Raw genomic sequence first — 55,012 nt, 5'->3', positions numbered from 1 at the left:
CTTGCAGCGACCTTTCTTGCGGGCTGCACGACGACGGATCCCTATACGGGTCAGCAGAAGGTGTCGAACACCGCGGGCGGCGTGGCGCTGGGCGCGATTGCGGGTGCCGGACTCGGCATGCTGGCGGGCGGCAATGACCGCCGCAATGCGCTGATCGGCGCCGGCATCGGTGCGCTCGGCGGCGGCGCTATCGGCAACTACATGGATCGTCAGGAATCGGAGCTGCGCGCGCAGCTGCAGGGGTCCGGCGTTTCGGTTACGCGCAATGGCGACCGGATCATCCTCAACATGCCGTCCAACATCACGTTCAACACCGATCAGGACCAGGTGAAGCCGCAATTCTTCGAGACGCTGAATTCCGTTGCCATCGTCCTGCGCAAGTTTGACCAGACCACCGTCGATGTCGCCGGCCATACGGACTCCACCGGCAGCCTGCAGCACAACCAGCTGCTGTCGGAGCGCCGCGCACTGTCGGTTTCCAACTACCTGACTCAGCAGGGCATCGACAACCGCCGCTTTGCCGTTCAGGGCTATGGCCCGACGGAGCCTGTCGCGACCAATGCCACCGAGGCCGGCCGCGCCCAGAACCGCCGCGTCGAGCTCTCGATCGCGCCGCTCACCTGAGCGCGGACAGAGCCACGGCAATCTTCGCTGCAAGGCGCGCATTGTTCTCGACGAGGGCAATGTTCGCCTTGAGGCTGGTTCCCTTGGTGATGTCGAGCATTTCCGCAAGAAGATAGGGCGTCACCGCCTTGCCGGTGACGCCGTTTTTCGTGGCGCGGGTAATCGCCTCGCTAATATACCCGCTCATGATCCCCGCCGGGATTTCGCTTGCCTCAGGTATCGGGTTGGCGATCAGCATGCCGCCAACGACGCCGATGGCATCGCGCGCCGCCTGGAATTTGGCGATGGCTTCGGCCGTATCGAGCCGGAGCGGCGCCTTGAGCGGTGTCCCGTTGAAAATAGCTTCCCGCGACCAGAACGCCGGCAAGACATCCGAGCCATGGACGACGACCGGAACGCCCTTGGTTTCAAGCACTTCCAGGGTTTTCTCGATATCCAGAATCGCCTTGGCGCCGGCCGAGACAACGATGACCGGCGTGCGGCCAAGCTCTTCCAGATCGGCGGAAATGTCGAAGCTCTGCTCCGCTCCCTTGTGCACGCCGCCAATGCCGCCCGTGGCAAAGACCTTGATGCCGGCGAGATGCGCCGCCAGCATTGTCGCCGCGACTGTCGTGCCGCCGGTGCGGCCTTCCGCTAGCGCAAAGGCGAGATCGGCGCGGGAGAGTTTCATGGCGCCCTTGACCTGGGCCAGCGCCTCGCGCTCCTCGCCCGACAGGCCGATCTTCAGGCGGCCATCGACAATGGCGATGGTTGCCGGGACCGCGCCTTCCGCGATGATGATTGCCTCGACATCCGCCGCCATGCGGCTGTTGTCCGGGTAGGGCATGCCGTGGGTGATGATCGTGCTTTCCAGCGCAACCACCGGCCTGCCAGCGTCCAGCGCTTCTTGCACTTCGGGGGCGATATCGGTGAAGGGGTTGAGAGCTCTGGTCGTCATGGCCGTTTCCTTTTTCTTTCAGCTGAGAGGGACTACAGCCGGGATGCACGCAAGTGCACTTTCGAATTGGTGTGATGAAAAACGCGGGCTCGCCGAGTGCGTTTGCAATGTCAGCATGGAAGCGGCCATGCCTTCGCGCACGGCTTCAGGAAATGCGGTACCGCGCATCAGCGCGGCAATCGTCCCGCCCGCCAGCGCATCGCCAGCACCGGTAACGTCGGCAATACCGTTCACCGCAGGCGGCACGATCGAAAACGCATCGCCGCCGGAAAAAGCGAGGGCGGCATCGCCGCCGTTGCTGACGATCGCGCCGCGCAGGCCCTTTGCGCGCAACGCCGCATATATGTCGCTCAACGCCGCATCGGACCCGAGCCCCGTCAATGCCCGCGCCTCGCGCCGGTTCATGAACAGGCAGGTGAGACTGCCGAAGACCGGCGCCAGACGCGAAACCTTGGCCGGTGAAATTGCCAGCGCAAACAGCGGCCGGCCGCCGGCCAGACCGGCCAGCCGCTGCAGCGCATCGGGCGGCAGGTTGGCGTCGCAGAAGACAGCGTCGGCCAGGGCGATCGAGTCCCGTACCTTGCGCCGCAGCAGCTGCCTTGGCAGCGCCAGCTCGTAAAGCTCCATATCGGCAATGCCTGCGACCACATCGCCGTGCTCGTCGAGGATGGCGGTATAGCTCGGCGTTGCCCGGTCCATATACACGGCGGAGCCATCCTTGATCCCTGCGGTCTGGATCGCCGCGCCGATCATGCCGCCGATCCTGTCGCCGCCGCGCACCGAGAGGATTTCGGCTGCGACACCGCGCTGCACCACGAGCCGGAGTGCGTTGAACACGCCGCCGCCGGGCTCCTCGCGCATGATGCCAGGATTGGAAGCGCCCGGCACGAATGGCACGCTGCTCTGGCCGCGCCGATCGAGATGGGCGCCGCCGACAGCGAAGAGCAGCGGTTTTATCGTTGATGTCATGGTTGATCGCTTATCCGGGGTAAAACTTCAAGTTGCGAGGCTTTGGTTTCGCTCTTGTCCTAGAACGGCGGATGGCCGGACGCAATCATTCAGGCGATTCTGAATTCGCCGCAGGAACTTTACCCGGCAGCCCGCCGGTCCGGCTGCAGATCATGCGTGCGGCATATGATCCTGACAAAAAGAACATTTTGCGAACATTTTTAAGTTATTGTTTATTTACAATGGGTTAAGCCTGTTGCCAAATAAGAACAAAACAGATACAAATAAGTTCAGATTCAGGAACATCCGTACTTCATGGATAACACAGGGGTAGTGTAACATGGCTCAAAATTCTTTGCGGTTGGTTGAGGGTAATTCGGTGGATAAAACGAAAGCACTGGACGCGGCATTGTCCCAGATCGAAAGGGCCTTTGGTAAGGGCTCGATCATGCGGCTTGGCCGTAATGAGCAGGTGGTGGAGATCGAAACGGTCCCGACCGGCTCGCTGTCACTGGATATTGCCCTTGGCGTCGGCGGATTGCCGAAAGGCCGCATTGTCGAGATTTACGGACCGGAAAGCTCGGGCAAGACGACGCTCGCCCTGCACACCATTGCCGAGGCGCAGAAGAAGGGCGGCATTTGCGCCTTCGTCGATGCCGAACATGCGCTCGATCCTGTCTATGCCCGCAAGCTGGGCGTCGATCTGGAAAACCTGCTGATTTCGCAGCCGGATACCGGCGAGCAGGCGCTCGAGATCACCGATACGCTGGTGCGTTCCGGTGCGATCGACGTTCTGGTCGTCGATTCGGTTGCCGCCCTGACGCCACGTGCGGAAATCGAAGGCGAGATGGGCGACAGCCTGCCGGGCCTGCAGGCGCGTCTGATGAGCCAGGCGCTGCGCAAGCTGACCGCCTCGATTTCCCGCTCCAACTGCATGGTCATCTTCATCAACCAGATCCGCATGAAGATCGGCGTGATGTTCGGCTCGCCCGAAACCACGACAGGCGGCAATGCGCTGAAGTTCTATGCTTCGGTCCGTCTCGATATCCGCCGCATCGGCTCGCTGAAAGAGCGTGACGAGGTTGTCGGCAACCAGACCCGCGTCAAGGTCGTCAAGAACAAGCTGGCGCCGCCCTTCAAGCAGGTCGAATTCGACATCATGTATGGCGAAGGCGTTTCCAAGACCGGCGAGCTGGTGGATCTCGGCGTCAAGGCCGGTATCGTGGAAAAATCCGGTTCCTGGTTCTCCTATAATTCGCAGCGTCTTGGCCAGGGCCGCGACAATGCGAAACTGTTCCTCAAGGAAAACCCGGAAATCGCCAACGAGATCGAAGTGGTGCTGCGCCAGAATGCCGGACTCATTTCCGAGCAGATGCTCGACAAAGGGCCCGACGACACTGAGGATGATGGTCCCGAGGCCGCCGAAGGCTGATCTCTCAAGACAGGCGGTTTCCCGTCTCTGATTGCCGCGCCGCGTAATGCCGGGCACCGGCATCCGCCTGGTGCGCTTGTCGAACCACGGCATCAGGGATTTTCTGGACAGCGGGCAGCCCTGTCGCTACAAGCGTTGCGGTCCGCCCCTTCGATGTGAGAAGGGGCCAATTCCGCTTTGGATAAAAAAGAAGTCAGAGGCTAAGAAACATGAGTGGCGTCAACGAGATCCGGTCGACATTTCTGAACTATTTCAAGAAGAACGGCCATGAGATCGTGGCGTCGAGCCCGCTTGTTCCGCGCAATGATCCGACGCTGATGTTCACCAATGCGGGCATGGTCCAGTTCAAGAATGTTTTTACCGGCATCGAGCAGCGCCCCTATAACCGCGCCACCACGTCGCAGAAATGCGTGCGCGCTGGCGGCAAGCACAATGACCTCGATAATGTCGGCTATACTGCTCGCCACCACACTTTCTTTGAGATGCTCGGGAATTTCTCCTTCGGCGACTACTTCAAGGAAGAGGCGATATCGCTCGCCTGGAATCTGATCACCAGGGAGTTCGGCCTTCCCAAGGACAAGCTGACGGTCACCGTCTACCACACCGACGATGCCGCTGCCGGGTTCTGGAAGAAGATCGCGGGCCTGCCTGAGGATCGCATCATCCGCATTGCCACCAGCGACAATTTCTGGGCGATGGGCGATACCGGCCCGTGCGGTCCGTGTTCGGAGATTTTCTACGACCATGGCGAAGACATCTGGGGCGGTCCTCCCGGCAGCGCCGATGAAGACGGCGACCGCTTCATCGAGATCTGGAACCTCGTCTTCATGCAGTTCGAGCAGGTAACGAAGGAAGAGCGCATCGATCTGCCGCGTCCGTCCATCGATACCGGCATGGGTCTCGAGCGTCTCGCCGCGGTTCTGCAGGGCAAGCACGACAATTACGATATCGATCTGTTCCAGACGCTGATCCACGCGTCGGAAGAGGCGACCGGTGTGAAAGCCGAGGGCAAGTTCCGCGCCAGCCACCGCGTTATCGCCGATCATCTGCGGTCGTCGAGCTTCCTCATCGCCGACGGTGTTCTGCCCTCCAATGAGGGCCGCGGTTATGTCCTGCGCCGTATCATGCGCCGCGCCATGCGTCATGCGCAGCTGCTGGGCGCCAGGGATCCGTTGATGTGGCGCCTGCTGCCGGCACTGGTGCGCGAAATGGGCCAGGCCTATCCGGAACTGATCCGCGCGGAACCGCTGATCTCGGAAACACTGGAACTGGAAGAAAAGCGTTTTCGCAAGACGCTTGAGCGTGGCCTGAGCCTGCTTGGCGATGCGACGGAAAAGATGGGCGAGGGGGACAGTCTGGACGGTGAAACCGCGTTCAAGCTTTATGATACGTTCGGCTTCCCGCTCGACCTGACGCAGGATGCATTGCGCCAGCGCGGGATCACCGTCGATCTCGGATGGCTTTGCGGCCGCCATGGAGCGGCAGAAGGCGGAAGCCCGCGCCAGCTGGGCCGGTTCCGGCGATGCCACTACGGAAACCGTGTGGTTCTCCGTGCGCGACAAGGCCGGTGCCACCGAATTCCTTGGCTATGAGACAGAAAAAGCCGAAGGCATCATTACCGCGATCGTGCAGGACGGCGCGCTTGTTCAAAGCGCCGGGACCGGCGAAGCTGTGTCCATCGTCGTTAACCAGACTCCGTTCTATGGCGAATCCGGTGGCCAGCAGGGTGACACCGGCACGATTACCGGCGATGGATTCAGCGTGACGATTACCGACACGCAGAAGAAGAACGATGTCTTCGTCCATATTGGCAAGGTGACCAAGGGCACCGTGAAGGTCGATGCGCCGGTGGAGCTCAGCGTCGATGGCACGCGCCGCACCCGCATCCGCTCCAACCATTCGGCGACCCACCTGCTGCATGAGGCCCTGCGCGAGACGCTCGGCACCCACGTGGCACAGAAGGGTTCGCTGGTCGCCCCGGACCGCCTGCGGTTCGACTTCTCGCATTCGAAGCCGATTTCGGAAAAGGAACTCGCCGTCATCGAGGATCTCGCCAACGAGATCGTGCTGCAGAACGCGCCGGTAACGACGCGCCTGATGGCAGTCGATGATGCGATCAAGGAAGGCGCCATGGCGCTGTTCGGCGAAAAATATGGCGATGAGGTGCGCGTGGTTTCCATGGGCACGGCGCTGCATGGCGACAAGGCCGGCAAGAGCTATTCGACCGAGTTGTGTGGCGGCACCCATGTGCGCGCCACCGGTGACATCGGCCTTATCCGCGTCGTCTCCGAAGGTGCGGTCGCTGCCGGTGTGCGCCGTCTCGAAGCGCTGACGGGCGAGGCTGCCCGCCGTTACCTCGAAGAACAGGACGAGCGCGTCAAGGCGATCGCCGGTGTACTGAAGTCGTCGCCCGCCGATGCGCTGTCGCGTGTCACGGCGCTGATGGATGAACGCCGCAAGCTCGAGCGCGAGCTGACGGAGGCACGCAAGCAGTTGGCTCTCGGCGGCGGTTCCGCTTCGGGCGGCGCGCAATCCGAGACCGTCAATGGCGTGGGTTTCATCGGCAAGGTGGTCAGCGGTGTCAATCCGCGTGATCTGAAGCCGCTGGCCGACGATGCGAAGAAGACCGTTGGCTCCGGTGTTGTTACCTTCATCGGCGTGTCGGAAGATGGCAAGGCCAGCGCGGTTGTCGGTGTCACCGACGATCTCGTCGGCAAGTTCAGTGCTGTCGATCTCGTGCGCGTTGCCTCTGCGGCGCTTGGCGGGGCAGGCGGCGGTGGCCGTCCTGACATGGCCCAGGCTGGCGGGCCGGATGGCTCGAAGGCCGAAGCAGCCGTCTCCGCCGTGCGTGAAGCTTTGGCCGGATAATCTTTCTGCTCACCAGCCGCGTGTAACGCGCGGCTGGAAACTATCTCAAGTTGTTATTGGATATTTATTGGTATTTGAGACTTATTGTTGAGGTCTCAATACTTGCGTATTTGCTTTTTACTGTGCCAGAATACTACTGAGAATTACTTGATCCATATTCACCGGCTAACCTGTCCACTTTCAATGCGCTCTCTAACAAAACGCCTGTTTTAGGGCGTCGTTGAGCAGCATCATCGCAAGCTTTCGCCTGACAGAAATGCACTTGGAACCCTGTTTTTTCGGTTGACCACGGGAGAAATCGTGAAGCGCTTACTAAGCCTGGCATTGATTGTCGTCGGCCTGACGTCCTGTGTAGCCAGCCGCCCGCCGCACATAGAAAGCGACGTTCACACTGGTTCCAGCATGGCCTATGGCTCGTACCACAATATCCGGGCAAGTACCGGTGAGCTGGTCATCCGGGCATTTATCTCGTCTAATTCCGATTACGGATTCTCCACGGTATACGGCAGCGATGACAAGATAGGCATTAACGAAGCCTGGAGCTTCGGCAAGAAGTTTCGCTACATCAAAGGTGGAAGTGTCAAAAGGGGCTGTCGCGGTTGCCTGGCGAAGGAAGTCGGTGCTGTAATCCTGAGCGAATCCGAATTCCATTCCGCGGCCGTCAATGGCTTCGAATTTGAGTTGAGTGGAAAGGCTGGAGACGTTACCGGTCAAATTCCGCCTCAGGCGTTCAGCGAAGTATTAGGTCTTCAAGTCAAGCTCAATGCGACCAGCAGCAGTGCAGGTGGGGATGCCCCAGCAAATCAAACCCGCGAAATAGCAACGCCCGATGAAGCCGAGCCGGGTTAAGCAGATGGCTCCGCACGAAAGCCGCGCGCTGCGGCGATATGCATTGGAGCGATGCTGTAGCTGTTCAATCCCGCCAGCACAGTCGGATCATTTTCCGCAAATTGTATGGCCTCGTCGGGGTGCAGCACCTCCAGCAAGGCGATGCCAAACCATCCGTCAGGATCTCGAACCGGCCCGTAGGCCAGCACGGTTCCGGCCTCGAAGTACTCGCCCACATAAGTCATGTGCTGGCGCATCAATTCCTGTTCGTCATCATCCATGTCTTCGGCAAAGGTCGGGCGCGGCGGGATAAGCCGGAAAAAGAACTGCTGCTTGGTCATCGTCTCGCTCCCTGTTCCTGGCGGTGGCGATGGATGATACTTCATAATGGCCCATCGCGGCACGGTTTTTCGCAAAAGACCGCGCCGCGAGGCGATTGTTGGCGCCCTATGGCTAAAACAGCGCAAATATCCAGCGATCTAGCTTGCGCGTTTCTCGCCGGCCTTCATCTCGCTTGCGATCAGCGCACCAAGCCGGGACATACCCGTTTCGATAATCTCGGCATTCGGCAGCGAAAAATTCAAACGTATGGTGTTCCTGCCGCTTCCGTCGGCGTGGAAGGCGCTACCTGGCACAAATGCCACGCGAATTTGTTCGATCGATCGTGCCAGCAGCTGCGCGCCATCCATGCCGGAGGGCAGGGTCAGCCAGACGAACATTCCGCCTTCCGGCTTTGTCCATGTTACCCCTTCCGGCATATGGCGCGTCAAGGCTTGCAGCATGTGGTCGCGGCGCTCCCGGTAGTGGGCGCGGGCCCTTTCAACCTGATTGTCGAAATGCCGTTCCGCAACATGGTGGATGACCATCTGGTTGATGGTCGGGCTGTGCAGGTCTGCGGCCTGCTTGATCAGCACCAGTTTGGTGATGACCGGCTGCGCCGCGCAGACCCAGCCGACGCGCAGACCGGGCGTCAGGGTTTTCGAAAAACTGCCGGAATAGACAACGCGGGTGCGGTCGATATGGCCTTCGCGCTCGATATCCAGTGCCAGCATCGAGGGAACATTCTCTCCCTCGAAGCGCAGGGCCTGATAGGCGGCGTCCTCGATGAGCGGAATGTCCAGCTCATGGGCGAGGTCAACCAGTTTCACGCGATCGTTGCTGCTGATGGTTTCGCCGGTCGGGTTGGAAAAATCTGCGGTCAGATAGGCCAGCTTGACCTGGCCACCTGCTGCCTGTGCGTTGGCGCGGTAGGCGGCCGGGGTCATGTTGCCGCCTTCCGGGATCAGGCGGTCATAGCGCGGCTCATAGGCATTGAAGGCTTGCAGCGCACCGAGATAGGTCGGCCACGTCGTGAGGATCGTGTCGCCGGGGGATACGAACAGCTTGCCGAGATAGTCGAGCGCCTGCTGCGACCCGGTGGTGATGATGATATTGTCGATCGTGCAGGCGACACCCAGCGACGCCATGTGCCGCACCAGCCATTCGCGCAGCGGCTTGTAGCCTTCGCTGACAGAATACTGCAGGGCAGTGTCCGCACTCTCGCCCAAATGGTCATCATAGGCGGCGCGGATCGCATCCTTGGGGAACAGCGCCGGATCGGGGATGCCGCCAGCAAAGGAAAGGATGTCCGGCTGGTCAAGCAGCTTGAGCAGTTCACGAACCTCCGAAGCGCGCATCTTGTTGGCGCGCGCGGCATATCTGGCATCCCAGTTGTTCATTGCATCCTCCACGAATTCCGGCGGCTCACTCGACTGCAAATAGCATAATATGTCAATAATGCTGTCGTATTTTGTTGAGACTTTCATGAAAAAAAGCCCCGGCAAACCGGGGCTTTTTCAATTTGTAATGGGACGTGCCTCAGGCAGCCATGGCCTTCGACAGGTTTTCGTTGATCTTGTCGAGGAAACCTGTCGTGGACAGCCAGGGCTGGTCCGGGCCGATGAGCAGCGCCAGGTCCTTGGTCATGTAGCCGGCTTCGACCGTGTCGACGCAGACCTTCTCAAGCGTATGGCTGAAGCGTTCGAGTTCCGCATTGCCGTCGAGCTTGGCGCGGTGGGCGAGGCCACGTGTCCAGGCGAAGATCGAGGCGATGGAGTTCGTCGAAGTTTCCTCGCCCTTCTGGTGCTGGCGGTAGTGACGCGTCACTGTGCCGTGCGCCGCTTCGGCTTCCACTGTCTGGCCGTCCGGCGTCATGAGAACCGAAGTCATCAGGCCGAGCGAACCGAAGCCCTGGGCCACGATGTCGGACTGAACGTCGCCATCATAGTTCTTGCAGGCCCAGACATAGCCGCCGGACCACTTCAGCGCCGAAGCCACCATGTCGTCAATCAGGCGATGCTCGTAGGTGATCTTCTTGGCCGCGAACTTGTCCTTGAATTCCGCATCGAACACTTCCTGGAAGATATCCTTGAAGCGGCCGTCATAGGCCTTGAGGATAGTGTTCTTTGTGGACAGATAGCACGGGACGCCGCGGTTATAGGCATAGTTGAACGAGGCATGAGCGAAATCGCGGATGGAGTCGTCGAGATTATACATGGCCATGGCAACGCCGGCGCTTGGTGCGTCATAGACTTCGTGTTCGATGGTCTTGCCATCTTCCCCGACGAACTTGATCGACAGCTTGCCCTTGCCGGGGAATTTGAAGTCGGTCGCGCGGTACTGGTCGCCGAAAGCGTGACGGCCGACGATGATCGGCTGGGTCCAGCCCGGAACCAGGCGGGGAACGTTCTTGGCAATGATCGGTTCGCGGAAGATGACGCCGCCCAGAATGTTGCGGATCGTGCCGTTTGGCGACTTCCACATCTTCTTCAGGCCAAACTCTTCAACGCGCTGCTCATCCGGGGTGATGGTGGCGCATTTGACGCCGACGCCGTATTGCTTGATCGCATTCGCCGCATCGATCGTCACCTGATCGTCGGTCGCATCGCGGTGCTCGATCCCAAGGTCGTAATATTTCAGGTCGATGTCGAGGTAAGGATGGATCAGCTTGTCCTTGATATATTGCCAGATGATGCGAGTCATCTCGTCGCCATCGAGCTCGACGACCGGATTTGCAACCTTGATCTTTGCCATGGATGTTCAGCCTCTAATTTGCTGCGTGTGGGAATGTCAGCATCGGTTTTCAATGAGGGTTCGCGCCCCTATAGCACCGTGATTGCAGAACGCAAAGACAGTTGCTCAAGAAGAGGGAAGGTTATCGTCGACGTCGATGCCGATTATCTCCCCCTTGGCGGGGGAGAAAGGATTTTCTTGGGTTTAGCCCTTGCTAAATCCTTGGAAAATCCAAGAGAGGGGGTATCTATCTCATACCCCAAATAGCCCCTCACTTGCGATGTCTGGCACTTAGCGAGGGCTAAGATGCTGAAATCGCTTTCTCTCCCACAAGGGGAGAGATAATTGGCCTCGACCTTCGCGCATCCCTTTGCACGGTAATTGCGCAACGCTGTGGAACGGCACTATCGATACGCAGCATTGCTCATCAAAAAAACGCGAGCTATGACGGCGCAATGTCAAGCAAGGATTGAAAATGGCCGGTACAGACAGACAGCGCACTCTTATTGCTGAAGGTCCAGCGATCATTCTGGTGGAACCGCAACTGCCGGAGAATATCGGCATGGTGGCGCGCGCCATGGCAAATTTCGGTTTGGCGGAACTGCGTCTGGTCAAGCCCCGCGAGGAATTTCCCAATGACAAGGCACGCTCCGCCGCCAGCCGTGCCGACCATATCATTGACGCGGCACAGGTCTTCGACGATCTGCCGTCGGCGATCAAGGACCTTCAATTCGTCTATGCAACCACCGCGCGCGAGCGCGATGCCTTCAAGCAGGTGCGCGGTCCGGTTGAGGCCGGTCAAACCTTGCGCCAGCGCTTCAACAAGGGTGAGAAGACAGGAATTCTTTTCGGGCGGGAACGCATCGGCCTCAATAATGACGAAGTCAGCCTTGCCGATGAGCTGGTGACGTTCCCGGTCAATCCGGCATTCTCGTCGCTGAATATTGCACAGGCGGTTTTGCTCATGTCCTATGAGTGGATGAAATCAGGTCTCGAGAAGCACACCGACACCGCCTTTCGCGGCCCGGAGCTCGAGCCCGCGCCCAAGGAACAGCTGCAGGGCTTCTTCAACCACCTCGAGGACGCGCTGCAGGCGCGCGGTTATTTCCGGCCGATGGCGCGCAAGGAGATCATGGTCAACAATCTGCGCGGCGTGCTCACAAGACCCGGCTTTTCGGACCCGAATTGAAGCTTCTGCGCGGCGTGCTTGTCTCGCTGGATTATTTCAGCCCGAAGACACCGCGAGGCTCCGGGGCGCCGGAAGGGCGCAAGCGCCAGAAAGTTCCTTCAGAGAAAAAAGCCAGGCAACCTGAAACTGGGGATTCATCAAGCGATGAATGATGTGACAACGGACCGCCCAATCCTTGTCTTCGACAGCGGTATTGGCGGCTTGACGGTGTTGCGCGAAGCGCGCGTGCTGATGCCGGAGCGGCGCTTTGTCTACATCGCCGACGATGCGGGTTTTCCCTATGGCGAATGGGAGGAGGGCGCATTGCGTGCACGCATCGTCGGCCTCTTCGGTGGGCTCATCGCCGAGCATGATCCGGAAATCGCGATCATCGCCTGCAATACAGCCTCCACTCTGGTGCTCGAAGACCTGCGCAAAGCCTATCCCGACGTGCCCTTCGTCGGAACGGTCCCGGCGATCAAGCCTGCGGCGGAGCGCACGTCGTCAGGTCTCGTCACCGTCCTCGCCACCGCCGGCACGGTGAAGCGCGCCTATACGCGCGATCTCATCCAGTCCTTTGCCACCAAATGCCATGTGCGCCTTGTCGGCAGCCAGAATCTCGCTCGCCTCGCCGAAGCACATATTCGCGGCGATCCTATCGACGATGAAGCCATTCGTGCTGAAATCGCGCCGTGCTTCTATGAAAAGGATGGCCAGCGCACCGATATCGTCGTGCTGGCCTGTACGCACTACCCCTTCCTCGCCAATGTTTTCCGCCGGCTTGCACCCTGGCCGGTGGACTGGCTTGATCCGGCCGAGGCGATCGCCCGCCGTGCGCTATCCCTGATCAAACCGAACGGCAGCGGCACCGAGCCGGAACATGGCGACGACATAGCCGTCTTCACCTCCGGTAATCCGGATTTCTCCACACGGCGGCTGATGCAGGGTTTCGGGCTGGATACGGGCGTGATGGCCTGAAAAATTCGAACATACCGAGGCGCCAGCGCACCTCCGGTTGCCGGGACGACGCCGTCATCATCTTCCAGTAGCCCTCAGGCCGTTGCCGCCGCCTCAGCCTTCGCCACGCCACCCAATTCCTGCCTGATCACCGGCGCCACCTTCGTGCCGTAGAGTTCGATCGCCTTCAGCGTGTTCGCATGCGGCAGACTGCCAAGATCGATCTGCAGCATGAAACGGTCATGCTTGAAGTAGGTGTGCTGCAGCATGATCTTGTCGATCACCTCCTGCGGCGAACCCACCAGCAACGCGCCGCGCATCGTCCGTCCGGCTTCGTACTGGCCGCGATTGCTCGGCGGCCAGCCGCGCTCGCGGCCGATCTTGTTCATCACCACCTCATAGCTTGGCCAGTATTCGTCCGAAGCCGCCTGCGAGTTCTCGGCGACGTAGCCATGCGAGTTGATGCTGACCTTCAGCTTTTCCGGTGCATGGCCAGCCTTGGCGCCTGCCTCGCGGTAAAGTTCGACCAGCGGCGCGAAGCGGTGCGGCTCGCCGCCAATGATCGCCACCGCCAGCGGCAGGCCGAGCGTGCCGGCGCGGATCACCGATGCCGGTGTGCCGCCAACGGCGATCCAGACGGGCAAGGGATCCTGCAGCGGGCGCGGATAGACGCCGAGATTGTTGAGCGGCGCGCGCAGCTTGCCGCTCCACGTCACATGTTCGCTGGCGCGCAGCTTCAAGAGCAGGTCGAGCTTTTCGGCAAAGAGCTCGTCATAATCGTTGAGATCGTAGCCGAACAGCGGAAACGACTCGATGAAGGAGCCGCGTCCGGCCATGATCTCGGCGCGGCCAGAGGAGATGAGGTCGAGCGCCGCATATTCCTGGAAGACGCGGACCGGATCGTCGGAGCTCAGGACGGTCACGGCGCTGGTCAGGCGGATATTCCTGGTGCGTGCCGCGCCCGCTGCCAGCACAACCGCCGGTGTGGAGATGACGAAATCCGGACGGTGATGTTCGCCGATACCGAAGACGTCGAGCCCGACCTGATCGGCGAGTTCCATCTCTTCGATGAGGTTCTGCATGCGCCGGTGCGCACTGATTGCCACACCGGTCGCAGGATCGGGGCTCATGCCTGCAAATGTATAGATGCCGAGTTCCATCTGTGTACCCTTTGTTCACTGTTGCTGCACAGGTAAGCACAGTTTCAGACGATGTGAAGAACGCACATCGCGGTTGCCGAGGCACCAAAAGGATACCGGATGGGTGGTCTATCTCCCCCCTTGTGCGGAGGAGAGATAACCGGCATCGGCTGTCGCTCCAGATCAATAAGCCACAGTAAATCGCTGCTTGATATGCTTCGGCTTTTCCGCCTCATCGACGATTGCGACGGCGAGGTCGCTGACGCTGATCGCGCTCTTGCCCTCGGCATCGAAAACCGGATGGTCCTTGCCGAGCCGGTACTTGCCGGTACGCTCACCCGGAGCGAGGGCGAAAGGCGGCGACAAGAAGGTCCAGCCGAGTTCGGTCTCGCCGCGCAGATCGTTCAGCGCCTGACGGGCACCAAGCGCGCCTTCCTTGTATTCGGCCGGAAAGCCCTCGCCATCGACGAATTGTCCGCCGGCCTCATTGTAAAGACTGCCCGCACCGCCGACAACGATGAGACGGCCAATGCCTGCCCGCTTGGTTGCTTCGGTGATCGACCTGCTGGCTGCAATGTGGACCGCCTTGATGTCCGGGTTGCCCCAGCCGGGATTGTAGGCGGAAACGACGATGTCGTGGCCTTTAAGCTTGGCGGCGAGATCGGCCGTGTCGAGAGCGTCGGCCACAACTGCCGTAACGCCTTCCAGCTTTTCCACCTTGTCCACGTTGCGAACCAGCGCGGTGACGCTGCTGCCGCGTGCCACGGCCTCTTTGAGGATTTCCGCGCCGACAAAACCCGTGGCACCAATCAATGCGATCTTCATTTTGTGCTCCTTTGATGCAGGTACGCATCGTTTTCTGGTTACTAATAATAACCATGTATGCTAGAAGCTGGAGCTTGAGAAGAACGCACTTTTTCCGTTTCAGGGCACACGGAAGTAACCGCCCTGGCAATATGACGAGGATCGGCATGAGCATTCACGCAAAGACCGAGGGCAAAACGCCTCTGCTGGCAACCATGCCGGCCATGGAATGGGATGGTACCGGCTCCTGTCCGATGCGCGAAGTGCTTGATCTTATCGGCGATCTCGTGGAGCCTGCTGACAATCATCAATCTGCAGTCCGGTCCGCGCCGCTTTAACGTGCTGCGGCGAATGATCGAGGGTATCTCCCAGCGCATGTTGACCGTGACGCTGCGCTCGCTGGAGCGTGACGGCCTCGTCACTCGCACGGTCAAGCCGACTTCGCCGCCGGAGGTTACCTATGCGTTGACGGAGATCGGTCATTCGATTGCGGTGCCGATTGGCGCGCTGGGTGAATGGGCGGTCAAAAACCGCGATCATTTGCGCGCTGCGCGCGAGGCATTTGATGAAGCAAGGGTGGATTAGTCACCAACAGCGATCCGTTATCTCTCCCCTTTCGGGAGAGAAAGCGATTTCAGCGTCTTAGCCCTTGCTAAGTGCTAGAAATCGCCAGAGAGCCAAGAAAATCCTATCTCTCCCACAAAGAGGAGAGATAATCTGCATGAACGTTTGAGCTAGCTGGAACCCCTATCCGCCGGTTGCGTTTTTCTCCCTGTGCAACAATTCACAGGGAGAATGACAATGCCTGCAAAATCCCAGGCCCAGCAAAAGGCAGCCGGTGCGGCGCTTTCCGCCAAGCGCGGACAGACCAGGAAAAGCGAGCTCAAGGGCGCGTCAAAGAGCATGTATGATCTCGATGAGCGAGAAGCAATTGGAAGAGTTTGCCGAGACCGACCGCAAGAACCTGCCGAAGAAGAAGACCAAACACTGATCAGGTCCCGGGGCGCGCACTCACTGGCAGATGCGCGCCTCGCATTTTTTCCCGTGACAGCCGAGATCGAGGTGCAGATTGCCTTGATGGGCGGCGTCTCCATCCGGGCCGATCACCGTCATGAACCGGTCGCAGCTTGCCTTGTGCAGCGAACGCCAAAAGGTCTGCTCCTCGGGCTTGCCCTTCCAGCCTGAGCCAAGTTCCGTGGTCTTGCCGTTCTTGAATTTGAACGAGACGATATCGACGGCATTGGCGAAAGCGTGTTCCGAAACCCGGCCCTTGTGGCCATTATTGACCTTGCGGCACTGATAGTCCGAACCAGTGGTAATGCTTTCGATCTCCGCTCCGAAATTGGCCTGTGCCTCCTTCTGTACCTCGACGACCCACGTCGCCAAAGAACTGGCCATGGCGCAATTCGTGGTGACGGGAGCAGCGAATTTCACCGGGTTGTCCTTGCCAATGGCGGTGACCTTCAACGGCGAGCGCTCGCCGCAGACGCCCTCGGAGAGCGGCGGAATAATTTCACCCTGAACATCGCCATTCATGATGGCAGGACAGGCATTCTGGTAGACGCGGTCGGGCGAAGTCGAGGGGTCGGCCTTCTCGGCGCCTTCTTCGTGATCGGCCTTGCCTTCGTCAGTGTCAGCGGCACGAGCTTTCGGCAACGGGTTCGGTCCCAGCTGCTCGGCCGGTTTTGGCGGTGCCTCAGGCTTCTCCACCGGTTTCGCTTCAGCGGCCGGCTTCTCGTCAGGGACGGGCGTCGTTTGGGGATCGGCCTTCTGTATTCCCCCAGCGGGCTTTTCCTCGGGCTTCGGTGCTTCCGGCGCCTCGGCCGCGCGAGGATTGGCCTCCGGTATTGGCGGCACGGCTGGGAGGGGGACTGCAGGCTGGGGTATACTCCTGGTACGATGTCCTCGCCTGTGCCGCGCGTCCGCATCACCGGCAGAACTGATGAGGATCGTACTTGCAATACAGGCGGTGAGGGATAGAAGAACGAGTGTCGAGAAACGCGACTGCCGCGAGAATAGGGTCATTACCGGCTCTACTCCTGTTGAGCTTAGGTCGTAAACTCGTGAATAGGGTCGAAATGGTCATTGTCGATCCTATTCATGAGCTCACGACCTGACCCTAACGTCTGAATTGTGGCAGCGGTTTCAAATTATATGATCCGCTGAAACATGTGGGGCTGGGTCGGAGCGCAGAAAACGTCATTTGCAGGCCGTCAGAGCGTGAATACCAACAGGCCCTGGCTTGACATCACAGAACCTTCACACTAGAAGCCACCCCAGCGCAGGGCTCAACGGCTCTGCGTTTCATTTGACGTGTCCCGTGAGTGATTTCGCAAAGCGTGCGTGAATCATTCTGTCAGTCTTCACAAACAGGAGGCAGAGGAGGGCGCGTTTCCTTGAATCGAAGTGTGAACTTCGATTCGTATTTGTTTGAAAGGAAATGCGATGAGCAAGCGCGAATCGTCCAAGTATAAAATTGACCGCCGTCTTGGCGAAAACATCTGGGGCCGTCCGAAGTCCCCGGTAAACCGCCGTGAATATGGCCCCGGCCAGCACGGTCAGCGCCGCAAGAGCAAGCTGAGCGATTTCGGTGTTCAGCTGCGCGCAAAGCAGAAGCTCAAGGGTTTCTACGGCGACATTTCGGAAAAGCAGTTCCGCAAGACCTATGAAGAAGCCGCTCGCCGCAAGGGCGACACCGGTGAGCAGCTGATCGGTCTGCTCGAGTCGCGTCTGGATGCGATCGTGTACCGCGCCAAGTTCGTTCCGACGATCTTTGCAGCGCGTCAGTTCGTCAACCACGGCCACGTCAACGTCAACGGCCGCCGCACCAACATCCAGTCCTACATCTGCAAGGCTGGCGATGTTATCGAAGTGCGCGAGAAGTCGAAGCAGCTTGTGATCGTTCTGGAATCGGTTCAGCTCGCTGAACGTGACGTTCCCGACTACCTCGAAGTCGATCACAACAAGATGGTTGCCAAGTACAACCGCGTTCCGGCCTTCTCCGATGTGCCATACGCTGTACAGATGGAACCGAACCTGGTTGTCGAATTCTATTCGCGTTAATCTATCTTCCGTTTAAGAAAAGCCGCCCCGGAGAGATCTTGGGCGGCTTTTTGTTATTCCAACCGGAGTCCCGGCATGACCGACCTTCAAGACGTCGTCGACAGTGTCCATCACGATCTTGCCGATCGCATCGGCGAGGGCAAGCTTGCTGACTATATTCCCGAGCTTGCAACGGTTGACCCGAAGCAGTTCGGCATTGCGCTGGTGACAGTCGACGGACAGGTGCACGCAGCCGGTGACGCGGAAGCTGCTTTTTCAATTCAGAGCATCTCGAAAGTCTTCACGCTGACCCTGGCGCTCGGCAAGATCGGCGATGGGCTGTGGAAGCGCGTCGGTCGTGAGCCATCGGGCAATGCCTTCAATTCCATCGTCCAGCTCGAGCAGGAAAAGGGCAAGCCGCGCAATCCCTTCATCAATGCCGGTGCAATCGCGGTTGCCGATGTTGTGCTGGCCGGGCATCTGCCCAAGGAAGCCATCGGCGAGATCGTGCAATTCATCCGCCATCTTTCCGATGACGAGAGCATTGCCATCGATCACAATGTCGCCCGATCGGAGACGCAAACCGGCTATCGTAACGTGGCTCTGGCCAATTTCATGCGGGCATTTGGCAATCTCAATCATCCGGTCGAGCACGTGCTTGGCGTCTATTTTCACCACTGCGCCATTGCCATGTCGTGCCGTCAGCTGGCTCATGCCGGGCTCTATCTCGCTTCCGCCGGGCGCAATCCGCTCAGTGGCGGCAGCGTGGTGTCGTCCAGTCGCGCCCGCCGTATCAATGCGCTGATGCTGATGTGCGGACATTATGACGGCTCCGGCGATTTCGCCTACCGCGTCGGCCTGCCGGGGAAGAGCGGCGTCGGGGGCGGCATCCTCGCCATTGCTCCGGGCAAGGCTTCGATTGCCGTCTGGTCGCCTGGGCTGAATGAAAACGGCAATTCGCTGCTGGGTTCGGCGGCGCTGGAACTCCTGGCGCAGCGCACCGGCTGGTCGGTGTTCGGGCAGTAGTTTCAAAGATTTGCATCACCACCCATGGCACGTTTACAACAAGAGTTGGCTGAAGCTATAAGCGTCGCGCAACGAGGTGTTCACATGACCATTCATGAGCCAGATCTAAGCGACGCCGCCGGTTGCCACCCGATGTTCCTCGGCGTGCCATCCAATGTCGAGTTCAACAAGTTGCGCAAGCGTCTGCTGCGCAATACGAGGCAAGCGCTCGAGGATTTCGCCTTGGTGAAGCCGGGTGAACGCTGGCTCGTCGGCCTTTCCGGCGGCAAGGATTCCTATGGTCTCCTCGCGCTGCTGCTCGATCTGAAATGGCGCGGGCTGCTGCCGGTAGAGCTGCTCGCCTGCAATCTCGACCAGGGGCAGCCGAATTTTCCCAAGCACGTCCTGCCGGATTTCCTCAAGGCAAACGGCATCGAGCACCGCATCGAATACAGGGACACCTATTCCATCGTCACCGGCAAGATTGCGGAAAACCAGACCTATTGCTCGCTTTGCTCGCGGCTGCGGCGCGGTCATCTCTATCGCGTAGCGCGCGAGGAGGGCTGTTCGGCGCTGGTCCTTGGGCATCACCGCGAGGATATTCTTGAAACCTTCCTGATGAACCTCTTCCATGGCGGACGCCTTGCCGCGATGCCGCCGAAGCTGCTCAACGACGAAGGCGACCTGATGTTGCTGCGGCCGCTCAGCTATTGCGCCGAAGAGGATCTGGAAAAGTTCGCAGCGGCCATGCAGTTCCCGATTATCCCCTGCGATCTCTGCGGCAGTCAGGATGGGCTGCAGCGCAACATGATGAAGGCGATGCTTGCCGATATCGAAAAGCGTATGCCGGGCCGCAAGGAGATCATGATCCGCGCGCTGGCCAATACGCGCCCGAGCCATCTGCTCGACCGCAAGATATTTGATTTTGCGGGGTTGGTGACGAGCTAATGTAATCGGCATTGCTGTGAACTAAAGTTCAATTGAATGGCGTGAATAGTCATGCAACGCTTGGTCTCTCCCCGAGGGGGAGAGAAAGCGATTTCGGTACCTTGGGTTTGAGCGAAGCGAAGACGCAAGTGCCAGAAATCGCAAGTGAGGGGATTCTAGGGAGATAGCCATTCACAGGATCGTCCCACCAAAGAACCGTAGATTTGCGCGGGAAATGCGCAAAGACCCGACGTTGGCGGAAAACATTCTGTGGCAAGCTCTACGCAACAGGCAGTTGAACGGTTTGAAATTCAAGCGGCAGCTTCCATACGATCGTTACATCCTGGATTTTATCTGCCTTGAATCGCGGTTGATCATCGAGCTTGACGGCGATCAGCACTCGGATTCCATCGCTGATTCTAGCCGGGATGCCCATTTCGCTCGCCTCGGTTACAAAACGCTGCGCTTCTGGAATGATGAGATCGTGACGAATCTTGACGGTGCATGCTCACAGATCTTGCATGAAGCCAATGTGCGGCGAAAGCTTTTGAATAGCCCCTCACTTGCGATTTCTGGCACTTAAGCCGATTTCGCTCCGCTGTGCGTCGCTCGGCTCAAGCGACCGAAATCGCTTTCTCGCCCCAAGGGGAGAGATTAAGAGCTCCATGCTCGTGGCGCGTATCCATGCAAGTACCACATTGGATCAACGGTTCTACAATTGCTCACACCGGCTTGTTGTGCGGCTGGAACAGCTTCCCCCGCTCGGCAATGAGCACGAAGATCAGGCCGATCAGCGACAGCACGAAAAACCCTGCGACCAGAGGCAGTGTCGTGCCGTCATAGGCCTGTCCGATCAGCGCGCCGATAGCGCCGCCGCCCGCGGTGCTCATGAAGCCAAGTACGGACGACGCCGTGCCGGCCACGTGGCCAAGCGGTTCCATCGCCAGCGAGTTGAAGTTGGATCCGATCCAGCCGAACTGGAACATCGCCAGGGCAAACAAGAGCATATAAAGCGCGAACGGTGTGGGTTGCGGCCCGAACAAGGTCAGCAGCAGCCACAGCCCGTTAATGCCCATGAAGGCGAGGAGCGCACCATGCGACAGCCGGCGCATGCCGAAGCGTCCGACGAACCGCGAATTCACGAAGGACGAAAACGCCATCATAATCGCGACGGCGGAAAAGGCGACAGGAAACCAGACGCCCAGATCATAGATCCCCACATAGATCTGCTGCGCCGAGTTGATGAAGCCGAACAGGGCGCCGAAGATGAAGGAGCTTGCCAGCGTATAGCACAGCGCCACACGGTTGGTGAGAACGATCTGGAACCCTCGCGCCACCGATTTCAATGTGAACGGGCGCACGTCCGCCGGATCCAGCGTCTCGGGAAGGCGGATATAGACCCACACAAGCACCGCGCTGGCGATGGCAGCCATGAAGATGAAGATCAGGTGCCAGTTGCCGAACAGCATCACCGCCTGGCCGGTCCCCGGTGCAATGACCGGGACGACCATGAATACCATCATGATCAGCGACATGACTTCGGCCATCATCCGACCGCCATAGACGTCGCGGACAACGGAAATCGTGATGACCCGCGTCGCTGCCGATCCGATGCCCTGCAGCAACCGGAACAACAGGAGTGAAGTAAAGCTCGGAACGAAGACGCAGGCGATCGCCGAGATGATGTAGATCACCAGCCCCGTAAACATGGGCACCCGCCGGCCGAAGCGGTCGGAGAGGGGGCCGTAGAACAGCTGGGAGATCGCAAAGCCCATCAGATAGGCGGAGATCACATATTGCCGGTGGTTTTCGCTGGTCACGCCGAGGCTGGCGCCGATTTGCTGCAGGCCGGGCAGCATGATGTCGATGGCCAGGGCATTGATAGCCATCAGCATCGCCATCATCGCGATGAATTCAACCTTGCCCATCCCCTTCAGGCGAGGAGCGGACGTGTTCGTAGGGGCATCCATGATGAGACCTGCAAAATATCAAACAAAGACAAAGGCGTCGGGACGGCCGACGCCTTTAACATTGAGATTCCGGAATGCTCCGGAACCAATTGAACTTATTGCGTAATCAGGCGGCCTTGGTGGCGACGCCCTTTTCGCTCAGGAGGGTCTGCAACTCGCCCGCCTGGAACATTTCGCGGATAATGTCGCAACCGCCGACAAATTCACCCTTCACATAAAGCTGAGGAATGGTCGGCCAGTTGGAGTAGTCCTTGATGCCCTGGCGCAGTTCGTTGGAGGAGAGGACGTTCACGCCCTTGTAGTCGACGCCGATGTAATCGAGGATCTGCACGACCTGACCGGAAAAACCGCATTGCGGGAAACCGGGGGTGCCTTTCATGAAGAGAACGACGTCGTTGCTCTTGACTTCATTGGCGATGAATTCGTTGATACCGCTCATTTCGGGTCCTTTCGCGGCCGCGCGGGGAGGAATCGCGGCCAAAAAATGCTTTCGAGGCTATTTTACCTCATCTCTTTGCCCAGAAAAAGCACGATGGGCGCGCGAACGCAAGTCAAACTATGGCGCGCGGCTGTTACTCCGGCGCGCTGGTCTGCAGGGCGAGGGCATGCAGAACCCCGCCCATATTGCCCTTCAGCGCATCGTAGACCATCTGGTGCTGCTGCACGCGCGACTTGCCGCGAAAGCTCTCCGCGACGACTTCGGCGGCATAATGATCACCATCACCGGCGAGATCGCGTATCGTCACCTTTGCATCCGGAATGGCGTCCCGAATCATTTTTTCGATATCGCGCGCGTCCATTGCCATCTCGTTCTCTCCTCAGGCGGCCTGTATATTATCGTCCGCCTGACCGCTCATATAGTCAGGGAACCACGATCTGTGTGCTTTTGTCAGGTCTGCTACAGATATGGAGAGTAGACGCCCAATCGTCAATGCACTGCCGCCAACTGTCCCGAGCTTGCGGAAGGGAACGCCGCAACCTTCAGCATTCAGCGTGATGATATTGGCCATCTCCGGCGAGGCGGCGACGAGATAGCGCGCCTGGTCTTCGCCGAAGAGCAGGGCGTGCGGGGTGGTCTCGCCGATTTCGACGCTCGCGCCCTTGCCCGAAGACATGCACATCTCGCTGAGGGCGATCGCCAGGCCGCCGTCGGAAAGATCGTGGCAGGCCGTTACCTGTTCGTTGCGAATGGCGGAGCGCACGAAATTGCCGTTGCGCCTCTCTGCGACAAGATCAACGGCCGGAGCCGGACCGTCGGCGCGGCCATGCAGGTCGCGCAGGTAGATCGACTGACCGAGGTGCGTACCATCGCCGCCAAGCAGGACCAGCACGTCGCCATCGCGCATGCCGCCGATCCTGGCGGTCTTTGTCCAGTCCGGGATGAGGCCCACGCCGGCAATGGTCGGCGTCGGCAAGATCGCCTGGCCATTGGTCTCGTTGTAGAGCGAGACATTGCCCGATACGATCGGGAAGGCCAATGCGCGGCAGGCGTCGCCGATGCCGCCGACAGCCTTGACGAGCTGGCCCATGATTTCCGGCCGTTCCGGATTGCCGAAGTTGAGGTTGTCGGTCGCGGCCAATGGTTCCGCGCCGACGGCGGTGAGGTTGCGCCAGCATTCGGCGACCGCCTGCTTGCCGCCCTCATAGGGGTCGGCTTCGCAATAGCGCGGTGTGACGTCGGAAGAAAAGGCGAGCGCCTTGCTCCGGTGGCCTTCGACACGCACGACACCGGCGTCGCCGCCGGGAAGCTGCAGCGAATTGCCCTGGATCAGCGTGTCATATTGTTCATAGACCCAGCGGCGCGAGGAGAGATCGGGTGAGCCGATCATCTGCAGCAGCGCCGCGCCGTAGTCTGCGACTTCAGGAACATTGGCGGCGGGGAGCGGCGCATGCTTGCCCGGCTCCATCCACGGACGGTCATATTCCGGCGCCTGATCGCCGAGATCCTTGATCGGCAGATTGGCGACTTCCTCGCCATCATGCAGCACGCGGAAGCGCAGATCGTCGGTCGTATGACCGACAATGGCGAAATCCAGGCCCCACTTCCTGAAGATGCCTTCGGCTTCTTCTTCCTTTTCGGGGCGCAGCACCATGAGCATGCGCTCCTGGCTTTCGGACAGCATCATTTCATAGGCGGTCATGCGTTCTTCGCGCACGGGAACGGAATTGAGATTGAGCTCGATGCCGAGATTGCCCTTGGCGCCCATTTCGACGGCCGAGCAGGTGAGGCCGGCCGCGCCCATGTCCTGAATGGCGATGACAGCGCCGGAAGCCATGAGTTCGAGCGAGGCTTCAAGCAGGCATTTTTCGGTGAAGGGATCGCCTACCTGCACTGTCGGGCGCTTTTCGTCGATCAATTCGTCGAATTCCGCCGATGCCATCGTCGCGCCGCCGACGCCGTCACGGCCGGTCTTTGCGCCGAGATAGACGACGGGAAGGCCGACGCCCTTGGCTTCCGACAGGAAGATCGCGTCGGTCTTGGCGAGACCTGCAGCAAAGGCATTGACGAGAATATTGCCATTGTAGCGGGCGTCGAAATTGACCTCACCGCCAACCGTCGGCACGCCGAACGAATTGCCATAGCCGCCAACGCCTTCGACGACACCGGATACGAGGTGACGTGTCTTTGGATGCGAGGGTTCGCCAAAGCGCAGCGCATTCATCGCGGCAATCGGGCGTGCGCCCATGGTGAACACATCGCGCAGGATACCGCCAACGCCTGTCGCCGCACCCTGATAGGGCTCGATATAGGACGGGTGATTGTGGCTCTCCATCTTGAAGACCACGCAATCGCCGTCGCCGATATCGACGACGCCGGCATTTTCACCGGGCCCCTGGATGACCTGCGGTCCGGTGGTCGGCAGCGTCCGCAGCCACTTCTTCGAGGATTTGTACGAGCAGTGCTCGTTCCACATGGCGGAAAAGATTCCAAGCTCGGTGAAGCTTGGCTCGCGCCCGATCAGGTCGAGGATGCGTTGATATTCATCCGGCTTCAGCCCATGCGAGGCAACGAGTTCCGGTGTGATCTTGACGGTGTTGGAAATGGTCATGGGTCCTGGAATATCCGTGCGCGGTTCGACTAGCTCACCATGAGGGGCGGCTTTTGGCCTCTCTTTAACCCATGTAGTGCTGCGGCGCGACAGGAAAATGGTTGGAATCAACAGAGAGGCTCAGTGGCGCTTGTTCGCATTGACGGCCAAGCGTAACTTCTTCCGGCACAAGCAATAAATGCCGTTTTTTGAAAGGGAAACAAAATGTCGGGAAGACTGGCGGGCAAGGTGGCGATCATTTCCGGCGGAGCGACCGGAATGGGCGGGGCAGCATCCAGGCTCTTCGCAGCGGAGGGCGCAAAAGTGGCGATTATCGACCGCAATGAACAGGCGTCCGCGGCGACGGTATCGGAGATCGCCGCCGCCGGCGGGCAGGCTGCGTATTTCGTCGCCGATGTCTCAGATGAAGCGCAGGTGCAAAAGGCGGTCGCCGGTGCGGCTCAGGCGTTCGGCAATGTCACAGTGCTTTTCAATCATGCCGGTACGATTGTGATCAAGCCGTTCCTGGAAACGACGGTGGAAGAATGGGATTGGCTGCACGCGGTCAATGTGCGCTCGATGTATCTGATGACGCGCGCCGTCATTCCCCACATGCTTGAGGCCGGTGGCGGGTCGATCGTCTGCACCTCGTCCATTTCAGCTGTCGCGGCCACGCCGATGGAAGTGCTTTACGATACGACCAAGGGCGCCTGCCACATGTTCGCGCGGGCCATTGCAGTCGAATTTCGCGACCGCAATATCCGCTGCAACGCGGTCTGCCCGGGCTTCATCCGGACGCCGCATGGCCTGCGCGAAGTGGATGAACTGCAGAAGAGGGGCGTCGACGTCTCGGACGAGGCGATGACCGCGGCACAAGGGCGCATCGGCGAGCCGGAGGAAGTGGCGCGGGCCGCCCTGTTCCTTGCCAGCGACGAGGCGAGCTTCATTACCGGCACGCACCTCTTCGTCGACAATGGGTTTACGGCGATCTGAGGCGAAGCGTGTTCGATACAGTTCTTGAACTGGAGTGCCGGAGCGTCTCATGCAAGAGTGTCATTGGGCCACCGAAGTACAGGTCAAACGACCTGATATAAAGGGAGTTAGGACAATGACGGTTTACCTGATCGCAGACGTCAAGATAACGGATGACAAGTGGGTGCCGGAATACGCTGCGATGGTACATGAGATCGTGCACAAGCACGGCGGCAAATATCTGGCACGCAGCGGCAATATAAAGGTGCTGGAAGGCGATCCTCTGGATACGACCCTCATTGCCATTCTGCAGTTCCCGACCTCAGAAACAGCCGAGGCTTTCGCCAACGACCCGGAATACGCCGCATATGCCAAGGCTCGCCAGGACGGCAGCGACAGCCGCTTCCAGCTCATCGATGATACGGATATTGCCGGAACGATCCCGTATCTCGGCAAGGGGTGAGGAGGTAATTCTCAAGGGCAGATGCCGATTATCTCTCCCCTTTGCGGGAGAGAAAGGGTTTTCTTGGATTTAGCTTCTCGCTAAATCCTTGGAAAATCCAAGTGAGGGGATTGTTGTGGTCATCAATTTGAAATCCCCTTGCGATTTCTAGCACTTAGCAAGAACTAAGATGCTGAAATCGCATTCTCCCCCACGAGGGGGGAGATAAACGCTGCGGTCAGGAATAACTGTCGTAACTCGCATTGTCGGTTTCCATGAGCCGGCGCAGGATGGTGAAGCCCTGTTGCAGTTCTTCGCGCGTCCTCGGCACCGTAAGTCCCAGCCTTACCCGGTGGAATACCTTCTCGGTACGGCCCGGTTTGAATTCGTCCTCGTCGTCGATCAGCACGCCTTCATTCAGCGCGGCGTTCTTGAAGGTGCCGGAGAGCCAGGGGTCTGGCAGCTTCATCCACAGAAACGGCGAAAGGGGTTGAGAGATGAAATCCATGCCAGCGAAGGCTGACCGGGCGATCGCCTCTCGCGCCGTCACTTCCGTCTGCACCTTGGCACGGATGGCGTCGGCCTCGCCGCAATTGACGATCTGCGCGCCAAGCTCGGCCATGAGGAACGGCATGCCTCCGCTGACCATCTTGTGGGCAGTGAGCACACGTGCGGCAAGGTGAGGCGGGCAGGCGACCCAGCCGCCGCGAACGCCCGCGGCGACGGATTTTGACAGGCCGCCAATGTGGAACGTGCGTTCCGGCGCCAGATCGGCGATCTTCACGTGATCGTGCCGCGTGAGCGATCCGTAGATCTCGTCCTCGATGATCCAGACATTGTAGCGCCGGGCTATCTCGACAATGGCATGGCGATCCTCTTCCGGCATGGTGGTGGCGGTTGGATTGTGCAGCGAAGGCATCAGAAACACGAGCTTCGGGTGCTGCTGGGCGCAATGCCGCTCGAAATCATCGGGTGTCAGACTGCCGTTCTGCGTCTGCATGATGATGCTGCGGCGGCCCATGAGGTTGACGCTGCGCGCCGCCGAACAATAGGTCAGGTCTTCGAAGGCAATCCTGTCGCCGGGAACGGTAATTGCCGCGATCACCGCAAGAATTGCTGAATGCGCACCCAGCGTCGGCACGATCGAGGCTGGCTCCGGCACCCACCCTGCGGCAGATAGCCATTTGCTTCCCGCTTCCTGCCAGGACGCGGGGAGGGTGCGGGAATAGCTGGAAATCTCGCTTGGGTATTGCTTGGTGATCTGTGCCAGCAGGCGTTCCATCGCGTCGGCTTGTCCAACCTCGATTGCTGCCGTGCTGTCCATGCGGATCTTGCCGGGCACGGCAACCGGTCCGCGTGTGCCGCCAAACGGTTCGGTATTCTGTGGCGGTACCAGCGATGTTTCCTTGTGATCCGTCACATAGGTCCCGCGCCCGACCTCGCCGCTGACAAGCCCGCGTTCGCGGATGAGATTGTAGGCGCGCCCCACCGTGCCGATGGTCACGCCGATATCAAAGGCCAGATTGCGCTGCGGCGGCAATTTTGTGCCCGGCGCCAGAATACCCTCGGCGATGTCGGATTCAATTCGTTCAGCCAGCCGCAAATACAGCGGGCCTTTGCCTTGTTCAAGATCAGGAAGCCAATTTGTCATGGTGACAATTATTACATTGCGATTCCAATTGAGTCAATTCATACAATAATTGCACATATAAGAGACAATTGGACCTCCCAAGGACAAGACAATGAGTACAATAGATACAATTAGAAGGCGCGGTGGCTCGGAAATCCACAAAGCATCGACCGGCAACCGCGGATTGGTACGCACAATCTCGGCTCTTTCTGCCTGGTATGGCAATGCAATGGTCAAGCGCCGGACGCGGCTCCATCTCAGCGAGCTCAGCGATGAGCTGCTGAAAGATGTCGGCATCGCGCCTGCCGATGCCCGGCGCGAGTTCGGGCGGCCCTTCTGGGATTAAGAATTCTGCTCAGGTGCTGCCTGAGCAGAATGACCTGTTGCCCGTGATCTAGCTGTTTGCCGAACAGGAGGGCTGCCCGCCGGCCCAACGGCGGACGTCGGAAGCAATGCGATTGCCGGACGAATGCATCATGAGCGGGCCGAATACCTCGACCTTGGCGGGGTTGCCTTCCGCATGGACAACAAGGAGCGGACGTCCGCCCGGATTGCTCGCAGGCACCACCAGGATGCGCGGCCTTCCCGAATAGGAATCAAGTTCCGGTGCCAGCCGATAGGGCTTGAAGCTTGAATCTCCCGATTTGAACCAGCAGCTATTTGCCGCGAGCGCCACACGTTCCATCGTTGGCAGCGCGGCCTTCTCCGAGTTGAACGCCAGGCTGCCTGGTCCTGGCTTGGCCTTGGACTGGCATCCGGCAACCGCCGCAAGCGCGATCATTACGGCGATACCGATTATCGGCGTTTTCATGCATTGTCTCCACTGCTGCGCCGTGCGTCCTTGGCGCACCAAGGACGCAGCAGCATTTTGAATTAGGGGCGATCAGGCAGACTCGAGTTCACCCTGGAACACTTTGAGGCCATCCGTCATCTCGTACCAGACCAGCGATAGCACCGGATCCTGAACAATAAGTTGCTGATAGGCATCAAATTTCGGATAGGGATCGAGAAGGTTTTCGCGGCCCGATATCTTGCGGAAATTGTTGAAGATGAAGCGTGTTGGCGTCAGCCAGGCATCGGCAAGGGTCATCTGCTCGCCCAGTGCGTAAGGGCCATGGCCGAGACGTTTTTCGGTTTCCGTCAAGCCGGTTTCCATCTGCTTGAACAGCTTGGAAATCCGCGTCTCATCCTTCGACTTGAGATAGATAAGCTCGAACAGCTCCATCATCGGTGCAAGGACTTCGAGTTCGGCAGCGCGCGCCGTCATGCGCACGATGGCGCGATCGCGGGAATCGGCCGGCAGCAGCGAAGGTTCGGGAAAATGTTCTTCCAGGTATTCGGCAATCACCGGTGCCTCGACGATGGTGAGGCCAGAACCGGTGATCAGAACGGGAATGCGGTTGAAGGGGGAGATGGCGCGGAACTCTTCCGGGATCGGAAAGCCTTGTGGCGGCGCGACGATCTTGATTGGCGCTTGCTTGTAATAAGCGATGCAGCGGACGATGGAGGAGTAGGGGGATAGCGGCCGCGAGTAGAGTTTCATTGAGCGTTCCTCCGTTTGAGCCGTTTTTCTGGCTTATGCAAACACTGCTTCGACCAAGCGTATAGGAATGCCCGCAGAGATCAAGGAAGACGGAAGGGATTGATGATGTGAAGCTGGCTATCGATGATCATGCCATCTTGCATGTCCTCGGACCAGAGAACATCGCATCCGCTGAGTTTGGCGGAGGCAATTATGAGTGCGTCAAAAATTTGGAAGCCGTACCGTTCAGCAATGACAATCGCTTCATCATGGACATCAAGGTCCATGGGCACCACGATCGGGCAGAGAATACGGATCGACGAAAGCGCATCACCAATTTCGCCCCAGTTCATGTTGAGTTTGCGGCGAGCAACATTGGTAAACTCGTTCAGGATCTGCACCCCGATCGTGCAACCTTGGGCAAGGAGTTCCTGCGCCCTATGGCTGCGTGGATCCTCTGCAAAAGCATAAATCAGGACATTGGTATCCAGAAACTCACCTGGCATTGGCTTCGTCACGATCGAATTTCCAGTCGCTGGGTAGTTTCTTTCCGAAAGCGCGAATACGTTCTAGCGCACGCTCGCGGCTGCGATCATGTGCGATATCGAAGGTGCGCTCGTCCGCCACGCGGATTTCAATCTCGGTGCCTTCCACCAGGCCCAATGCGTCCACAACCGTTGCAGGCAATCGGATGGCGAGGCTATTACCCCATTTGGCGACACGCATGATGAGCTCCTTTAGGATATACACAGAACAATGTATATCCTAAAGGCTATTCAGTCAATAACTCAGGCGGCAACCCCGAGAATGCCTGCAAACAGCGCACGGCCGTCGGTTCCGCCGTGAGCCGCTTCGATCAGGTTTTCCGGATGCGGCATCAGGCCGAGAACATTGCCGTTCTCGTTGATGACACCGGCGATATCATTGATCGAGCCATTCGGATTGGTGCCTTCCGCATAGCGGAAAACCACTTGGCCATTGCCCTCGACGCGCGCCAATGTCTCTTCATCGGCAAAGTAATTGCCGTCATGATGGGCGACAGGGCTGCGGATGATCTGGCCATGCGAATAACCACGGGTGAACGCGGTATTGGCGTTCGTCACTTCGAGCTTAACTTCGCGGCAGACGAATTTCAGCGAAGCATTGCGCATCAATGCGCCAGGCAGCAAGCCTGCTTCCACCAGGATCTGGAAGCCGTTGCAAACGCCCATCACCATGACGCCCTTGCCGGCTTTCTCGCGGATCGCCTGCATGACCGGCATGCGTGCGGCAATCGCGCCGCAGCGCAGATAGTCGCCGTAGGAAAAGCCGCCGGGAATGACAATCAGATCGACATCGGGGATTTCCGTGTCGGTCTGCCAGACCGTGTGCGGCGCAACGCCGGAAATCTTCGTCAGCGCCGCAATCATGTCGCGGTCGCGGTTGAGGCCGGGAAGGAGGACAACTGCTGATTTCATGGGTGTGGTTCAAACCTTGCTTGTGCTTCTGCGAGTTCCCGAAATTCGAGACGGTTTTCGATACGGTCGAGGCGATCGTCGTGCTGATGCATCATTGTGTAGATGTTATTGATGTCGCTCTGGCAAGCTTGAATCAACAGACGCAGGGCACCGGTTTCATTTCGTAAATCCCGAATCCCTGAATCGGCCTTGTCGACGCGATGATGAAAGCGGCGCAGAAGTTCTTGAATAAATTCCTGTGTCGCCTCAGACATGGTTCGCCTCAATGCTTTCGAAGCGATCTCCAAACAGTCTCTTCTTTAAAGCATCGTTTTTGGCTTGCCCTGCAGCAAGTTCTTTATTGGTCTCCCGCATGAAGGACACAAGTTCCTGCAGGTCTTCCAGGGTTTCTTGCAGGCGTTTATCAAGTTCAAGGATCTCTTCGTAGATCATTTCGTTGGTGATAGTGCCCATGGCGAGATCCTTGAAAAGTCATCAATCAATAGCGAAACTATAATCCTCGATCACCGTATTTGCGAGGAGCTTTTCGCACATCGCCTTGAGGTTCGCCTCGGCCTTGGAACGGTCCGTCGTGTCGAGTTCGACATCGAAAACCTTGCCCTGGCGCACGGAGCCGACGCCATCGAAACCGAGACTGCCCAGCGCGCCGACAATTGCCTTGCCCTGCGGGTCAAGAACGCCATTCTTCAAGGTTACAGTGACACGTGCCTTCATCGACTTGTCTTCTCCAGTGCTATTTGACCAAGACGGGCCCGGCCGGGCGCGTCGGTTCGTTTTCATTCATGATGCCGAGACGGCGCGCGACTTCCTGATAGGCCTCGATGAGACCGCCCATATCGCGGCGGAACCGGTCCTTGTCCATCTTCTCGGCGGTCTGGCTGTCCCAGAGGCGGGCGGAATCCGGCGAGAACTCGTCGGCAAGAACGATACGCATCAGGTCGCCCTCGTAGAGGCGGCCGCATTCGATCTTGAAATCGACGAGCTGTATGCCGACGCCAAGAAACAGGCCGCTCAGGAAATCATTGACGCGGATGGCAAGCGCCATGATGTCGTCGATTTCCTGCGGGGCGGCCCAGCCGAACGCAGTGATGTGCTCTTCCGATACCATCGGGTCGTCAAGCTCGTCATTCTTGTAGTAGAACTCGATGATCGACCGCGGCAATACCGTGCCTTCCTCGATGCCGAGGCGCTTTGCCAGCGAGCCGGCGGCGATATTGCGCACCACCACCTGCAGCGGGATGATCTCGACTTCCTTGATCAGCTGCTCGCGCATGTTGAGGCGGCGGATAAAGTGCGTCGGAATCCCCATGCGGTTGAGCTGGCTGAAGATATATTCGGAAATGCGGTTGTTCAGGACGCCCTTGCCGTCGATGACTTCGGTCTTCTTCGGGTGTAGCACGGTGGTATCGTCTTTGAAGTGCTGGACGAGTGTGCCTGGTTCTGGTCCTTCGTAAAGGATTTTGGCTTTGCCTTCGTAGACACGGCGGCGACGGTTCATTGCGGATTCTCTGGTATTGGAGTTATCGGTCGGCCCCGGGTATGATGCAGTGCCGTCATGTTGGCGCGCTAACTATCTTAAATGCAAGCATTCTACAATGATCCTTTATGGAGGTCCCCCGAATTATGGGATATATGGGACTATGGAGCTCCAACGACAATGTGACCTCATACCCCTCAAGGTGTATAATTTGAGCCTTTCGATTTTCTGGAGAACGGTTATATGAAAATGAAGAGCGACAAACATTGGGGATTTGCCTGAAAAACGCCCAACCTCCCAATGTAGACTAGCGTGGAAGTAACCGATCATTTTGCGGGAGCAAGAGAGGATGACAATGGAAGATCGCAAGAACGCCTTTGAAAACAAGTATGCGCACGACGCAGAAGTGCGTTTCAGGGCGGAAGCACGGCGGAACAAGCTTCTCGGCCTTTGGGCGGCGGAAAAGCTCGGCAAGACCGGCGAAGAGGCCGAAGCCTATGCGAAAGAAGTCATCAAGGCGGATTTCCAGGAAGCTGGCGACGATGATGTCTTCCGCAAGATCCGCGCCGATTTCGATGCGGCCGGCATCGACAAATCCGACCATCGCATTCGCCGCACCATGGAAGAACTTATGATCGAGGCCATTCGCCAGATTGAAAAGTCCTGATTCTTCGAAGATTTCCATCGAAAGCCCGGCCATCGCGCCGGGCTTTTTGCTTGCTGAAATTACAGAAATCCTCACGCTTATACGTAACTATTTGATTATGAAATAATATTGATCATCAAACAATAATAACCATTTTAGATTACTCACGCATGATCTGGATGTAATTAAAAGTTACTACGACAGGCAAAGATAAGGCGTATGATGTATCTGTAGTTGCGGGGTGACAGGCCCTGGGAGGATACCGGCCGCGCAACCCTTTGAGGAGGGCCGGACGATGGCCACACAACTTGCAGCTTCAATCCTGAATGAACTCGATATTTATAACGGGCCTTGGGTCACATTTCCGGTTAATCCATTGCTTCCGGTCGTTCAGGGGACGACCGGTCACGATGACATGAAAATTGTCAGCGTGGTGAATGCTACCGTCAACGGCGATGATGGCAATGACCGGATCGACGCGAGCACTGCTCCCATCGGCGTGGCGAATTTTTTCAATGGCGGCGCTGGTAGCGACCAGATCTTTGGTAATAATGGTGTCAACACCATCAATGGCGGTGACGGTAATGATCTCATTGAAGGTCTTGGTGGCGCCGATATTCTCAATGGCGGTGCCGGTCGCGACGACACCCTCAGCTATGAACATTCGCGCTCAGGCGTAACCATCGATCTGACGCCGAATGGTATCAATATCACCGCAGCCAGTGGTGGTGATGCCACGCTGGATCTGGTTGCCGCCAACACTTTCGAAAACGTCGTGGGATCGGCTTCCGCTGACACCATCACTGGGACCAACGCCCCTTCCATTCTCGAGGGCAATGATCTGTTTGGGCTCGGAGGGAATGATACGCTAAACGGCAAGGACGGTTTCGATCGACTCTGGGGCGGCGATGGCGACGATACCCTCATTGGTGGCTTAGGCAGGGACAAGATGCTTGGAGAAGCGGGTAAGGATACCTTCGTATATCAGAGTGTTAGGGATGCTGTTTCAGCGCTTGGCTTCGACGATACAGTTGGTGATTTTTCTTTTATGCAGGGAGACAAGATAGATTTGAGCCTTATTGATGCTGCATGGGAGCAGGTAGGTAATCAGGCATTTACATTCATTGGCGCAGAATCTCGACCCGGGCCTAAATGAACTCAGTTATTCCGTTGACTCCCTTGGTGTTTACTCGATCAGGGGCAATACTTCGAGCGGTTCTGGCGGAGGCATCGAACTTCAATTCGTCGTTGTATCGCCCGAGGGACCTCCAACCACGGCGATGTTCATATTATAACTGAGTAAAGACTACATGGGCGGTGATTTCACCGCCCTGTCATTCGGCCCTTGACCCGCGTCGCTCGCCATTTGCATTATGGCTTGTCGTAACGAGGTTGAGAATCATGCCGCTTGCATCACGCCTCAGGGCTGGGGAAACCATCTATTCGGCCTGGTCGAACCTGACCGACCCGCTTGTCATGGAAGCGCTGTGCCGGACATCGCTCGATGCGGTGCTGCTCGACATGCAGCATGGCGCGCATGATACGGCGAGCATTGTTGCTTTGACTGGCATCATCCGGGCGGCCCAAAAGCATACGCTGGTGCGCGTTCCGGTCGGACGGTTCGACATGGCGAGCCGTGCGCTCGATATGGGTGCCGAAGCGGTTATTGCGCCGATGATCAACAGCGTGCACGATGCACGGCTCTTTGCCGCCGCGATGAAATACCCGCCGCTGGGCGAACGCTCCTGGGGGCAGCTGCGCGGCCGTCCAGGCAGCTATGGCGCGGGCGGGTCGGGCAGTTATTTGCGCGAGGTCAACGACGCGACGCTGTCTTTCGCCATGATCGAAACCCGCGCCGCCTATGAATCGCTCGACGATATTCTGGCGGTCGAAGGCATTGATGGCGTGTTTGTCGGCCCATCGGACTTCTCCATAGCCTGGAGCAACGGGGCCGAGGTCGACGCGGGTTCCGAAGCCATCATCGAGCCGCTGACACGGATTGCAGTCAAGGCGAAGGGCGCAGGCAAGCTTTGCGGCATCTACGCTGCGGCGCCCGCTCTGGCACAGCGCTTTGTTGGGCTCGGCTATAGCTATATCCCGCTCAGCGTCGATACTGCCTATCTGACCCTCGGCGTGCAGTCACTGGTGGACGCAGTAAAGGCGTAAGTTTCTTTCCGGCAGACCCTGGCGAAACGTCACAACCGCGACAGAAACTGGGCAAACACCATCGAGCCTTCCGGCCAGGGGCCATGACCGCTTTCAGAATTGAGATGGCCGCTGTCGCCGGCATCGACGATCATTGAGCCCCAGGATGCGGCGAGATCGTCCGCCACGTCATAGCTGCAATAGTGGTCGTTGTGGCTGGCGACGACAATTGACGGGAAGGTGAATGGCTCGCGCGGGTAGGGGCCGAACGTCATCAGGTGCTTTGGCCGGATCTTCGGGTTGGAAACGTCCGGCGGCGTCACCAGGAAAGCGCCCTTCACCTTGTCGCCGATCTCGGGAATAGCGTGGATGAAAGTCGGCACGCCAAGCGAATGCGCAACGACGACGACGGGCCGCGTCGCTGCCTTGATGGATTTGACCACCTCGGCCACCCAATCCTCGCGCACGGGTTTCGTCCATTCCGCCTGCTCGACGCGGCGCGCTGTCGATAGCTTCGACTCCCAGCGCGTCTGCCAGTGATCGGGGCCGGAATTGGTATAACCGGGAACAATGAGAATATCTGCGTCTTTGACCTTCATGCGCCCGTATTTAGGAAAAATGGCGGGAGATCGCAATATGCAAGCGAATGCCGGCCACAGCTCATGCTGCGTCGGTCACGTCGCATCTTGGGGTTGCAAAGAGATCGCGGCCAGTGGCGCGCGCAGTGTCCAAATGCAAAGCCGGATCCAGCGTTTCCGATTCGAGCAGGAGTTCTGACGTGGCGACGCATGCACCACAATAGTCGAAGATCCCGTGGTCGATCTGCGTCTTCATGGCGCTGGCATAGCCATGACGGGCATAGGCTCCCGCGTCGCTGCCTCCAATGCCGACGAGATGGACCCGCAGGTGACGAAGCTTCTTGACCAGCTTGGCATCCGGGCGGAAGTCGAATGCCCAGCCATTGGCGAAAACGCGATCGATCCATCCCTTGAGGAGCGCTGGCATCGACCACCAGTAGACGGGAAAGATGAGTACGAGTGCATCGGCGCGATCGATCCTCGCCTGCTCGGCGGCAACATCGGCCGGAGGCGGCGCCAATCGGCGATGGACGGCAAGGTCAGCCGCGGTGAACCTTGGATCGAAAGCTTCGGCCACAAGGTCTGCGATTTCGAAAGTATTGTCCGGGGCGGACAGCGATATGCCCTCGGCAACATGCGCGGCGATGGCATGACTGAGCGACTTGGGATCGGGATGCGCGACAACGATAAGCGCGTGCATGTTGAATACTCCTGCTGACTGATTGCGGACGAAGGCCTTAGGCTGTATACTTTTAGTAGGCTACATTAGGTAAGTTACTTTTGGTATATAAGCATGTCAAGCGCTGAAACGAGAGAAATGCTTTCCGGTTCGCCGCTGCGCCGCCGCTTGTCGAGGGATGATCGGCACCGCCAGCTTCTGGATGTGGCATGGCGGCTGGTTCGTGAGGAGGGAACGGAAGCCTTGACGCTCGGTCGGGTCGCCGGGCAAGCAGGCGTTGCAAAACCCGTCGTATACGACCATTTCGGAACGCGGCCAGGGCTGCTCGCTGCGCTCTACCAGGAATACGACGCCCGTCAGACAGCGCTGATGGACTCAGCGCTTCAGGCAAGCGAACCGGTGCTGGCGCAGAGGGCTGCTGTCATTGCGTCTTCTTACGTGGACTGCGTGCTTAGCCAGGGCCGCGAGATACCCGGCGTGAGCGCGGCACTCGCCGGTTCACCGGAACTCGAAAAGATCAAGCGCGCATACGAAGCGGCATTCATCGAGAAGTGCCGCATTGTCCTCACGCCGTTCGCGGGAGCAGGCGATATCGCTTCGGCTGCTCTTTGGGCGATGCTTGGAGCGGCCGAGGCCCTGTCCTATGCCGCAGCGACCGGAGAAATCACGGCGTCGGAGGCCCAGGATGAACTCTTCGAAACCATCGTCGCGATGGTCGCCAGAAGCACAAGCGGCAGCACTCGGCCAAACATCCGATAGACAAAGGTCCGCCGTACGGTCGATGGAGATGCTGCCTAACGGCCTTCACCCTTGCCCCAGTGAGTGCTAGCATCGCGCCGATTCCATTTGCGGAGACAGGCATGACGATATTGGTCACGGGCAGTTCTGGTCATTTGGGCGAGGCGCTGGTTCGCGTCTTGCAGGAGCGGGGAAAGGAAGTTGTCGGGCTCGATATTGCCGAAGGTCCATACACGACGCATACCGGCTCGGTCGTGGACCGGCCTTTCGTCAAGAACTGCATGGCGGGCGTGACGGCCGTGTTTCATGCGGCGACGCTGCACAAGCCGCATGTCGCCACCCACGCGCGGCAGGAATTCATCGATACCAATATTACCGGTACGCTCAATCTTCTGGAAACGGCTGCGGCGGCGGAGGTTCGATCCTTCATTTATACCAGTACGACGAGCGTCTTCGGCGATGCGCTGATCCCGCCGGATGACGAACCGGCGGCGTGGATCACCGAGGATGTCCGGCCGATACCGAAGAATATCTACGGCGTCACCAAAGCTGCCGCCGAAGATCTGTGCCAGTTGTTCAACCGGAACCAGGGGCTCGCGACGATGGTGCTGCGGACATCTCGTTTCTTTCCTGAAGAGGACGACAACAGGAGTGTCCGCGATGGCTTTGCCGACGAAAATATCAAGTTGAATGAATTTCTCTACCGGCGCGCCGACATCGAAGATATCGTCAGTGCACATTTGCTGGCGGCCGAAAAAGCGCCTGAACTTGGTTTTCGGCGCTATATCATCAGCGCGACAACGCCCTTCACGCCGGACGATTTGCCTGATTTGCGGCACGATGCTCCGCGCGCCGTGCAACGGCATGTTCCCGAATATGAGCAGGAGTTCGAGCGGCGCGGCTGGAGGATGCTCGAGAGCATTGACCGCGTCTATGTCAACGAGCGGGCGCGGATCGAGCTCGGCTGGCAGCCGCGTTATGATTTCCGGTTTCTGATCGAGCGGCTGGCGGCGGGCAAAGATATGCGCAGTCCGCTGGCCCAACTGATCGGATCGAAAGGCTATCACGCCGAGAGCTTTTCGGAAGGGCCTTATCCGGTGGAATAGGCCTTGGGTTCAACAATCCGGTAAACAATCTAGCGCTATGTGTTCACTGTTTGTGAACAAGCTGTTCGCTGGCACATGGCTTGTTTCGGGCGTGGATAAATCCGACTTTATCAGCAACGAAACGGATATGTTACGAAGGGATGCGCATGAAGCTCACACGCCGGGATGTGGTTGGTGGTGCGGCGGCCCTTGTGGCGATGGCGGGAAATGCCCGCGCGGAGACAAAGATGGACAAGATTTCCTTTGCAGCGACAGCGCCGACCCATGTGTCGAAGGTTGGCATCAAGGCCAAGGACGCCGATGCGCTGTCGAAATATTACCAGGACGTCGTTGGTCTGCGGGAGATTTCGCGCAAGGGGCAGTCGGTCATCCTCGGGGCGGGCGAGACACCGCTGCTCGATATCGAGCAGGCCCCGGCTGTCCGCGCCGACGATCCGCACAGTGCCGGCCTTTATCATACCGCCTTCCTGTTGCCGGCCCGCGCCGATCTTGCCCGCTGGGCCAAACGGGCAATCGACAGGCGCACCCCCATTGTCGGCGCCTCGGATCATTTGGTCAGCGAGGCGATCTATCTGACCGATCCCGAGGGCAACGGTATCGAGATTTATGCCGATCGTCCGCACGAGAGCTGGAAATGGAACGGATCGTCGGTGGAGATGGCCACCGAGGCGCTCGATGTCGGCAATCTGCTTGGCGAGCCCGGCAGCGACATCCCTTGGGCCTCCGCGCCAGACGGCACGATGGTCGGCCATTTGCACCTGCGCGTCGGCAGCGCCAAGGAAGCGGAGGCCTGGTGGCAAAACGAACTCGGGTTGCAGACAGTTGCAGGGTATGGCGGCAGCGCCGTATTCATGTCGACCGGCGGCTATCACCACCACGTCGCCGCCAACTCCTGGCAGAGCCTGGGCGCCGGCCGCCGCGACAATGACCGCTCGGGTCTTGCCTGGGCCGAATTCAGCTCGGCCGATGCAAAAGACGAGCGAGAGATCGTCGATCCCTGGGGCAATGTCATCAGGATCGTGCCTGCAAAGGGTTAGTTGGCGCTTACGCGACCTCCTTCATCCTGAATTGCCACCTCTCCGTCATCCTCGGGCTTGACCCGAGGACCCACGGCTGAGCAGCGCCATGTGATCGCGTCGTGCTCCAACGGAATCCAGCCGGACGATTTCTCAGTGGTAAGCTGCCTCACCATTTTTCAATGACTGGACGCCGCCAAAATGGTGGATATCGCCTCGCTCCTTTGCCATGGGTCCTCGGGTCAAGCCCGAGGATGACGGAGAGGCAGGTATTTGAAGATAAAGCGGGAGGTCCGTACCCGCCGGTACGGCACTTCAACGCATTGCAACGCCAGGGACGCAAAATCCCGGAAAAATTAATCGAACGCTCGTTCAATTAATTCTCCCGATCACTCGGTTTTAACTGGCGGTTCCTCGCTGTGTTCGGAGACAAAACCGCTATTCCGACCGATCAATTGCTCAAGTCAGAGCAACCCTCACCCAAGAAGAGGCGATTCTGGCTCGAGCAACCGCGAAAATTGCCAGGTTTCTTCAACCGATGGCTTTAATTCAGTTGTTGCCAGTTGCCTCAAACACGCGCTTGAAAATCGTATCGACATGTTTGGTGTGATAGCCGAGGTCGAACTTCTCGCGGATCGTTTCCTCCGGGAGGGCAGCGCGGACGTCCGCATCAGCGAGCAATTCCTCCAGGAAATCCTTGCCGTGTTCCCAGACCTTCATGGCGTTGCGCTGGACCAGGCGGTAGGAATCCTCGCGGGAAACCCCAGCCTGCGTCAGCGCCAGCAGCACCCGCTGTGAATGGATCAGGCCACGGAACTTGTTCATGTTTTTCAGCATGTTATCCGGATAAACCAACAGCTTTTCGATAACGCCGACCATGCGTGCCAGCGCAAAATCGAGGGTGATGGTCGCATCCGGACCAATCATGCGCTCCACGGACGAGTGCGAAATATCGCGCTCATGCCAGAGCGCCACGTTTTCCATTGCCGGCAGGGCAAAGGCGCGGACCATGCGGGCGAGGCCGGTCATGTTTTCGGTCAGCACCGGATTGCGCTTGTGCGGCATGGCGGAGGAGCCTTTTTGCCCGGGTGAAAAGTACTCTTCGGCTTCCAGAACCTCGGTCCGCTGCAGGTGGCGGATCTCGACGGACAGCCGTTCGATTGATGAGGCTATGACACCCAAGGTTGCGAAGTACATGGCGTGACGGTCGCGCGGTATGACCTGCGTCGAAACCGGTTCTGCCTGCATTCCCAATGCCTTGGCGACGTGTTCTTCCACGCGCGGATCGATATTGGCAAAGGTGCCAACTGCGCCGGAGATGGCGCAGGTTGCAATCTCCGCGCGTGCCGCCACCAGACGGGTACGGCAGCGCTCGAACTCGGCATAGGCTTGCGCCAGCTTGACGCCGAAGGTGGTCGGCTCGGCATGGATGCCATGGCTGCGGCCGATGGTGACGGTGTCCTTGTGCTCGAAGGCCCGCGTCTTCAGGGCGGCGAGAAGCTTGTCCAGATCGTCAAGCAGGATGTCGCTGGCGCGCATCAGCTGTACATTGAAGCAGGTGTCGAGCACGTCGGATGAGGTCATGCCCTGGTGCACGAAACGTGCATCAGGTCCAACGATTTCCGCCAAATGTGTAAGGAAAGCAATGACATCGTGCTTGGTCTCGCGTTCGATCTCATCAATGCGATCGATGTCGAAAGTGGCCGCTCCGCCCTTTTCCCAGATCGTTTTCGCCGCCTCCTTTGGAATGACGCCGAGTTCCGCGAGGGCGTCGCAGGCATGGGCTTCAATTTCGAACCAAATGCGGAACTTCGTTTCTGGAGACCAGATGGCGACCATTTCAGGCCGCGAATAGCGCGGGATCATATGTTTTCCTGTCGGCGGTGTTTATTGGCTTGAGGGCGGTCTAGCAGACCGGAGCCGTTCACTCAACGCTGCTCTTTTCGGATGCGGCGCTATTGGCGTTTGGTGACAGCCAGCCAGCGATAGTCCGGGCCTTCGAAACCCATTCCGCGGACGGCAATCATGACCGCTATCACCCGCTGTCCGTTGGGCGGGTAAAATGTCTGGACAGCGCCTATGCTGTAGCCTTGGGGGCAGCCGCGGCTTGCCGGTATCGATGTATCTTCATGCAGCAATTCAGGCTTGGCGTCTGCCCCGTCCTCGAGAAGCGTCAGGCGGAACCCTTTGATTTCACCGATGTTTTGGCACGTCTCGCTGGCCGGAACCGGGACTTCCTCAAGGCGCACGGTCAGTGCCGGGTCGATGGCCGGAAAGACCGGGCGTGGATTGACCTTGACCTTGAATGGATCGGCCGAGAGCTCGGTCACGGGATTGGCGCCGACCGTCTGGCCGGCATTCGACCGCAGTTCCTCATCGGTCAGCGAAGTCACGCCCTGCGCATCCAGACCGGCCTTGTTGCGGGCGTTCTCCAGCGAAGAATTCTCGTCGTCGAGCCTGACGCGGACCGGTGTCTTGGCGAGAAACTTGTCTCCCTCCGTGTCGATGTAGAACCGGTTCGAATAGGGGAAGCCCGAACCGTCCTGCACGCCATATTCTTCGAAAGCAAAGACGCTGCCATCCTTGGAAAAGCCGAGAATATCAAGCTTTGCCGCGTCTCCGGCCTGCGCCGCGATCGGCCACGAAGTCACGAGCAAGGTGACGAGGGCGCGGCGGAAACCCATCATGATCCTGTCACGCATGCACTGCGGATGAGGTCTATATTGGCGCGGTACGCGGCTTCGGATCCGCCCTTGTAGACGGCGGAACCGGCGACGAGCGCATTGGCCCCAGCCGCGGTGACCAGCGCCGCCGTTTCGGCGGTGATACCGCCATCGACTTCAAGATCGATCGGCCGACTACCGATCATCGCCTTGATTTTGCGTATCTTTTCCTGCGTTTCCGCGATGAACTTCTGGCCGCCGAAACCGGGGTTGACCGTCATGACGAGGATCAGGTCCACATCGTTCAGCACATACTCGATGACCGATTCAGGGGTCGCGGGATTGAGCGCGACGCCGGCCTTCTTGCCGAGGGTGCGGATTGCCTGCAGCGAGCGATGCAGATGCGGCCCCGCCTCCGCATGAATGGTGATAATGTCCGAACCGGCCTTGGCAAAAGCCTCGAGATAGGGATCACAAGGCGAAATCATCAGATGCGTGTCGAATACGGCATCGGTCAGCGGACGGATGGCTTTGACCACTTCCGGGCCGAAGGTGATATTGGGGACGAAGTGCCCGTCCATGACGTCGATGTGTATCCAGTCTGCGCCGGCCTGTAACACGGTGGTGACTTCCGCGCCAAGCTTGGAAAAGTCCGAAGCGAGTATGGACGGTGCGATGACGAGCGGACGGCTCATGGAGGATCTCCCGTAAGAATTTGTGCGCCGGTTACCACGGGTGACACCGTGGCACAATCGAAACCATCAGAGCCGTGACCGCCAAACCGGGAAGGGATCGTTGTCCGCAGGCGTTGCGGTATATACACCGCGCGCGATCGCACGCGCCATCGTTGAGGCCGCAGTGGCGCAAAGGTCAATGAATTCAGCGGTTTCTGGTGTTCTTCCGCTGGTTCCCGTGGCGAGCGTAAAAACCAGATCGCCGTCGAAAGGAGTGTGCGATGGCCAGATCGCCCGGGCAAATCCATCATGGGCGGCGATAGCGAGACGCTTGGCCTGCGCATTGGTCAATATCAAATCGGTGGCGACAACGCCGATCGTGGTATTCGCTTGCGGCGCTGGATCGTTGAACTTTGTCTTGATCTCGACAGCATCGGCAGGAAGCGGATGCGGCGGGCCAAGCCCGCCAAACTCGTCGCCGATTTCGAACGGCGCAGCCCAGAAATGCCTGCTTTTTCCGACAGTTACGGAGCCCAATGCATTGACGGCCACCAATGCGCCCACGGTCGTTCCGTTTTCCAGAAATGACGAAGCGGAGCCGAGGCCGCCCTTCAATCCCGCAACGGTTGCACCCGTTCCGGCACCGACCGTGCCGAGGTCAAAATCACGCGATGCCGATTGCGCGGCAGCGTAGCCAAGTTCGCGGTAGGGCGGGTAACGTCCCCATTCCTTGTCGCCGCCATTCAGAAGATCGAACAATATTGCAGCCGGGACGATGGGGATACGTTGCGTGCCGACTTCAAAGCCGATGCCCTTTTCGCGCAGGGCGGCCTGAACGCCGGACGCCGCATCAAGCCCGAAGGCTGATCCACCCGATAGAACCAGCGCATTGATCGCCTCGACCGTATTGTGCGGCTCTAGAAGGTCTGTTTCCCGTGTGCCCGGCGCGCCGCCGAGAACCTGGACGGCGGCAGTCGCGGGCATATCGCAAAGAATGACGGTGCTGCCGGACTTGATCCTGGCGTCCGAGGCATGGCCCACGCTCAAGCCTTCGACATCGGTGATGAGATTGCGCAGACCGGTCTTGATACTCATCAGTTGGTCTCCAGCACGAACTGGGTCCCATCATACTTCTGCAAGCGGTATGTGTCGGCAATCCGCTCTCCGGTCGTATTGAACTGTACCGGTCCAAGCGCCGTATCGAAAACATTCTTGCGGAGGAGTTCCGTCAGCGATCCGGCTTGCGCCTGCGCCGCGGTTAGGACCTGGATCGCAACTTCTGTGGCAGCGTAGGCCGGTACGGTATAGCCTTCCGGCACCTTTCCAGCGAGTTCGATGCCATTCTTGGCGTTACGCGCGCTTTCCAGCATCTGCGGCTCACGCGGGGCAATCATCAATGTGCCGGGGGCAAGGTCACTGCCATTGCCTTTGGCATTCAACGCTTCGCCGCTGGCGATGATCAGGGGGTAGCCAAGCGCCACGGCACTTCGGCCTATGGCAGCTACGTCGTCGCGTTCGCCGCCGACGAATACCTGGGTGGCGCCGGCACGTTTCAGGCGTGCAACCAGTGCATTCTGATTATCGAGACCGGGGCGATAGGTATCGGCGAAGACCGGTTTCAAGCCCTTCTCCTCAAGTCGGCCGCGCACACCGGATGCGAGTTCGCGCCCAAAGATCGTGCCATCATCGATGATGGCGAAGGGTGCCGAGTGCCAGAGTTCCGCAAGAATATCGCCGGTTTCGTTTGCTTCGTTGCGGTCCGATTGCGCAATCCTGAAAACGGGGTAAGGCTGTGCTGTCCGCAATTCCGTCAATGTCTGCGACCGCACACCGGGTGTGATGACAGGGATACCCTTTTGATTCAGGATGGGCAGGGCTGCTTCGAGCGATTCAGCGCAGAGAAAACCAATGACGAGCGTCACATTGGCCTGAACCATCTGCTTTGCGGCTGCTGTGCCACCCGCGGCATCACATTTGTCGTCGGCCGTGGCGATTGAGATCGTCTGTCCATCCTTGTTTGCAGCAACAGCAACGGTCACCCCATCCACCAATTGTGCACCGAGGCGCGCAAAGGAACCGGAAAGCGGCGCAATGACGCCGATCTTGTCTTCCGCATATGCGACACTGCAGAACAACAGGCAGAGGCCAAACGTTGCGGTGCGTATCATGGAATTCATTGCGAGAATGCCGTTTCCCTTTGGATGATATGATCTACACGTTTTCGGTAACCGTTTCCTTCACTCTGCGCAATCTAGGTCTATATAAAAGGAAGATATCGGAAAAAATAATCTGCCCCTATGGTTGAGACGCGTGTTGCGATAGTGATGGTTCAGACAACGGAATAGAATTGTGCTTATTGCCAAAGATCAGAAGATAGAGCCGCTCGCATTTCGTAATGCCATGAGCCATTTTGCCGAGGCGGTCCACATCTTGACCACGGATGGTCCGGCTGGGCGCCGTGGTGTGACGATTTCGGCAGTATGCTCGGTTTCGGACAATCCGGCGACCATGCTGGTTTGCCTCAACCGCAGCCATGAATTCAATCATCTCTTCATCGAAAATCAGGTATTTGCGCTAAACACCCTGTCAATCGGCCAGCAAGCACTTTCTGAAGCTTTTTCGGGGAAGGGCGAGCTTTCCCAGCAAGACAGATTTGCGCTCGGACGCTGGCAAACGCTCCAGACCGGAGCACCCGTGCTGATGGATGCACTGGCGAGTTTCGACTGCCGCATTATCTCAACGCACGAAGTTGCAACGCATTATGTGATCTATGGCAAGGTCACCGCCCTCAATACAGGTGAGCCCGGCCGCTCTTTGATCTATCTCAACCGCTCCTATCACAGTGCAGGAGACTAAGTCGTAAACGCTTATAGGAAGCAGAGACAATATGGCCGCAAAGTCAGTTTCGTCGTTGCCGCAATCAATCGAGGACACGATGGCCCTGCTTGAAGCAGGGGGCTATGTCGCGGACCGTTCTCTGGCAACAGTACTGTTTCTCAGTCTGCGCATGAAACGGCCGCTTTTCCTCGAAGGTGAGGCGGGCGTTGGCAAAACCGAGATCGCCAAGGTGCTTGCAGCAACGCTGGGCCGGCCATTGATCCGCCTGCAATGCTACGAAGGGCTGGACGTATCTTCGGCTGTCTATGAGTGGAACTATGCTGCCCAGATGATCGAGATCCGACTGGATGAAGCAAGCGGCAAAGTCGATAAATCGGCCATTGAACGCAATGTCTTCTCTGAAAAGTTTCTGATCCGCAGACCCGTCCTGCAGGCGCTGTCGGGTGAGCCAGGCAAAGCACCGGTCTTTCTGATCGATGAGCTTGACCGGACGGACGAGGCTTTCGAGGCGTTCCTGCTTGAGGTGCTGTCGGATTTTCAGGTCACGATCCCCGAGCTTGGTACGATCCGATCGGCCGAGCCGCCAATTGTGATCATCACCACAAACCGGACCCGTGAGATTCATGACGCCCTGAAACGCCGGTGTCTCTACCACTGGGTGGACTACCCGTCTGCGGAGCGGGAGCTTGAAATTGTTCGCCGCAAAGTACCGGCTGCCAATGAAAGGCTGTCGGATGAAATCGTCCGCTACGTGCAGAAACTGCGCGATATGGATCTGTTCAAGCTGCCCGGTGTTGCTGAAACGATCGACTGGGCGGGGGCGTTGACGGAAATGGACAAGCTCGCTCTCGATCCTGAAACGGTGTCGGATACGATTGGAGTTCTGCTTAAGTATCAGGACGATATCGCCCGGATTTCAGGCGGCGAGGGCCGGCGCATCCTGGACGAGGTGAAAGCTGAATTGAGCGCGGCGTGATATGGAAACGTTCGCCTCATCACCCGGGATAGCGCGGTCCGACAGCCGGCTCGCGGACAATATCGTGTATTTCGCTCGCACGCTGCGCAAGGCCGGATTGCGAGTTGGTCCGGCATCGGTCCGGGATGCCATTGAGGCCGTCCTGGCGGGAGGGATCGGCTCCCGTGACGATTTCTATTGGACGCTGCACAGCGTTCTCGTCACGAGGCGCGAAGATCACGCAACTTTTGACGAGGCGTTCCGGCTCTATTGGCGCTCCCGTGAATTGATCGAGAAAATGCTCGCCATGTTCTCGCCCGTCGCCATGGCGCGCGAACGGCCAAAGGCAAGAGCGGCGGAAGCCCGTGTTGCCGAGGCCCTCTTCAAGGGCGGTTCACGCAACGAACCGGGTGAACGGCCGCCGGAGGTCGATATCGATGCGCGATTTACGTTTTCCGGCAAAGAAGTGCTTCGGACAAAGGATTTCGCACAGATGTCGGCCGAAGAACTTAACCAGGCACGCCGTGCAATGGATCAGCTGGTACTGCCCGTCGACAAGGTAGAGACGCGGCGTTTCCGCAATGATCCCAAGGGCGGACGGATTGATCCGAGAGCGATGATGCGTACCAGTCTGCGCACGGGCGGCGATCTCATTCTCCCGAGATTCCGCACGCGGCGGGAAATGCAGCCACCGCTGGTCGTCCTTGCTGATATCTCCGGTTCGATGAGCCAGTATACCCGCATCTTTCTGCATTTCATGCATGCGATGATGGCGAAGCGCCGTCGTGTTCATTGTTTCGTTTTTGGCACGCGCCTGAGTAACATCACGCGGCCTTTGCGCTCCCGTGATCCCGATGATGCCATTGCCCATTGCGCTGGTGTCGTCCAGGACTGGTCGGGCGGTACGCGCATCGGCGAGACGCTGCGAGAGTTCAACCGGCATTGGTCGCGGCGCGTGCTTGGCCAGGGTGCGGTGGTATTGCTGATCACCGACGGACTGGAGCGTGAAGAAACCAGCGGGCTCGAAGCGGAGATGGAACGTTTGTCGAAATCCTGCCGGAGGCTGATCTGGCTCAATCCATTGCTCCGCTTTGAAGGTTTTGAGCCGCGTGCGCGTGGCGTAAAAGCTATGCTTCCCTACGTTGACGAATTCCGCGCCGTACACAATATGGATGCATTGGACGACTTGTGTAGAGCACTCAGCCGTCCGAATGACAAGAATGACGACCCGAAGCGCTGGTTGCACCGATATTGAAGTTTGTGGTACTGTCATACAATGCAAAGTCCTTCTGAAGAAATACGAGATCCGCTGCTGATCGCCGAGGGCTGGATGGCCGAAGGCCGTGATGTGGCAATCGCCACCGTCGTCGAAACATGGGGCTCGGCCCCGCGCCCGGTCGGGAGCCATCTGGTGATCGACGAAGCGGGAAACTTTGAAGGTTCGGTTTCCGGTGGATGCGTCGAGGGCTCAGTGATCACCGAGGCGATGGAGGTCATCAGCCAGGGCAAACCGCGCATGCTGGAATTCGGTGTCGCCGATGAGACGGCGTGGCAGGTCGGGTTGTCCTGCGGCGGACGTATCAAAGTCTATGTTGAACGGCTGGGTTGAGCGTGGATCCGTATTGCCTCAAGAAACTCAACGAAGAACGCCGTGCTCGCCGCGCGGCTGTTCTGTTGACCGATCTTGGCGATGGGCGCGATCGGGTAATCAAGGAGGGTGATCCTGTTGCCGGTCTGCTTGGAGATGCGATCAGGCAAGCCTTCTTGTCCGGGAAATCGATGATTGCCGAGATTGAGGGGCGTCCGTTCTTCCTTAATGTCCATCTGCCGCCTCCGCGCCTTGTTGTGATCGGTGCGGTCCATATCAGCCAGGCTTTGGCGCCGATGGCGAAGATCGCTGGCTATGACATGGAAATAATCGATCCGCGTACTGCCTTTGCGACTCCCGAGCGGTTTCCCGGCGTAAAGCTTTTCGCCGAGTGGCCACAGGAAGTTCTCGAAACGCGCCCGCTCGATCCCTACACCGCGGTTGCCGTTGTCACGCACGATCCAAAAATCGACGATCAGGCCCTGGAGCGGGCACTGACGGCCGGATGCTTCTATGTCGGTGCGCTCGGTAGTCGCAAGACGCATGCAAAGCGGGTTGACCGCTTGAAAGCGCTTGGTCTGAGTGACGGGCAGATTGGCTTGATTCATTCACCCATTGGCCTCGATATTGGCGCGGCGAGTCCCGCCGAGATTGCCGTTGCGGTTATGGGTGAGGTAATCAAGGCGTTCCGCGCGCGAGGGCTGCAGGCCACGCGGCAACTGGAAATAACAGCATGATTTTTGGTGAGACTTCCATCGAGGATGCACTTGGCGCCATCCTCGGGCATTCGACGCATGCGGGTGCTCTGAAGTTGAAGAAGGGCCATGTGCTCGCGGTACGTGACATTGAGCAATTGCGGGAAGCCGGGGTAACGAAAGTTATCGCTGCCCGCTTGCAGGAAACCGATATGGAAGAGAATGCAGCTGCCCAGAAAGTAACCCGGGCGCTGCAATGGTTTGGCGTAAGGGCAGGACCAGCTTCGACTGGCCGGGTCAATTGCTATGCGGAAAGAGCCGGTCTCTTCACCGTTGATGCAGATCTGATCCATGCCATCAATGCGATCGATCCGTCAGTGACGATAGCAACCTTGAAGCCGTTCGAGCGGGTCGAGCAGGGGCAGATGGTTGCGACAATCAAGATTATTCCGTTTGCAGTTGCAGTTTCTGTCATGGAAACGATCAGCGAACTGGCACGAAGCCGTACTGCCTTTGGTGTTCATGGCTTCGCCGGCTCACGTGTCGGACTGATACAAACGATGTTACCATCGTTAAAAGCAACTGTGCTCGACAAGACGCGCAGCGTCATCGAAAAGCGGATTGCGGCGAACCATGGATTTTTGACCTCGGAACTGCGTCCAGCGCATGCCAGCGAACCGCTTTCTGCTGCGATACGCGAACTGCAAAAGGCCAATGACATTGTTATCGTCTTTGGTGCATCCGCGGTTGTCGATCAAGCCGACGTTGTGCCAGCGTCGATCAGAGAAGCAGGCGGAGCCGTCCATCACGTCGGAATGCCGGTCGATCCGGGAAATCTGCTGGTACTTGGCGAACTAGGCGGTAATGCAGTCATCGGGGCGCCAGGCTGTGCGCGAAGCCCCAAGGAGAATGGCTTTGACTGGGTGCTTGAACGGCTGATGGCGAATGTGCCGGTTACCAAGGCTGATATCGTCCGCATGGGTGTCGGCGGGCTCCTGATGGAAATCCCAACGCGTCCACAACCGCGTGACCCGCGGCCACCAGCTGCCAGGTCAAACGTGGCGATTGCCGTTCTCGCTGCGGGCCAGTCGACGCGCATGAAGGGGTACAATAAATTGCTCGCTACCTTCGACGATGTGCCGTTGGTTCGGAGATCGGCCATGACGGCAATCGAAGCAGACGGGCATCCGGTTATCGCTGTGCTCGGCTATATGGCGGAAGAATGCAGTGCCGCACTGGACGGTCTCAACGTCGTGACCGCGCTGAATAAGGACTATGCCAGCGGGCTTGCCTCGTCGCTGCAAACCGCGATCAGGCATGTGCCACCGTCGGCGGATGGCGTGATGATGCTTTTGGCCGATATGCCAGCACTGTCGGCAGCGGATCTGAAATCCATGATCAGCCGGTTTCAGAATGCCGGCGGCCAGTCGGTCGTCAGAGCAACATATGAGGGAAAGCGCGGCAATCCCGTGCTCTTGCCGCGGCTCTTGTTTGACGAGATATTCTCCCTCGCCGGTGATGTGGGAGCGCGGCATCTGATCGAACGCGGTGACATTCCGGTCATCGATGTTGAACTTGGCGAGGCAGCGGCTACTGATGTCGATACACCAGACATGCTGAATCGTGCTGGCGGAACCATCCCTGACACCATCCGATAAGGAAAATCATTTGATCAGGTCTTTACTTCTCGCCGCGCTGGCGCTCGCGTGCCTTTCGAGCGCCGCTTCGGCATTACAGCTTGAACCTTATAAGGACGATCTCTTTTCCTATCCCGGCATTCTGAAATCAGATGACGGTGGCGACTATGTTGTGGTGGAATATAACGAGATGCGCGACATCAACGGCCGTGACCAGGTGCCCGAACGCCGGGTCAAGCAGAACTATGTCTCACTTCAGCCAAAGCGTTCGCAGAAGGATCTTGTTGTCACCACGAATACCGGTCCGGTGAAGGTCATGGCGGCGGGTAAGCTCGACCCGGGCGCCTCCATCATCACCATCTATCTGCATGGGCAAGGCGGCAATCGCCAGCAGGGCATGAATGACTTCACCTTCGGCGGGAACTTCAATCGGCTGAAAAACCTTATGGATCGTAATGGCGGGCTTTATTTGACGCCCGACTTCAGCGATTTCGACGACAGGGGTGAAAGCGAGATAGCCGGGCTCATAAATTATTTTAAATCGCAATCGCCACAAGCCAAACTTATCGTTGCTTGCGGATCAATGGGTGGGGCTCTGTGCTGGCGGCTTGCCCGGGACGCCAAGGCAGCCAAGAGCATTTCCGGTCTCGTCATCCTCGGCTCACTATGGGATGAGAATTTCATCGGGTCGGCAGCGTTCAAGCGGCGCATCCCGGTTTTCTTCGGCCATGGAAGCCGCGACCCGGTCTTTGCGATCGACAACCAAGAAGCCTTCTTTCAGAAAATCCGGGGCTCGGCGAAGGGATACCCCGTGCGATTTCACCGGTTTGAAAGTGGCAATCATGGTACGCCAATCAGGATGATTGATTGGCGCGGCGTGCTGAACTGGATGCTTTCAGTCGCACCCTGATACCCTCCTGTCTGTTGTTGCAATAAAGTCCCATTGTGGCAGTTGTGCCACTAGACAAACAGCGAAAAGCGAATAGTTTCCGGCCATATCCAGTCCTGTGATGAGACTTTGCGGAGAGAGCAATGCGCCTGCCTACCAATCCTTTGAGCCGAATTGCCGCTTTGGCCGTTCTTATCCCCCTGGCAGCGTGCTCAACGACAGGCGAGCCCAACATGATGCCGACGATTCCGACGTTCGCGCCCATTCGTCCGCCTGTAAATTCAGCCCTTGCGGAACCGTGCATTTCAGCGGCAGCCACCAAATATTTCCTGTCTGAAAGCAATATTAAAGCTGTCGACGTCGAGGCCGTTGGTGGTGGTGTGAACCAGGTAAGGCTAAAAGCCGACCTTCGCGACGCCATGTGCACCGTAACCGACAAGGGCAAGGTCCGGTCCGTCGTTGATACGATGCCCAAGAGTGCCGATCAGGTCGCGGCTGAGCAAGCTGCTGCCCAGAAGGCGGCCAACCCTGCTCCAGCGCCCGTCAAAAAGACAAAGAAGAAAAGCTGACCGGCCGCATTCAATTGGACTTAACGGCGCGGACTCAACCCGCGCCGTTTTGATTGCTCGGGCCTTCGGACGGCACAAGAACCTGAAGCTCGCCGGCGTGAATGATTATCACGACGTCCTTTGGCAACCGCACCAGTTCACCGTCGATCGTCGCTTTGGCGCCGCGTCGCAACCGCGGAAAGTGCAGTTCTACCTGTTTTGCCGGAATCTCATCGACATCGGGATTGTTGCGCCACGATCCCGTCAGCACCGTGAACGCCAGTTTCATCAGGCCAGCAGGCGTCAACCGGCCCGCAATATAGACGCCAAGCTCGCCGCGATTGACACCCTCTGGCACCGGCAGCATGCCGTGGCCATAGGGATTGTTGGCGATTGAGATCGCCGAAACCGTTCGCTTCGATGGGGACACCGTCGATATTCAAGCTCACATCGAACTGCGGCGGATTGCCCATGACCTTGGCAAAGGCGCGCAAACTCGCCAGCCGTTTGCCCCAGCGAGAGCGAAACTCCAAAGTGTTGCGCAGCTTGATTATCTGCGGCTGAAAGCCAATCGAAAATTGGTGGACGAAACTCTCCTCGTTGGCTGTTGAGATGTCGACCGCCTGTATCGTTCCTCCAGCAAGGCTTTCCAATGCAGCGTTCAATTCCAGGGGAATTTTCAATGCCCGCGCAAACAGATTCATTGTTCCAGCCGGTAGCACAGCCAGCGGTACTCCAGCCTTCCATGCAACATCTGCGGCGGCCGAAATGGTGCCATCGCCACCGCCAGCCATCAGCACATGCTCACCGGCCTCGGCAGCGACGTTCTTTAGGGCTTTTATGATATCCTTGCCCGCTACTACTTCACTCTCGAATGTATGCCCGTGCTTTTCAAATATGGTTCTGGCTGTTTCGGAAAAAAGCGTCATGTCCATGGTGCGAAACGTGCCGCCATCACGGTTGAAAACGGCATGGACTTTCATTTCTGATCCTTGATTTTCGGCCGCAGGATCTCGATCGGAAGATGATCGTTTACGCCAAGGGAAGCAATGCCTCAGCGGCTGTTTGGTTCCGTTTCCCGTGTCAAGTGAGGGCTGGTAAAGCCAAGCTTCCTCAGCGCATCCCTAATTTCGGGCGCGCTCATGAACAGTTTCCAAAGAAGACCGCTCCGGTGGTTCTCGATCATCGCGACGACCGGCCCTTGGTCAATTGCGAGATACGTTCTGGCAAACCAATTGCTCGTCAGCGAGAATGCGTCAACAAGGCCAAACCGTCCAGTGATCTTGCCATGGGGCAGAGCCAGGAAACGACGTAGAGCGCGCATCGATTCTTCAGGCAGATAGGGAAGGCTGCTCAGTGCCGCGGTGGGTGCAATCAAGCCGAAATCCAATCCCGGCGAGCTGACAACATAACCTCTCGGACCGTGACTTGAAGTCAATCCCCAGCAATCGGACCCATACCCGGTATAGCCATGTGGATTATGCAGGCTGTGCAGATAGTTGATACGTGCATGACTGCAATTCTGTTGCCAGTAATCCGCATAACGATCTGCAAGGCCCCGGGGGTCGATCCCACAGAACGAATAGTGTGCGAAGAAGAGCGGCCCGCCATAATCCGGACCGAGCGGCAGCTTCACGCCGTAATAGCTGCGTCCATTGATGAAGGCACCGTTGGCTGCAAAACCCTCGTGATAAATTTCAGCGTCAATGCCGTAGGAAGGCGAAGCGGCCGCCAGAACGTAGGTGACCAGCGCCTCGTTCCAACCATGTATCGGCACATTCCGCGCCCAGCCGAATTTCGGGCTGTGATGCCAGTAGAGAACCTTTTCAGTGTTTTTGATGTGGGAATTCCACTGAACTGCGTGCCAGAGCCGATTGATTCTGTCGCGGATGCTGGCTTCACCTCGGTCATTTGAAGCAAAATATTGCCGAACGCAGATCAGACCCTGGAACAGGAGAGACGTTTCAACCAGATCCCCACCATCGTCCAGCTTTGTGAAGGGGACGGTCGAGCCGTCGGTGCCATTGATAAAATGCGGGAAAACGCCGTTGTATCGCTTCGTGCGTTCAAGTGCTGACAGCATCTTGCCAATGCGTGCTTTTGCCTCGTCGCGCGTGATCCAGCGCCGTTCGACGGCGACGAGGATCGCCATAAACCCGAAGCCAGACCCACCGATGGCGACAAGATCATTCCTCGGGTCGGCAGTTCGTCCAGACCGGTCGCGCGCGAGGCCACTTTCCGGATGGGCGCCCTGCCAAAAATAGCGAAAGCTTGCCCGTTGTACCTGGTCCAGCAGAATGTCATCGCCATCTTCCGCTGCAGGCGGGTACCGTGGCTCGGATCTCAAATACATGGGGGCGACAGAAATCCTTGCACAGGGCGTTATGCCGGGTTGCATCGGGCGATCGTCTGATCTCTATAGCATGTAGTAGGCGATATGCAGTCTGGAAAACCGCATATCTTGCAATTAGCGAAGGCCGATGATGCAGACAGATCAGTTCGTTTTTGACCCGCTTCCGCAACCGACTTTGAGAGTGGTCAGTTCGGACAAGTTGTTTCCGGTACATCGGATCTTTTGTGTCGGGCGCAATTATGCCGACCACGCCATCGAGATGGGGCACGACCCAAACCGTGAACCGCCGTTCTTCTTTCAGAAAAATCCGGATTGTCTTGTAACAGAGGGGCGGGATTTCCCGTATCCATCCGCAACCCATGACGTGCATTTCGAGATGGAGATGGTGGTGGCGCTCGGAAAGGGCGGAGCTGATATCGACGTAGACTATGCGCTCGATCATGTGTTCGGATATGCCGTGGGTCTGGACATGACGCGCCGCGACCTGCAGGGCGAGGCGAAGAAGCTCGGCCGCCCTTGGGAAGTTGGCAAAGCCTTCGAAGCGTCTGCGCCATGCTCGGCCATCGTGCCTGCTTCGCATATCGGCCATCCGGCCAAAGGTGCCGTCTGGTTGAAAGTCAATGGAATGGAGCGGCAGCGCGGCGACCTCGGTCAACTTATCTGGAAGGTGCCGGAAACAATTGCCTACCTTTCGACATTGTTCACGCTGCAGCCCGGGGACCTTATCTACACCGGAACGCCAGCAGGCGTGGGGGCAGTAGTGCGTGGTGACGAAATGCATGGCGGCGTGGACGGAATAGGCGAGATACGGGCGCGCGTCGTTTGACATTGATCCGGGAAATACATTTTGCCAGCGAATGGAAAATGTTGCGTCTCTGAAACGGCACGACAGCCAGAAAAAATTTTGATCGCCGTTATGCGGGCGGCGGCTGGTTTGTTTCGCCGAAAAATGAGAAGTTGAGCGGGAAATCGGGGCGTTTCGGCGGAATTTGGCGGCGTGCGGGTCAATTGCGATACGATGCGTTGGCTAAGCAA

General features: G+C 58.3%; 58 protein-coding genes and 4 pseudogenes (1 of these 62 running past the window's edge). 30 read left to right on the top strand and 32 right to left on the bottom strand.

Going from position 1 to position 55,012, the window contains the following annotated elements; all coding sequences use genetic code 11:
* Positions 1–624, top strand: the 3' portion of a protein-coding gene (locus tag N8E89_RS18410; RefSeq protein ID WP_106662971.1) for a YiaD family glycine zipper/OmpA-like lipoprotein. Its footprint begins 27 nt before the window's first position; only the last 624 of its 651 coding nucleotides appear in the window; the start codon falls outside the window, past its left edge; the stop codon is at positions 622–624.
* Here the strand turns inward: N8E89_RS18410 and N8E89_RS18405 are convergent.
* Together N8E89_RS18405 and N8E89_RS18400 are read right to left on the bottom strand one after the other, a co-directional pair.
* A complete protein-coding gene (locus N8E89_RS18405; RefSeq protein WP_262260715.1) occupies positions 617–1,561 on the bottom strand; it encodes a pseudouridine-5'-phosphate glycosidase in 945 nt (314 codons plus the stop codon). The two genes, N8E89_RS18410 and N8E89_RS18405, sit on opposite strands and share 8 nt — an antisense overlap.
* Before the next feature lie 18 nt (positions 1,562–1,579).
* Positions 1,580–2,530 carry a carbohydrate kinase family protein gene (locus N8E89_RS18400; protein WP_262260714.1) on the bottom strand — a complete coding sequence of 317 codons (951 nt, stop codon included), beginning with the start codon at positions 2,528–2,530 and terminating at the stop codon, positions 1,580–1,582.
* A 319-nt stretch (positions 2,531–2,849) separates the two neighbouring features.
* Between N8E89_RS18400 and recA the strand changes: the two genes are divergently transcribed.
* The 3 genes and pseudogenes from recA (at position 2,850) to N8E89_RS18385 (ending at position 7,658) form a co-directional block, all read left to right on the top strand.
* Complete coding sequence (gene recA / locus N8E89_RS18395) at positions 2,850–3,941, top strand: recombinase RecA (RefSeq protein ID WP_106662974.1); 1,092 nt, start codon at positions 2,850–2,852, stop codon at positions 3,939–3,941.
* A gap of 209 nt (positions 3,942–4,150) precedes the next feature.
* A pseudogene (gene alaS / locus N8E89_RS18390) lies at positions 4,151–6,809 on the top strand (alanine--tRNA ligase).
* A gap of 300 nt (positions 6,810–7,109) precedes the next feature.
* On the top strand, positions 7,110–7,658 hold the full coding sequence (locus tag N8E89_RS18385; protein ID WP_262260713.1) for a hypothetical protein: 549 nt from the start codon (positions 7,110–7,112) through the stop codon (positions 7,656–7,658).
* Here N8E89_RS18385 and N8E89_RS18380 read toward each other — a convergent pair.
* The 3 genes from N8E89_RS18380 to N8E89_RS18370 all read right to left on the bottom strand — a co-directional run bounded on the left by N8E89_RS18380 (position 7,655) and on the right by N8E89_RS18370 (position 10,709).
* A complete protein-coding gene (locus N8E89_RS18380) occupies positions 7,655–7,978 on the bottom strand; it encodes a YciI family protein (RefSeq protein ID WP_106662977.1) in 324 nt (107 codons plus the stop codon). The genes N8E89_RS18385 and N8E89_RS18380 overlap by 4 nt on opposite strands.
* A 138-nt stretch (positions 7,979–8,116) precedes the next feature.
* Positions 8,117–9,355, bottom strand: a complete 1,239-nt coding sequence (locus N8E89_RS18375) for an aminotransferase-like domain-containing protein (protein ID WP_113171463.1) — start codon at positions 9,353–9,355, stop codon at positions 8,117–8,119.
* A 139-nt stretch (positions 9,356–9,494) separates the two neighbouring features.
* Positions 9,495–10,709, bottom strand: coding sequence for an NADP-dependent isocitrate dehydrogenase (locus N8E89_RS18370; protein ID WP_106662978.1), 1,215 nt, complete (start codon positions 10,707–10,709; stop codon positions 9,495–9,497).
* 454 nt (positions 10,710–11,163) lie between these two features.
* On the opposite strand from N8E89_RS18370, the pseudogene N8E89_RS18365 reads away from it, so the two are divergent.
* Positions 11,164–12,029: pseudogene (locus tag N8E89_RS18365) on the top strand (RNA methyltransferase).
* Complete coding sequence (gene murI, locus N8E89_RS18360; protein WP_262260711.1) at positions 12,022–12,834, top strand: glutamate racemase; 813 nt, start codon at positions 12,022–12,024, stop codon at positions 12,832–12,834. The pseudogene N8E89_RS18365 and the gene murI overlap by 8 nt, the downstream one beginning before the upstream one ends.
* Positions 12,835–12,908: 74 nt before the next feature.
* Here the strand turns inward: murI and N8E89_RS18355 are convergent, their stop codons facing one another.
* Both N8E89_RS18355 and N8E89_RS18350 read right to left on the bottom strand, forming a co-directional pair.
* Positions 12,909–13,973 carry an LLM class flavin-dependent oxidoreductase gene (locus N8E89_RS18355; protein WP_262260710.1) on the bottom strand — a complete coding sequence of 355 codons (1,065 nt, stop codon included), beginning with the start codon at positions 13,971–13,973 and terminating at the stop codon, positions 12,909–12,911.
* A gap of 162 nt (positions 13,974–14,135) precedes the next feature.
* Positions 14,136–14,777: an NAD(P)-dependent oxidoreductase gene (locus tag N8E89_RS18350; RefSeq protein ID WP_113171415.1), complete on the bottom strand. Its 642-nt coding sequence runs from the start codon at positions 14,775–14,777 to the stop codon at positions 14,136–14,138.
* A gap of 146 nt (positions 14,778–14,923) precedes the next feature.
* Between N8E89_RS18350 and N8E89_RS18345 the strand changes: the two are divergent.
* Positions 14,924–15,341, top strand: a pseudogene (locus N8E89_RS18345) (winged helix-turn-helix transcriptional regulator).
* A gap of 216 nt (positions 15,342–15,557) precedes the next feature.
* A pseudogene (locus N8E89_RS18340) lies at positions 15,558–15,747 on the top strand (DUF3008 family protein).
* Positions 15,748–15,767: 20 nt separating this feature from the next.
* Here the strand turns inward: N8E89_RS18340 and N8E89_RS18335 are convergent.
* Positions 15,768–16,781, bottom strand: a complete 1,014-nt coding sequence (locus N8E89_RS18335; RefSeq protein ID WP_262260708.1) for an extensin family protein — start codon at positions 16,779–16,781, stop codon at positions 15,768–15,770.
* A 420-nt stretch (positions 16,782–17,201) separates the two neighbouring features.
* Here N8E89_RS18335 and rpsD point away from each other — a divergent pair, with 420 nt between their 5' ends.
* From rpsD to N8E89_RS18315, 4 genes are all read left to right on the top strand, one after another.
* Positions 17,202–17,819, top strand: a complete 618-nt coding sequence (rpsD, locus tag N8E89_RS18330) for a 30S ribosomal protein S4 (RefSeq protein WP_106662985.1) — start codon at positions 17,202–17,204, stop codon at positions 17,817–17,819.
* 75 nt (positions 17,820–17,894) lie between these two features.
* Complete coding sequence (locus N8E89_RS18325) at positions 17,895–18,824, top strand: glutaminase (protein WP_262260706.1); 930 nt, start codon at positions 17,895–17,897, stop codon at positions 18,822–18,824.
* Positions 18,825–18,908: 84 nt separating this feature from the next.
* Positions 18,909–19,751, top strand: a complete 843-nt coding sequence (gene ttcA / locus N8E89_RS18320; protein WP_106662987.1) for a tRNA 2-thiocytidine(32) synthetase TtcA — start codon at positions 18,909–18,911, stop codon at positions 19,749–19,751.
* A gap of 214 nt (positions 19,752–19,965) precedes the next feature.
* Positions 19,966–20,313 carry an endonuclease domain-containing protein gene (locus N8E89_RS18315; protein ID WP_245448622.1) on the top strand — a complete coding sequence of 116 codons (348 nt, stop codon included), beginning with the start codon at positions 19,966–19,968 and terminating at the stop codon, positions 20,311–20,313.
* Between the two features lie 139 nt (positions 20,314–20,452).
* Here N8E89_RS18315 and N8E89_RS18310 read toward each other — a convergent pair whose 3' ends face one another.
* From N8E89_RS18310 to purL, 4 genes are all read right to left on the bottom strand, one after another.
* Entirely contained in the window at positions 20,453–21,658 is a 1,206-nt protein-coding gene (locus tag N8E89_RS18310) for a multidrug effflux MFS transporter (RefSeq protein WP_106662989.1), read from the bottom strand.
* Positions 21,659–21,806: 148 nt separating this feature from the next.
* Positions 21,807–22,139 (bottom strand): Grx4 family monothiol glutaredoxin, encoded by a 333-nt coding sequence (grxD, locus tag N8E89_RS18305; RefSeq protein WP_106663319.1) that lies wholly within the window; start codon positions 22,137–22,139, stop codon positions 21,807–21,809.
* Positions 22,140–22,272: 133 nt separating this feature from the next.
* Positions 22,273–22,506, bottom strand: a complete 234-nt coding sequence (locus tag N8E89_RS18300) for a BolA/IbaG family iron-sulfur metabolism protein (protein WP_099998651.1) — start codon at positions 22,504–22,506, stop codon at positions 22,273–22,275.
* Between the two features lie 12 nt (positions 22,507–22,518).
* On the bottom strand, positions 22,519–24,750 hold the full coding sequence (gene purL, locus N8E89_RS18295; RefSeq protein ID WP_262260701.1) for a phosphoribosylformylglycinamidine synthase subunit PurL: 2,232 nt from the start codon (positions 24,748–24,750) through the stop codon (positions 22,519–22,521).
* Positions 24,751–24,954: 204 nt separating this feature from the next.
* Between purL and N8E89_RS18290 the strand changes: the two genes are divergently transcribed.
* On the top strand, positions 24,955–25,722 hold the full coding sequence (locus N8E89_RS18290; RefSeq protein WP_112759759.1) for an SDR family NAD(P)-dependent oxidoreductase: 768 nt from the start codon (positions 24,955–24,957) through the stop codon (positions 25,720–25,722).
* A gap of 115 nt (positions 25,723–25,837) precedes the next feature.
* Positions 25,838–26,164, top strand: coding sequence for a DUF1330 domain-containing protein (locus N8E89_RS18285; RefSeq protein ID WP_106662991.1), 327 nt, complete (start codon positions 25,838–25,840; stop codon positions 26,162–26,164).
* Positions 26,165–26,381: 217 nt separating this feature from the next.
* Here the strand turns inward: N8E89_RS18285 and N8E89_RS18280 are convergent, their stop codons facing one another.
* Positions 26,382–27,794, bottom strand: coding sequence for an aminotransferase-like domain-containing protein (locus tag N8E89_RS18280; protein ID WP_262260700.1), 1,413 nt, complete (start codon positions 27,792–27,794; stop codon positions 26,382–26,384).
* A gap of 91 nt (positions 27,795–27,885) precedes the next feature.
* Between N8E89_RS18280 and N8E89_RS18275 the strand changes: the two genes are divergently transcribed.
* Positions 27,886–28,119 (top strand): DUF1127 domain-containing protein, encoded by a 234-nt coding sequence (locus N8E89_RS18275; RefSeq protein WP_106662993.1) that lies wholly within the window; start codon positions 27,886–27,888, stop codon positions 28,117–28,119.
* Positions 28,120–28,167: 48 nt separating this feature from the next.
* On the opposite strand, the gene N8E89_RS18270 is transcribed toward N8E89_RS18275, so the two are convergent.
* The 9 genes from N8E89_RS18270 to purC form a co-directional block, all read right to left on the bottom strand.
* Complete coding sequence (locus N8E89_RS18270) at positions 28,168–28,584, bottom strand: hypothetical protein (protein WP_113171422.1); 417 nt, start codon at positions 28,582–28,584, stop codon at positions 28,168–28,170.
* 72 nt (positions 28,585–28,656) lie between these two features.
* The gene (locus tag N8E89_RS18265; RefSeq protein WP_262260699.1) at positions 28,657–29,316 is read right to left on the bottom strand and encodes a glutathione S-transferase family protein; all 660 of its coding nucleotides are present in this window, start codon (positions 29,314–29,316) and stop codon (positions 28,657–28,659) included.
* 80 nt (positions 29,317–29,396) lie between these two features.
* On the bottom strand, positions 29,397–29,813 hold the full coding sequence (locus tag N8E89_RS18260) for a PIN domain-containing protein (protein ID WP_245448624.1): 417 nt from the start codon (positions 29,811–29,813) through the stop codon (positions 29,397–29,399).
* Complete coding sequence (locus N8E89_RS18255) at positions 29,791–30,021, bottom strand: AbrB/MazE/SpoVT family DNA-binding domain-containing protein (RefSeq protein ID WP_106662997.1); 231 nt, start codon at positions 30,019–30,021, stop codon at positions 29,791–29,793. Before N8E89_RS18255 ends, N8E89_RS18260 begins: the two co-directional genes overlap by 23 nt.
* 62 nt (positions 30,022–30,083) lie before the next feature.
* Positions 30,084–30,752 (bottom strand): phosphoribosylformylglycinamidine synthase subunit PurQ, encoded by a 669-nt coding sequence (purQ, locus tag N8E89_RS18250; RefSeq protein ID WP_106662998.1) that lies wholly within the window; start codon positions 30,750–30,752, stop codon positions 30,084–30,086.
* Complete coding sequence (locus tag N8E89_RS18245; RefSeq protein ID WP_262260697.1) at positions 30,749–31,006, bottom strand: hypothetical protein; 258 nt, start codon at positions 31,004–31,006, stop codon at positions 30,749–30,751. The genes purQ and N8E89_RS18245 overlap by 4 nt, the downstream gene beginning before the upstream one ends.
* Positions 30,999–31,205, bottom strand: a complete 207-nt coding sequence (locus N8E89_RS18240) for a hypothetical protein (protein ID WP_099998661.1) — start codon at positions 31,203–31,205, stop codon at positions 30,999–31,001. Before N8E89_RS18240 ends, N8E89_RS18245 begins: the two co-directional genes overlap by 8 nt.
* Positions 31,206–31,226: 21 nt before the next feature.
* Positions 31,227–31,466, bottom strand: a complete 240-nt coding sequence (gene purS, locus N8E89_RS18235; protein ID WP_106662999.1) for a phosphoribosylformylglycinamidine synthase subunit PurS — start codon at positions 31,464–31,466, stop codon at positions 31,227–31,229.
* A gap of 19 nt (positions 31,467–31,485) precedes the next feature.
* Positions 31,486–32,250, bottom strand: a complete 765-nt coding sequence (purC, locus tag N8E89_RS18230) for a phosphoribosylaminoimidazolesuccinocarboxamide synthase (RefSeq protein WP_099998663.1) — start codon at positions 32,248–32,250, stop codon at positions 31,486–31,488.
* Between the two features lie 328 nt (positions 32,251–32,578).
* On the opposite strand from purC, the gene N8E89_RS18225 reads away from it, so the two are divergent.
* The 3 genes from N8E89_RS18225 (at position 32,579) to N8E89_RS18215 (ending at position 35,041) form a co-directional block, all read left to right on the top strand.
* Positions 32,579–32,896: a DUF1476 domain-containing protein gene (locus N8E89_RS18225; protein WP_106663000.1), complete on the top strand. Its 318-nt coding sequence runs from the start codon at positions 32,579–32,581 to the stop codon at positions 32,894–32,896.
* Between the two features lie 274 nt (positions 32,897–33,170).
* Positions 33,171–34,031, top strand: a complete 861-nt coding sequence (locus tag N8E89_RS18220) for a calcium-binding protein (protein ID WP_262260692.1) — start codon at positions 33,171–33,173, stop codon at positions 34,029–34,031.
* 245 nt (positions 34,032–34,276) lie between these two features.
* Entirely contained in the window at positions 34,277–35,041 is a 765-nt protein-coding gene (locus N8E89_RS18215) for an HpcH/HpaI aldolase family protein (RefSeq protein WP_262260691.1), read from the top strand.
* A gap of 29 nt (positions 35,042–35,070) precedes the next feature.
* Here N8E89_RS18215 and N8E89_RS18210 read toward each other — a convergent pair whose 3' ends face one another.
* Both N8E89_RS18210 and N8E89_RS18205 read right to left on the bottom strand, forming a co-directional pair.
* Positions 35,071–35,619 carry an RBBP9/YdeN family alpha/beta hydrolase gene (locus N8E89_RS18210; RefSeq protein ID WP_262260690.1) on the bottom strand — a complete coding sequence of 183 codons (549 nt, stop codon included), beginning with the start codon at positions 35,617–35,619 and terminating at the stop codon, positions 35,071–35,073.
* Positions 35,620–35,680: 61 nt separating this feature from the next.
* The gene (locus tag N8E89_RS18205; RefSeq protein ID WP_262260689.1) at positions 35,681–36,298 is read right to left on the bottom strand and encodes an NAD(P)H-dependent oxidoreductase; all 618 of its coding nucleotides are present in this window, start codon (positions 36,296–36,298) and stop codon (positions 35,681–35,683) included.
* Between the two features lie 93 nt (positions 36,299–36,391).
* On the opposite strand from N8E89_RS18205, the gene N8E89_RS18200 reads away from it, so the two are divergent.
* From N8E89_RS18200 to N8E89_RS18190, 3 genes are all read left to right on the top strand, one after another.
* A complete protein-coding gene (locus tag N8E89_RS18200; RefSeq protein ID WP_106663004.1) occupies positions 36,392–37,036 on the top strand; it encodes a TetR/AcrR family transcriptional regulator in 645 nt (214 codons plus the stop codon).
* A 101-nt stretch (positions 37,037–37,137) separates the two neighbouring features.
* Positions 37,138–38,121: an NAD-dependent epimerase/dehydratase family protein gene (locus N8E89_RS18195; protein ID WP_262260688.1), complete on the top strand. Its 984-nt coding sequence runs from the start codon at positions 37,138–37,140 to the stop codon at positions 38,119–38,121.
* Between the two features lie 146 nt (positions 38,122–38,267).
* Positions 38,268–39,158, top strand: coding sequence for a VOC family protein (locus N8E89_RS18190; protein WP_410010323.1), 891 nt, complete (start codon positions 38,268–38,270; stop codon positions 39,156–39,158).
* Between the two features lie 528 nt (positions 39,159–39,686).
* Here N8E89_RS18190 and purB read toward each other — a convergent pair.
* The 5 genes from purB to N8E89_RS18165 all read right to left on the bottom strand — a co-directional run bounded on the left by purB (position 39,687) and on the right by N8E89_RS18165 (position 44,642).
* The gene (purB, locus tag N8E89_RS18185; RefSeq protein WP_112759777.1) at positions 39,687–41,003 is read right to left on the bottom strand and encodes an adenylosuccinate lyase; all 1,317 of its coding nucleotides are present in this window, start codon (positions 41,001–41,003) and stop codon (positions 39,687–39,689) included.
* An 89-nt stretch (positions 41,004–41,092) separates the two neighbouring features.
* On the bottom strand, positions 41,093–41,824 hold the full coding sequence (locus tag N8E89_RS18180) for a DUF2259 domain-containing protein (RefSeq protein ID WP_262260685.1): 732 nt from the start codon (positions 41,822–41,824) through the stop codon (positions 41,093–41,095).
* On the bottom strand, positions 41,821–42,495 hold the full coding sequence (gene rpe, locus N8E89_RS18175; protein ID WP_113171430.1) for a ribulose-phosphate 3-epimerase: 675 nt from the start codon (positions 42,493–42,495) through the stop codon (positions 41,821–41,823). Before rpe ends, N8E89_RS18180 begins: the two co-directional genes overlap by 4 nt.
* A gap of 66 nt (positions 42,496–42,561) precedes the next feature.
* Positions 42,562–43,569, bottom strand: coding sequence for a P1 family peptidase (locus N8E89_RS18170; protein ID WP_262260683.1), 1,008 nt, complete (start codon positions 43,567–43,569; stop codon positions 42,562–42,564).
* Complete coding sequence (locus N8E89_RS18165; protein ID WP_262260681.1) at positions 43,569–44,642, bottom strand: branched-chain amino acid ABC transporter substrate-binding protein; 1,074 nt, start codon at positions 44,640–44,642, stop codon at positions 43,569–43,571. Before N8E89_RS18165 ends, N8E89_RS18170 begins: the two co-directional genes overlap by 1 nt.
* A 232-nt stretch (positions 44,643–44,874) precedes the next feature.
* Here N8E89_RS18165 and N8E89_RS18160 point away from each other — a divergent pair, with 232 nt between their 5' ends.
* From N8E89_RS18160 to N8E89_RS18125, 8 genes are all read left to right on the top strand, one after another.
* Positions 44,875–45,330, top strand: coding sequence for a flavin reductase (locus N8E89_RS18160; RefSeq protein ID WP_106663322.1), 456 nt, complete (start codon positions 44,875–44,877; stop codon positions 45,328–45,330).
* A 79-nt stretch (positions 45,331–45,409) separates the two neighbouring features.
* The gene (locus N8E89_RS18155) at positions 45,410–46,288 is read left to right on the top strand and encodes an AAA family ATPase (protein WP_410010389.1); all 879 of its coding nucleotides are present in this window, start codon (positions 45,410–45,412) and stop codon (positions 46,286–46,288) included.
* Position 46,289: 1 nt separating this feature from the next.
* A complete protein-coding gene (locus N8E89_RS18150) occupies positions 46,290–47,522 on the top strand; it encodes a vWA domain-containing protein (protein WP_106663011.1) in 1,233 nt (410 codons plus the stop codon).
* 21 nt (positions 47,523–47,543) lie between these two features.
* On the top strand, positions 47,544–47,876 hold the full coding sequence (locus tag N8E89_RS18145) for an XdhC family protein (RefSeq protein WP_106663012.1): 333 nt from the start codon (positions 47,544–47,546) through the stop codon (positions 47,874–47,876).
* 2 nt (positions 47,877–47,878) lie between these two features.
* A complete protein-coding gene (locus N8E89_RS18140; RefSeq protein WP_106663323.1) occupies positions 47,879–48,592 on the top strand; it encodes an XdhC family protein in 714 nt (237 codons plus the stop codon).
* Positions 48,589–50,208, top strand: a complete 1,620-nt coding sequence (locus N8E89_RS18135; protein ID WP_262260679.1) for an NTP transferase domain-containing protein — start codon at positions 48,589–48,591, stop codon at positions 50,206–50,208. Before N8E89_RS18140 ends, N8E89_RS18135 begins: the two co-directional genes overlap by 4 nt.
* Before the next feature lie 10 nt (positions 50,209–50,218).
* A complete protein-coding gene (locus N8E89_RS18130; protein WP_410010322.1) occupies positions 50,219–51,097 on the top strand; it encodes an alpha/beta hydrolase family protein in 879 nt (292 codons plus the stop codon).
* 122 nt (positions 51,098–51,219) lie between these two features.
* On the top strand, positions 51,220–51,645 hold the full coding sequence (locus N8E89_RS18125; RefSeq protein WP_106663014.1) for a hypothetical protein: 426 nt from the start codon (positions 51,220–51,222) through the stop codon (positions 51,643–51,645).
* Between the two features lie 34 nt (positions 51,646–51,679).
* On the opposite strand, the gene N8E89_RS18120 is transcribed toward N8E89_RS18125, so the two are convergent.
* The 3 genes from N8E89_RS18120 to N8E89_RS18110 all read right to left on the bottom strand — a co-directional run bounded on the left by N8E89_RS18120 (position 51,680) and on the right by N8E89_RS18110 (position 53,977).
* Complete coding sequence (locus N8E89_RS18120; protein ID WP_262260678.1) at positions 51,680–51,895, bottom strand: hypothetical protein; 216 nt, start codon at positions 51,893–51,895, stop codon at positions 51,680–51,682.
* Positions 51,855–52,607 (bottom strand): diacylglycerol/lipid kinase family protein, encoded by a 753-nt coding sequence (locus N8E89_RS18115; RefSeq protein WP_262260676.1) that lies wholly within the window; start codon positions 52,605–52,607, stop codon positions 51,855–51,857. Before N8E89_RS18115 ends, N8E89_RS18120 begins: the two co-directional genes overlap by 41 nt.
* A gap of 71 nt (positions 52,608–52,678) precedes the next feature.
* Positions 52,679–53,977 carry a glucoamylase family protein gene (locus N8E89_RS18110; protein ID WP_262260675.1) on the bottom strand — a complete coding sequence of 433 codons (1,299 nt, stop codon included), beginning with the start codon at positions 53,975–53,977 and terminating at the stop codon, positions 52,679–52,681.
* A gap of 130 nt (positions 53,978–54,107) precedes the next feature.
* On the opposite strand from N8E89_RS18110, the gene N8E89_RS18105 reads away from it, so the two are divergent.
* Positions 54,108–54,803: a fumarylacetoacetate hydrolase family protein gene (locus tag N8E89_RS18105; RefSeq protein ID WP_262261958.1), complete on the top strand. Its 696-nt coding sequence runs from the start codon at positions 54,108–54,110 to the stop codon at positions 54,801–54,803.
* The last annotated feature ends 209 nt before the right edge of the window (positions 54,804–55,012 follow it).

The sequence above is a fragment of the Phyllobacterium sp. A18/5-2 genome (assembly GCF_025452215.1).
GTDB classification, from domain to species: Bacteria; Pseudomonadota; Alphaproteobacteria; order Rhizobiales; family Rhizobiaceae; genus Phyllobacterium; species Phyllobacterium sophorae.
This window is presented reverse-complemented; position numbering and strand designations above follow the sequence as displayed.

Bases quoted from the DNA above. Each gene is read 5' to 3' on its own strand.
- N8E89_RS18405 (WP_262260715.1), bottom strand. From the start codon at position 1,561: ATGACGACCAGAGCTCTCAACCCCTTCACCGATATCGCCCCCGAAGTG.
- N8E89_RS18400 (WP_262260714.1), bottom strand. From the start codon at position 2,530: ATGACATCAACGATAAAACCGCTGCTCTTCGCTGTCGGCGGCGCCCAT.
- recA (WP_106662974.1), top strand. From the start codon at position 2,850: ATGGCTCAAAATTCTTTGCGGTTGGTTGAGGGTAATTCGGTGGATAAA.
- N8E89_RS18380 (WP_106662977.1), bottom strand. From the start codon at position 7,978: ATGACCAAGCAGCAGTTCTTTTTCCGGCTTATCCCGCCGCGCCCGACC.
- N8E89_RS18375 (WP_113171463.1), bottom strand. From the start codon at position 9,355: ATGAACAACTGGGATGCCAGATATGCCGCGCGCGCCAACAAGATGCGC.
- N8E89_RS18370 (WP_106662978.1), bottom strand. From the start codon at position 10,709: ATGGCAAAGATCAAGGTTGCAAATCCGGTCGTCGAGCTCGATGGCGAC.
- murI (WP_262260711.1), top strand. From the start codon at position 12,022: ATGAATGATGTGACAACGGACCGCCCAATCCTTGTCTTCGACAGCGGT.
- N8E89_RS18355 (WP_262260710.1), bottom strand. From the start codon at position 13,973: ATGGAACTCGGCATCTATACATTTGCAGGCATGAGCCCCGATCCTGCG.
- N8E89_RS18350 (WP_113171415.1), bottom strand. From the start codon at position 14,777: ATGAAGATCGCATTGATTGGTGCCACGGGTTTTGTCGGCGCGGAAATC.
- N8E89_RS18335 (WP_262260708.1), bottom strand. From the start codon at position 16,781: ATGACCCTATTCTCGCGGCAGTCGCGTTTCTCGACACTCGTTCTTCTA.
- rpsD (WP_106662985.1), top strand. From the start codon at position 17,202: ATGAGCAAGCGCGAATCGTCCAAGTATAAAATTGACCGCCGTCTTGGC.
- N8E89_RS18325 (WP_262260706.1), top strand. From the start codon at position 17,895: ATGACCGACCTTCAAGACGTCGTCGACAGTGTCCATCACGATCTTGCC.
- ttcA (WP_106662987.1), top strand. From the start codon at position 18,909: ATGACCATTCATGAGCCAGATCTAAGCGACGCCGCCGGTTGCCACCCG.
- N8E89_RS18315 (WP_245448622.1), top strand. From the start codon at position 19,966: ATGCGCAAAGACCCGACGTTGGCGGAAAACATTCTGTGGCAAGCTCTA.
- N8E89_RS18310 (WP_106662989.1), bottom strand. From the start codon at position 21,658: ATGGGCAAGGTTGAATTCATCGCGATGATGGCGATGCTGATGGCTATC.
- grxD (WP_106663319.1), bottom strand. From the start codon at position 22,139: ATGAGCGGTATCAACGAATTCATCGCCAATGAAGTCAAGAGCAACGAC.
- N8E89_RS18300 (WP_099998651.1), bottom strand. From the start codon at position 22,506: ATGGCAATGGACGCGCGCGATATCGAAAAAATGATTCGGGACGCCATT.
- purL (WP_262260701.1), bottom strand. From the start codon at position 24,750: ATGACCATTTCCAACACCGTCAAGATCACACCGGAACTCGTTGCCTCG.
- N8E89_RS18290 (WP_112759759.1), top strand. From the start codon at position 24,955: ATGTCGGGAAGACTGGCGGGCAAGGTGGCGATCATTTCCGGCGGAGCG.
- N8E89_RS18285 (WP_106662991.1), top strand. From the start codon at position 25,838: ATGACGGTTTACCTGATCGCAGACGTCAAGATAACGGATGACAAGTGG.
- N8E89_RS18280 (WP_262260700.1), bottom strand. From the start codon at position 27,794: ATGACAAATTGGCTTCCTGATCTTGAACAAGGCAAAGGCCCGCTGTAT.
- N8E89_RS18275 (WP_106662993.1), top strand. From the start codon at position 27,886: ATGAGTACAATAGATACAATTAGAAGGCGCGGTGGCTCGGAAATCCAC.
- N8E89_RS18270 (WP_113171422.1), bottom strand. From the start codon at position 28,584: ATGAAAACGCCGATAATCGGTATCGCCGTAATGATCGCGCTTGCGGCG.
- N8E89_RS18265 (WP_262260699.1), bottom strand. From the start codon at position 29,316: ATGAAACTCTACTCGCGGCCGCTATCCCCCTACTCCTCCATCGTCCGC.
- N8E89_RS18255 (WP_106662997.1), bottom strand. From the start codon at position 30,021: ATGCGTGTCGCCAAATGGGGTAATAGCCTCGCCATCCGATTGCCTGCA.
- purQ (WP_106662998.1), bottom strand. From the start codon at position 30,752: ATGAAATCAGCAGTTGTCCTCCTTCCCGGCCTCAACCGCGACCGCGAC.
- N8E89_RS18245 (WP_262260697.1), bottom strand. From the start codon at position 31,006: ATGTCTGAGGCGACACAGGAATTTATTCAAGAACTTCTGCGCCGCTTT.
- N8E89_RS18240 (WP_099998661.1), bottom strand. From the start codon at position 31,205: ATGGGCACTATCACCAACGAAATGATCTACGAAGAGATCCTTGAACTT.
- purS (WP_106662999.1), bottom strand. From the start codon at position 31,466: ATGAAGGCACGTGTCACTGTAACCTTGAAGAATGGCGTTCTTGACCCG.
- purC (WP_099998663.1), bottom strand. From the start codon at position 32,250: ATGAACCGTCGCCGCCGTGTCTACGAAGGCAAAGCCAAAATCCTTTAC.
- N8E89_RS18225 (WP_106663000.1), top strand. From the start codon at position 32,579: ATGACAATGGAAGATCGCAAGAACGCCTTTGAAAACAAGTATGCGCAC.
- N8E89_RS18220 (WP_262260692.1), top strand. From the start codon at position 33,171: ATGGCCACACAACTTGCAGCTTCAATCCTGAATGAACTCGATATTTAT.
- N8E89_RS18215 (WP_262260691.1), top strand. From the start codon at position 34,277: ATGCCGCTTGCATCACGCCTCAGGGCTGGGGAAACCATCTATTCGGCC.
- N8E89_RS18210 (WP_262260690.1), bottom strand. From the start codon at position 35,619: ATGAAGGTCAAAGACGCAGATATTCTCATTGTTCCCGGTTATACCAAT.
- N8E89_RS18205 (WP_262260689.1), bottom strand. From the start codon at position 36,298: ATGCACGCGCTTATCGTTGTCGCGCATCCCGATCCCAAGTCGCTCAGT.
- N8E89_RS18200 (WP_106663004.1), top strand. From the start codon at position 36,392: ATGTCAAGCGCTGAAACGAGAGAAATGCTTTCCGGTTCGCCGCTGCGC.
- N8E89_RS18195 (WP_262260688.1), top strand. From the start codon at position 37,138: ATGACGATATTGGTCACGGGCAGTTCTGGTCATTTGGGCGAGGCGCTG.
- N8E89_RS18190 (WP_410010323.1), top strand. From the start codon at position 38,268: ATGAAGCTCACACGCCGGGATGTGGTTGGTGGTGCGGCGGCCCTTGTG.
- purB (WP_112759777.1), bottom strand. From the start codon at position 41,003: ATGATCCCGCGCTATTCGCGGCCTGAAATGGTCGCCATCTGGTCTCCA.
- N8E89_RS18180 (WP_262260685.1), bottom strand. From the start codon at position 41,824: ATGATGGGTTTCCGCCGCGCCCTCGTCACCTTGCTCGTGACTTCGTGG.
- rpe (WP_113171430.1), bottom strand. From the start codon at position 42,495: ATGAGCCGTCCGCTCGTCATCGCACCGTCCATACTCGCTTCGGACTTT.
- N8E89_RS18170 (WP_262260683.1), bottom strand. From the start codon at position 43,569: ATGAGTATCAAGACCGGTCTGCGCAATCTCATCACCGATGTCGAAGGC.
- N8E89_RS18165 (WP_262260681.1), bottom strand. From the start codon at position 44,642: ATGATACGCACCGCAACGTTTGGCCTCTGCCTGTTGTTCTGCAGTGTC.
- N8E89_RS18160 (WP_106663322.1), top strand. From the start codon at position 44,875: ATGAGCCATTTTGCCGAGGCGGTCCACATCTTGACCACGGATGGTCCG.
- N8E89_RS18155 (WP_410010389.1), top strand. From the start codon at position 45,410: ATGGCCCTGCTTGAAGCAGGGGGCTATGTCGCGGACCGTTCTCTGGCA.
- N8E89_RS18150 (WP_106663011.1), top strand. From the start codon at position 46,290: ATGGAAACGTTCGCCTCATCACCCGGGATAGCGCGGTCCGACAGCCGG.
- N8E89_RS18145 (WP_106663012.1), top strand. From the start codon at position 47,544: ATGCAAAGTCCTTCTGAAGAAATACGAGATCCGCTGCTGATCGCCGAG.
- N8E89_RS18135 (WP_262260679.1), top strand. From the start codon at position 48,589: ATGATTTTTGGTGAGACTTCCATCGAGGATGCACTTGGCGCCATCCTC.
- N8E89_RS18125 (WP_106663014.1), top strand. From the start codon at position 51,220: ATGCGCCTGCCTACCAATCCTTTGAGCCGAATTGCCGCTTTGGCCGTT.
- N8E89_RS18115 (WP_262260676.1), bottom strand. From the start codon at position 52,607: ATGAAAGTCCATGCCGTTTTCAACCGTGATGGCGGCACGTTTCGCACC.
- N8E89_RS18110 (WP_262260675.1), bottom strand. From the start codon at position 53,977: ATGTATTTGAGATCCGAGCCACGGTACCCGCCTGCAGCGGAAGATGGC.
- N8E89_RS18105 (WP_262261958.1), top strand. From the start codon at position 54,108: ATGCAGACAGATCAGTTCGTTTTTGACCCGCTTCCGCAACCGACTTTG.